Genomic DNA, 55,201 nt, shown 5'->3' with positions numbered 1-55,201 from the left:
GCAGCAGCACGTGCTTGGGGCAGGCGGCACGGACACTCTGCTCCATCCGCCAGATGGCCTTACCGCGTTCACTGAGCGGCACGGTCTCGTCCTTTTCGCTGTAAGCGGTCGCGCGCGAACCGTCGAACACCCGATAGCTGGAAGGCTGCAGCAGAATGATTCCGTGATGCTGGGAGAGTTCGGCAAGGCGCTCCACGCCGCGCTCCTGGGCGGCCAGGCGCACGTCGCTGACTTCGTCGGCCTGGAACCAATCGAAGTAGTAGGCGAGGTTGATCACGGCGTCGGGCCGGGTGTCATCGAGCAGCTGGGTCAGGCTGGCGGCATCCCAACCCTGTTCGGGCGGACGCGGAGCGAGAAAACCTATGTCTTCCTCGGCTCCCAGGCGAATCAGCGCCTGTCCGAGTGAATTGCCGCCACCCAACAGCATCAAGCGCATTCGCATAGAGAAAGAGGTCGCTTAAAGCCGGTTATAGGGAGTGGGCGGGCATATTCCCCGCCGCATAAGAGCCGCATTCTGCGGGTTTCACTGGCGTACGTCACTAGCCGCGTGGCGGTTGCGCCTTGCCTGGGCGGTAGAGATGAGCGTGGTCGGCCCGATACAGGGAAGAGTCGGCGAAGCCTTCGGCGGCCAACACCTCGCCCACCAGGATCAATGCGGTGCGACGGAAATCCCGTGCCGCCACCTTGGGCACTATGTCACCCAGGGTACCGGTGACCTGCTCCTGATCCGGCCAGCTGGCGCGATGGATCACCGCGATCGGGCAGGCGACGCCGTAGTGCGGCAGCAATTCTTCGACAATCTTCGCCAACTGGCTCACCCCGAGGTGAATGGCCATGGTGGCGCGATGCCGGGCCAGGTCTGCCAGCGCTTCACCCTCCGGCATCCGCGTCTTGCTGGCGTAGCGGGTGAGAATCAGCGTCTGGGACACCTCCGGCAAGGTCAGCTCGCACCCCAGCAGCGCTGCGCAAGCAGCGGTGGCTGTCACGCCCGGCACCACCTCAAAGGGAATGCCACGCTCGCGCAGATGACGAATCTGCTCGCCAATGGCCCCATACAACGATGGATCACCGGAATGCACCCGCGCCACATCCCGGCCCTGGGCATGGGCTTGCGCCAGCAGGGCGACAATTTCATCCAGATGCAGTTCGGCGGTGTTCACCACCAGATCCGCGCTGTGGCCTGCCAGCACCGCTTCGGGCACCAGCGACCCTGCGTAGAGAATTACCGGACAGGAGCGGATCAGCCGCTGTCCCTTGACCGTGATGAGCTCCGGATCGCCGGGGCCGGCGCCGATGAAGTAGACCGTCATGGCCGTCCGGCCTCCTGATGGATACAGGCCAACGCACAGGTAGCGCTGGCGCTGCGGCGTTTGTCGATGAGCAGGGTGACGCGGCGGCCAAAGAGGATTTCAGCCTGGGCCAGCGCCGCGGCTTCGGCCACTCCGGGGCTGCCGACGGCGTCTCGAACCCGCTCTGATGGCTGGTTCAGCCGACCTTCAAAGGCGGCAAGAACATCCATCGGCAGGCCATGCAGCGGCAGCCCCAGTCGCTCGGCCAGGGCGACCAGCCCCGGCTCTGCGGATTTTGCCTCGCTGGTAGCCAGGGCGACCACCTGATCGAGAGAGACACTGGCCTCGGCAAGGCACTGCATCAGCAGGCCCTGCAACTCACCCGGCGGACAGCCGCGCCGGCAGCCCAGTCCGGCGACCAGTTTCAAGCGGAGGGCGATGCGTGACGCTGGTACAGCCAAGCGGCAGCCCAGCCGAGCACCGCCCAGAATGCGGCATTGGTGATCAGCGACGCAGCGATGAACTCCTGCTCCAGCGCTTCAGGTGCCAGGCTGGCATGCACTTCGGGCTGCGGCGCACCGACAACATGCGGGATCACGAGAAACACGATACCTGCCACGCGCAACGCCCAGTGACGGCCAAAGGCGATCAGGGCGAGGCCAGCGGCAGTGGAGGCAGCGGTACCAATCCACCAGGCCTGACGGTGGGCCAGATCGGCAGCGGCGGTACCCGGCAATTCCGGCGGCAGGCCGAGGGACGGTGCGAGCGCAAAGGTGGCGAACCCGCCAAGCCCCCAGAGCAGGCCATGCCAGGCACGACTCGGCCCGCGCAGACTGAACAATCCGGCAAGGATCAGGGCGAAGCCCACAGCCACCACCAGGTTGCTGCCACCGGTCGACAGGGTCCGTTGCCAGCCATCTTCCGGGGCCCAGGCCTCGTCGCTGTGCTCGTGGGTGTGAGCGACGGCCGCGCCGCCGTGCTCATGGTCGTGCGCCTGCTCCTCCTGGGTGGCGGGTTCGGCGTTTTCATAGGTTTCCGCCTGGAGAATCAGCGGAGTGACCCACAGGCTCTGTAGCAGGGTCAGCACCAGGGCGGCGATCAGGCCGGCGAAACCGGCGGTCTGGGCAATGCGCTTGATCATCCGTGAATCACTCAATGGCAGGGGAAGGCGGCACTGTGGCGGGTGTCGTGAGCGGCGTTGTGCACAGCTTCGATATGCGAGAAGCCGGCGAAATACACCAGGGACAGGCCGACCAGACTGGCGCCGATGGCCAGTACAAGACGTTGGGTCAGGGTCGAGGAGGAAGCGGCGGAATGAGACAGGGTACGGCTGGACATGGAGGTTCCCTCTGCGTTGCTAACGATACCGGCAGAGGAACGCGCGCGAGGGAAGCGGGCGCAGGCGCACCCAGGTTTCCGGCTTGCGCCCGCCCACCGCGGGTTGCCAAAACGTGATCAGGCCGGTCTCCGGGCTCACGACGCCTGCCAGGGGCAGGATGGGCATGCCTTCCCATGCCTTGTCGGCACAGTGGCGTACTTAACCCTACGGTCGCTTACCGTTGCGGGGGCAGCGTCGGACTAGTCCGAAAATGGACGCACCGACTTCCCGTTTCACCTCGCGTACGGCGACGCAAGGCACCTGAAAAAACCGTGCTAGGACATCACGAGTCCGACCAAGCGTCAACTGCCGCAATTGACCGCTGCTCGGGCGCTGCGTAGCCTTCGCCCTTTCGAGGTTCTCCGGCCGAGGCGCCGGAGCTAAGAGGGAACGTGGTCAAGGCCACGGCTGCCCCCGCAACTGTGAACGTCCCAAGGCCCTTCGAAACGCCACTGCGCAAGCGGGAAGGCGAAGGTGCCGCCCAGCAGCTTTCAACAGCCCGCTGGCGCAGGGTCGTAAGCCAGGAGACCTGCCTCGACGAAATTTCAGACAACCGGGCGGGGTGATCCGGTGGCGAATCCGTTGCGCGGGACGAGTCCCGCTGCGTTCGTCATGCCCGCCGACCGACCACGTAGAGGCGCGCATGAAAACCCTGGCCAAGCTCCCCGTCACCATCGTTACCGGCTTCCTCGGCGCTGGTAAGACCACCCTCCTGCGCCACATGCTGGACAACGCGGAAGGTCGCCGAATCGCGGTGATCGTCAATGAGTTCGGCGAGCTGGGCATCGACGGCGAAATCCTCAAGCAGTGCTCCATCGGCTGCACCGAGGAAGAGGCCGCAGGCCGCGTCTTCGAACTGGCCAACGGCTGCCTCTGCTGCACTGTGCAGGAGGAATTCTTCCCGGTGATGCGCGAACTGGTGGCACGCCGTGGCGACCTCGACCAGATCCTCATCGAAACCTCCGGCCTGGCGCTGCCCAAGCCGTTGGTCCAGGCCTTCCAGTGGCCGGAAATCCGCAACGCCTGCACCGTCGACGCAGTAATCACCGTGGTCGACAGCCCGGCCGTGGCCGCCGGCACTTTCGCCGCGCACCCCGAGCAGGTAGACGAACAACGCAAGCAGGACCCCAACCTCGACCACGAATCTCCCTTGCATGAGCTGTTCGAAGACCAGCTCGCCAGCGCCGACCTGGTGGTGCTGAACAAGGCCGACCTGCTCGACGCTGAGGCCTTGGCCGCCGTGCGTGCTGAAGTGGCCGAGGAGCTGCCGCCGGCGGTGAAGATCGTCGAAGCCAACTCCGGCAAGCTACCCCTCGATGTTCTGCTGGGGCTGAACGCCGAGGCTGAGTTGCACATCGACAGCCGCCCCACCCACCACGACCACGAAGGTCATGAAGACCACGACCATGACGAGTTCGACTCCTTCCACGTCGACCTCCCGGAAGTCGAGGAAACGGCTCTGATCGCCGCCCTCGGCCAACTGGTGGAGCGCCATTCCGTCCTGCGTATCAAGGGCTTCGCCGCCATCCCCGGCAAACCGATGCGCCTGCTGGTCCAGGGCGTTGGCAAACGCTTCGACAAGCACTTCGACCGCAAATGGCTGACCGACGAAACCCGTGGCACGCGCCTGGTAGTGATCGGACAGGAGCTGGATCAGGCGGTGATCGCCAACGAGCTACGCACGGCGCTCGCGTGAAGCACGTCCTGCCCCCTCTCCCACTGGGAGAGGGCTGGGGTGAGGGAAGCCCCCAGCGCTCGGAGACAGCCCTCACCCCCGCCCCCTCTCCCAGAGAGAGAGGGGAGTAAATGCACCTCCTGCGCACCCAACCCGGCGGCTTCGTCCCTGACGATGGCATCGCCCACCTGGCCCAGACGCCCGCCGAACTGGTGATCCTCTGCAGCGGCGACTCGCACCTGGCGCTTTTGGCCGAAGCCTCCCGCGAATTGCCCGACGACTACCCGAGCCTGCGCCTGGCCAACCCCATGCAGCTGCAGAACCACGCCTCGGTGGACCTCTATGTCGACGAGGTGCTGCAGCACGCCAAGGTCATCCTCATCTCGGTGCATGGCGGCGTGGGTTACTGGCGCTACGGCATCGAGCAACTCGTGGCGCTGGCCGAACGCGGTGCCAAGCTGATACTGGTGCCCGGCGATGACCGTCCCGATCCGGAGCTGGCCAGCCTGTGCACGGTCCCGTCGAAAGATGCCGAACGCCTCTGGCAGTACCTGCGCCAGGGCGGCCTGGACAACGCCCGGCAGTTGTTCAATTGCCTGGCCGGCAATTGGCTGGGGCGCGACTACCCCTGGACCGAGCCACAGGTTCTTCCACGCGTCGCCCTCTACCACCCGCGCGTTCGCCCGGCGCAACTGGCGGATTGGCAGGCCGAATGGCAACCAGACCAGCCCGTGGCCGCCCTGCTTTTCTATCGCACCCACTTGCAGGCCGCGAATACCGCCTTCATCGACGCCTTCTGTGAGCGCCTGGCTGCCCGTGGCCTGAATCCCCTTCCCATCGCCGTCGCCAGCCTCAAGGAAGCCGAGTGCCTGGAGGCTGTGGAAAACTGGCTGGACGCCGCAGCTGCCGCGCTGATCATCAACACCACGGGGTTCGCCCAATCCAACCCGGACGCCCCCAGCCTGCGTCCCTTCCGCCGAGACATCCCAGTGCTGCAGGCCATCTGCTCGCTGGACAACGAACCCCTCTGGCGGGAAAACCCGCAAGGCCTCGGCCCGCGCGACCTGGCCATGCACATCGCCCTGCCGGAGCTGGACGGCCGCATCATCACCCGGCCCATCAGTTTCAAGGGCATGGCCTGGCGCAGCGAGCGCAGCCAGAGCGACGTGGTCTGCTACCTGCCGCACACCGAGCGCATGGACTTCGTAGCCGAGCTGGGAAGACGCTGGTGCGCGCTTTCGCGCAAGGTCAATGCCGACAAGCGTGTGGCGCTGATCCTCGCCAACTACCCCACCCGCGATGGCCGTATTGGCAACGGTGTGGGTCTGGATACGCCCGCTGCCGCGCTTAACATCCTTCGTGCGCTGGAGTCCGAAGGCTATCCGCTGGCTGGGCTGCCAGAGAGCGGTACTGCGCTTATCCACAGCCTGCTCGGCGGCGTCAGCAACGACCTGGACAGCCTCGATGCGCGCCCCTGCGCCCAGAGCCTGGCCCTCTCCGACTACCTCGACTGCTTCGCACGGCTACCCGAAGCCAATCAACGCGCAGTCATTGAACGCTGGGGCGAGCCGCAGCAGGACCCGATGTTCCGCAGCGGCCGCATGATGATCGCCGGCCTGCGCTTCGGCCTCGCCTTCGTCGGTATCCAGCCGGCGCGCGGTTACCAACTCGACCCCGCGGCCATTTACCACGACGCCGACCTGGTACCGCCTCACGGTTATCTCGCCTTCTACTTCTGGTTGCGCGAAGTATTCACCGCCGATGCGCTGATCCACGTCGGCAAGCATGGAAACCTGGAATGGCTGCCGGGCAAGGGAGTCGGCCTGTCCGCCGAGTGCTGGCCTGACGCGGTGATGGGGCCGCTGCCGAACATCTACCCGTTCATCGTCAACGATCCGGGCGAAGGTGCCCAGGCCAAGCGCCGCGCCCAGGCGGTGATCATCGATCACCTGATGCCGCCCCTGACCCGCGCCGAAAACTACGGTCCCCTGCGCGACCTGGAACGTCTGGCCGACGAGTACTACGACGCCTCGCTGCTGGACCCGCGCCGGGCCGTGCAGCTGCGTGGGGAGATTCTCGAACTGGTGAAGGCCACCGCCCTGGACCGCGAGCTGAACCTGATCATCAACGACGACCCGGAAAGCTGGTTGCCGCAACTGGACGCCTACCTCTGCGACCTCAAGGAATCGCAGATTCGCGACGGCCTCCACGTCTTCGGCGAATCTCCGACCGGGCGCCTGCGCAACGACACGCTGCTGTCCCTGGTGCGCATTCCGCGCGGTGACGGCAGGGGCACCAACGCCAGCCTGCTTCGCGCCCTCGCCAACGACCTGCAACTGGGCCACGACCCGCTCGACCTCAACTGGGCGGAACCCTGGGAAGGCCCGCGCCCAGCGGTGCTGGACGCCGTCAGCGATGAGCCCTGGCGCAGCAATGGCGATACGCGCGAACGCTTGGAACTGCTGGCGCTGCGGTTGATCGAGACCACGGACTTCGGCTCCATCGGCGCCACCAGCGATGCGGTTATCTACAACCTGCACGCTGAGATCGCCCCCACCCTGGATGCCTGCGGGAGTGCCGAGATCGGCGGTGTGCTTTCCGCCCTGGCAGGTCGTTTTGTCCCGCCCGGCCCAAGTGGCGCGCCCAGTCGCGGACGCCTCGACGTGCTGCCCACGGGACGCAATTTCTTCACGGTGGACGTGCGCAATCTGCCCACGCCCACTGCCTGGCGCCTGGGCTTCCAGTCCGCCAACCTGCTGCTGGAACGCCACCTGCAGGACCACGGCGATCACCTGCGCCAGCTTGGCATTTCCGTCTGGGGAACCGCGACCATGCGCACCGGGGGGGATGACATCGCCCAGGCGCTGGCGTTGATGGGTGTGCGTCCGGTATGGCAGTCCGGCAGCCAGCGGGTGGAAGACTTCGAAATCCTGCCGCTGTCCCTGCTCGACCGCCCACGGGTGGATGTGACGCTGCGGGTGTCGGGCTTCTTCCGTGATGCCTTCGCCAACCTCATCCGCCTGTTCGACGCTGCCGTGCAGGCGGTGGCCGGACTCGACGAACCCGAAGAGATGAACCCCCTCGCCGCCCGAGTCAAACAGGAAAGCGAGCGCCTCGCTTCCGAAGGCATCAGCGCCGAGAGCGCACGCCTGCAGGCCGGCTGGCGTGTATTCGGCGCCCAGCCCGGCGCCTACGGTGCCGGCGTGCAGGGCGCCATAGAAGAACGCCAGTGGCAGGACCGCGCCGAACTGGCCGAGGTCTACCTCAATTGGGGTGGTTACGCCTACGGCGCCCAGGATGCCGGCACTCCGGCGCGGGAACGCTTCGCCCAGCGGCTGCAAGGGTTGCAGGCCGTGCTGCAGAACCAGGACAACCGCGAGCACGACATCCTCGACTCCAACGACTACTACCAGTTCCAGGGCGGCATGCTTGCCGCCGCCGAAACCCTGCGTGGCGACAAGGTCGCCAGCTACCACGGCGACCACAGCCAGCCAGATCTGCCGCGCATCCGCTCGCTCAAGGAAGAACTGGCGCGCGTGGTCCGCTCCCGCGCGGCCAATCCAAAGTGGATCGCAGGCATGAAACGCCACGGCTACAAGGGCGCCTTCGAACTGGCGGCGACCGTGGATTACCTCTTCGCCTTCGACGCCACCAGCGAACTGGTGGACGACCATCAGTACCAACTGCTGGCCGACGCCTACCTGCTGGACGAGGAGACCCGCGAGTTCATTCGCCAGCACAACCCTGAAGCCCTGCGCGACATCGCCGAACGCCTGGTGGAAGCGCAGCAGCGAGGATTGTGGGAACAGCCTGGGGAGTACCGCGAGGTAATCGAGAATCTGCTGCTGGATATCGAGGAGCAGTGATTAGCGCAGGGCCGAGGTCCTGTGGGAGCGGATTCAATCGCGAATGAATTCGCTCCCACAGCGAATGCCATCACCCGCGCAACCGCGCCGCCGCCTCTCGCAGGATCGCTTCCGTCCCCGCCCAGCCCAGGCAGCCATCGGTGATCGAAACCCCATAGCGCAAATCGCAGGACAGCGACTGCGCGCCATCGAACAGGTGGCTCTCGATCATCACCCCACGCAGGGCGTCCTGGCCGGCCAGGCGTTGGCTGATCACATCTTCCAGAACCGCCGGCTGACGCAGTGGGTCCTTGCCACTGTTGGCATGGCTGCAGTCGACCAGGATACGCGGGGCGATACCGAGTTTCTCAAGCCCGTCGCGCGCCGCTTGCACACTGGCCGCATCATGATTCGGTCCACGGTTGCCGCCACGCAGCACCAGGTGGGTATCCGCGTTGCCGGCGGTCTGCACCAGCGCCGGACGGCCCTGGACGTCAATACCGAAATGCTGGTGAGCATGGGCGGCCGAGCGCATGGCGTCGGTGGCGACGCCGAGGCTGCCATCGGTTCCGTTCTTGAAGCCCACGGGCAGGTCCAGGCCGCTGACCATCTCGCGGTGGATCTGCGACTCACTGGTGCGCGCGCCAATGGCGGCCCAGCTCAGCAGGTCGTCCAGATAGCCAGCGACCAGCGGCTGCAGCAGCTCAGTCGCGATCGGCAGGCCCAGCTCGGCTACATCCAGCATCAGCCGGCGACTCAACGCCAGGCCCTCGGCCATGTCGCCACTGCCGTCCAGATGCGGGTCATAGACCAGGCCCTTCCAGCCCACGGTGGTGCGCGGTTTCTCGACATAGGCACGCATCACCAGCAGCAACTGGTCACTCACCTCCGGCGCCAGTGCAGCGAGACGCCGAGCATAGTCGAGGGCGGAATCCGCGTCGTGGATGGAGCAAGGGCCGACCACCACCAGCAGGCGCGAATCCTCGCCATCCAGCACGGCGCGAACAGCTTCGCGCTGGGCATCGATCTGACGGGCAATGGCATGACTCAGCGGTAAGCGCTGGCGCAATTCGGCGGGAGTGGGCAGCGGGTGGGTGCTGCGCGATGGGGAAAGGGCAGCTTCCAGTGCAATAGCATGGAGCGGCTGTACAGCGGCGGGCAGAACGGATTGGTGCGAATTCATGACTGGCATCCTCAGCCGGCGCGGCTCGATCCGCGCACGGCGCTATCTGGGTGTTCGATTCAACGGTGTCTGTGCGGAGCCTGCGCGGCTAAATCGCCAGTCGGAGTTGCGGTAATAGGTCTGGTAGGTGCGATAGCTGATCATGGTGCGATCCTGTATGTCGGTTGTTGGCCTTGTGGGCCGGAAAACAAAAACCCCCGGTCGGGTTGCCGACCGGGGGTTTCGTGGAGCTTTGGCGGCGACCCTGCTGGAGTGGGCCGCCTGATTGGGTATCAGGTCAGCCCGTGGCTAAACCAATACCCATAGAAATAGCTGGCCGCAGCAGCCACACGCACACACGCCTGGGCCTTGGCCGGGCGAGCGATGAGCGAAGTGGAAGCGAGGTGCGGCATGACAATCTCCAAAGCGAATGCTGGCTAACCTACTGCATCGCCGTGCCGCGTTCAATCACTGATTTCTATCGGCCGCCCCAGGCTTTCGCTACCATGCCCGCCAGGCACCGCAGGACACAGCCATGACCGATATTCCCCACTTTCCCCTGAGCGCAGTGGTCGGTTCCGACGAACTGAAACTGGCGCTCTACCTGGCCGCCATCGACCCCGCCATTGGCGGCGTGCTGATCGAAGGCCCGCGCGGCATGGCCAAGTCCACCCTGGCGCGGGGCATTGCCGACCTGCTGCCGGAAGCTCTCTTCGTCACCCTGCCCCTGGGCGCCAGCGAAGAACGCATCGTCGGCACCCTGGACCTGGACGCCGCCCTCGGCGAAGGTTGTGCGCGCTTCTCCCCCGGCGTACTGGCCAAGGCCCACGGCGGCGTGCTCTATGTGGATGAAGTCAACCTGCTGCCCGACCACCTGGTGGACCTGCTCCTGGATGTGGCCGCCAGCGGCGTGAACCAGGTGGAACGCGACGGTATCTCCCACCGCCATCCCGCACGCTTCGTGCTGATCGGCACCATGAACCCCGAAGAAGGCGAACTGCGCCCGCAACTGCTGGACCGCTTCGGCCTCAAGGTCCTGCAGAACGGTCAGCCGCAGCCCGCCGAGCGCGCTGAGATCGTCCGCCGCCGACTCGCCTTCGATGCCGACCCTCAAGCCTTCACCGTCCACTGGAGTGGCGAGCAACAGACCCTGGCCCAGCGCTGCCAGGACGCCCGCGTGCGTCTGCCCGGCATTCCGCTGGACGATGCTGCCCTGGATGAGATCGCCCGACGCTGCTTCGCCGCCGGCGTCGACGGCATGCGCGCAGACCTGGTCTGGTTGCGCGCCGCACGGGCCCATGCCGCCTGGCGCGGTGCCGACCGGATCGACGCCGAGGACATCGACGCCGTCGAACACTTTGCCCTCGCCCACCGCCGTACGCACGCCCCGACAACGGCCGAGCAGCCACCGCAATCTTCACCGGTCAGCTCCCAGCCCCAAACCTCCAGTGGCGAAGGCCAATGGGGCGAGCTGCCCGCCCAGGCGGTGCCGATGGGAGAACGGCGCGACCTGCCGCGCTGGCCAAAAAAGCCCTGAGCATCCGCCCGCGTACGGTCACAGGGGCGGGTGCCCGGCCCAGACCCGGCACTCTCGGCAACGGTCGCAGCGGCGCTCGCCGCACGGGATTGGTGGGGGCCATCCAGTGGCTACCGACGCTGTTGCGCGGCCGCCCGCGCCAAGCCACCGACCTGATCCGCGCGCCGCGTAGCCAGCGCCCCGAGCAACTCTGGCTGGTGGTAGTGGATGCTTCCGCCTCTACCCGCCGCCACGGCGCCCTGACACAGGCCAAAGGGTTGCTGACGAGCCTGTTCGAAGCGGCTTACCGCCAACGTGCGCGCCTCGCTGTGCTGCACGCCACTGGCCGTCAGCCCAAGTGGCTCTGGCAAGGTCAAAAAGCGTCCCCCGCCCTGCATCACTGGCTCGCCGAACTCGGCGCTGGCGGCGGCACGCCACTGATCGATGCCCTGCAGCAATCGGCCACCTGGCTGGCGCGTCGACAACGACAGAAACCAGCCGAGGAACAGCGTCTGCTGGTGCTTACCGATGGGCGTTTGAAGGACTGGCCTGCGCTGGTGCCGTTGGGCTGCCCGACGCTGCTGGTGGATATCGAAGGTGGGCCGATCAGGCTAGGTCGGGCGAAGAAACTGGCGCAAGAGTTGGAAGCGGAGTACCGAGTCATTTCCGAGCTCTAGGCTGGCCTTTCACCCCAACCTCTTTCCCGGAGGGAAAGGGGAGATTCAAGGTCGGGCGTCACGAACTTGAGTCGAAAATGTGCGCCGCAGCCATGGACAGAGTGATGGCCAAACAATAGCCTTCCTCTCCGAATCAAGAGCAGTGCTCACAGCCCACACACCAGCTTTACCGGGAAGCCTTCATGGAAGAAAAATCGACACAGCGACAAACGCCAGCCATAGGCATTGCCGTCTCCCTGTTTTCCCTGATCCAAGGGGCAATGGCTGTCATGGCTCCCACAGTGTTTGCAGCTTTAGGAGTTGCCACACCCCAAAGCAGCGCAATTTACCTACTGACGCTGGGCATCGTTTCGCTAACGTTGGGTTGGCTGGGCTTGAAAGGACGCCCCACGGCCTACTTCTTCATTTCCCTACTCTGCATGCTGCAAAGCTTCGCGTTCCGTACTCCCGACTCCAGCTTCAACTTTATTGGCCCGATTTCATTCCGTTTCAGCTTTGGACGTGAGCCGGACTTGGAGTTCACCATTAATGCACTTGCCATCCTTTTCGCCGCTTGCTCGGCCTTCGCGCTGTGCAAGATGATTGAGCAAAGAGCAGTGCCGGCGGGAGACCCGCAGTAATCCCGGGGCGCGAACTGGATAGTCAGGAGGCCCCAGCCTCCTGGGGCGCAATGGAGTCATTCGTTCAGAACATCCGAAGGTGATCGCTGAACACGCCAAACTCAGCGATGTGAGGTCGCAGGCAGCAACGTTCTATGCCCCTTACCGGGCTCGCCGGGACGCGTCCCGGCGCCCCTACGTCTTAATCAACAAATCCAGCACCGGCCGCTCCTCCACGATCCGCTCCTGCACCCAGCGCAGCACCTCTTCCTCATCGCGAATCCGGTACCACTCTCCTTCCGGGTAAAGGCTGGCGGTCGGGCCGAGGTCGCACGGGAACTGGCATTGGGTGCGGGTAATGTGTACACCGCCGTCGCACTCCAGTTTGCCGGCGGCCTTGAGGGTTTCCCGCAGTTTCTTCCACAGCGGCAGGGCACCGCGGCGGGTGCAGCGCGGGCCGTTGCACAGCAGGAGGCGGCGAGCATGGGGTGGGATGCAGGACCAGGCGTGTTGCTCTGGCAGCGCGGGTACGTTCACGCAGTCCAGGTGCAGTTCGTGGCGCTCGACCAGCGCACAGGCAGCGCCGGCCGGGTCGCTGTCGAACTGGCCGAGCAGGCTGGCGACGAAGACGTGTTCAGGAGCCTCCAAAACAGCCAGCTCACTGCGCAACCAGTCCAGGTGTTGGGCGGAGGATTGCGGTTCGAGATCGATCACCAGCAGCGGGCGCGGGCTTTCTTCAACGCGCTGCCACAGTGGCTCGTAGCCGGAGCTCGTATCGACGATATCGGCCAGGGCCTCGTCGCCATGCAGGGCGCCGAGTTGGCGGCGGAAAAGTTCGGCGAAGGCGCCTTCAGAGAGGTCCGGCCCGGCGAACAGCACGCGGGCGTAGGGTGTTGCGGTCATGGTGTTTCCAGGTAGGTAGCGAGGGACTGCCAGAGACCCTCGACGGAATCAAATTCTCGGGCCACGGCGGGAAGCTCCGGGCGCTTGAGGATCAGTACCGGCAACCCGAGCTCGCGCGCCACCTGCAGCTTGGGTTCGGTGGACTGGCTGCCACTGTTCTTGCTGATCAGCACATCGCTTGCCAATCGGGCGAACAACTCGCGCTCACCGTCGAGGTTGAACGGACCACGCGCACCGATCACCTCATAGCGCGGGCCGGCAGGCTGGCCTTGCAGGCAGCGCACCGTCCAGTGCTGCTGCGCTGGAATCTCATGCAGATGCTCCAACGGCTCGCGGCCGAGGGTGAAGAAGGGGCGGCGAAAATCCTTCAGGACGGCAATCAGTTCGGCCCAGTCGGCCACATCACGCCAGTCATCTTCAGGGCCTGCCTGCCAGCCGGAGCGCCGCAGCGCCCAACAGGCAATGCCGGCCAGCTCGGCAGCTGCCGCGGCGTTGTGGCTGATCTGAGCGGCATAGGGATGAGTCGCATCGACCAGCAGGCTGATGCCTTCTTCCTCGATGAAACGGGCCATCCCTTCCGCTCCGCCAAAACCGCCGACACGAACCTGGCAGGCAAGGTCGTCCGGCACCTTGCCGAGGCCAGCGAGGCTGTAGACATGATCGGGACCGAGACGCCGCGACAGCGCCAGCGCTTCGGTGATGCCGCCCAGCAGCAGGATGCGTTTCATCGTTGTTCCACACTGGTCGGAGTCAAGGCTTCACCACGTCCAGCAGCGTGATCGGCAGGGCCGAGCGCCAGGTATCGAAGCCGCCCAATGGTTGGGCCTGGGCGACGGCGATACGGGTGAGCTCGCCACCATGGCTTTCACGGAAGGCCACCAGCATCGCTTCGCTCTGCAGCGTCACGGCATTGGCAACCAGGCGGCCGCCCGGTTTGAGCTGGTTCCAGCAGCGATCCAGAACGCCCGGTTCGGTGACGCCACCGCCGATGAAAATGGCATCCGGCTCTGGCAGCCCCTCCAGCGCTAGCGGGGCCTGGCCCGCGACCAGCTGCAATGCAGGTACGCCAAGCGCATCGCGGTTATGGCGGATGTGCGCCTGGCGGCCTTCGTTGGCTTCGATGGCAATGGCCCGGCAGCTCGGATGCGCGCGCATCCACTCGATACCGATGGAGCCGCATCCGGCACCGACATCCCAGAGCAGTTCGCCGGGACGCGGCGCCAGACGCGCCAGGGTAATGGCACGGACGTCACGTTTGGTGAGCTGCCCGTCGTGGCGATAGGCGTCGTCCGGCAGACCGGTGGTCGATGGCAGTGAGCGCGCGCCTTCGCCGGACTGGATTTCAATGGCGACCAAATTGAGTGCGGCAACCTCGTCGAGGGACCAGTCGCGGGCGATGCCATCGATACGACGCTCACGCTCACCGCCAAGATGCTCCAGCACGACAAGGCGGCTGGGGCCATAACCCGCCTCGGCCAGCAGGCCGGCAATGGACGCCGGACTGCAACCATCGTTGCTCAGCACCAGCAGGCGGGCACCGTCGTGCAGATGGGCATTGAGCGTCGCCAGGGGACGAGCGACGACGGAGAGCAGGGTCACGTCCTGCAATGGCCAACCCAGGCGGGCGGCCGCCAGCGAGTAGGACGAGGGCGCGGGAATCACCTGCATCTCGGCCACCGCAACCTGCCGCGCCAGACTGGCGCCGACGCCGAACAGCATGGGGTCGCCGCTGGCCAGCACGCAGACTGGTGTGCCACGTTTTTCCAGCACCGGGGCCAGCGAGAAGGGGCTTGGCCAGGGGTTGCGGCGGGCCCGGATGCAATGCGGCAGCAGGTCGAGCTGGCGCGGGCTTCCGACCACTTCGACGGCAGCCAGCAAGGCACGGCGCGCGGCCTTGCCCAGACCCGCATAGCCGTCTTCACCTATTCCCACCACTGTCAGCCAGGGCTGCATTCGCTGTCCTCGATTCCAGAAAAGCACGACCATTCGGCTCCCGACAGGCAGCCTTTTCATAGGTCCGGGCAAAGCGGGCATAATAGCGCCCTTCATCGGTTGCCGGCGCGGCACACAATCGCTCCGGCTTAAAGGGAACACGGATAAACCGTGGCTGCCCCCGCAACTGTAAGCAGCGAGTCCATGCATTCTGGTCACTGGAAATACTCCGGGAAGGCCGCACGGGACGACGACCTGCCAGCCAGGAGACCTGCCGATGGAACCAGTCGCGTGTGTACGCATCGAGCGGGGTGTATCGATGCAACGTTGTCCCTGCATCAGGGAACCGGGTCGCCGCGACGCCAACCATGGTGACCTGAGTGAAACACGCCCAGCCCACAGCGCCATCCGTCCGTCCCTCGGCATGCCCGGGGCTGCTGCGTATCGTCCAGGCGAAGGACGGCGGCATCTGCCGGATCAAACTGCCCTGCGGTCGCCTGGACTCGCATCAGGCCCGCGCCATTGCGGCAGCCGCAAGCCAGCATGCCAGCGGCGTGATCGAAGCCACCAATCGCTCCAACCTGCAGATTCGTGGCGTGAAGGCCGACGCCGAACAGGCGTTGATCGACGCCTTGCTCGCCGCGCGCCTGGGTGCGGACTCCCCCGGCGCCGACGATGTACGCAACCTGATGGTCAGTCCGCTCGCCGGACTCGACCCGTCCGCCCTTGTGGATATCTCGCCCCTGGCCGCGCGGATTCTTGCGCTGCTGCAGGACAAGGCGCACTTCCACGCCTTGTCGCCAAAGTTCGCCCTGCTGTTGGACGGCGGCGAGTCGATGGCAATGCTGGAACACCCCCACGATCTCTGGGTCTCGGCCATGGGCACCGGCGACCATGCGCAGTTCGCCTTCGGCCTGGCGGGCTGCCCACCGCAATCGACGGGTGACGTCCCTGCCCTGGCCGCCGTACCGCGCGCCCAGGTACCCGCACTGGTAGAGGCCCTGCTGGACCTGTTCCTCGAACTGGCGACGCCCGAGCAGACGCGCATGCGCCACCTGCTCGCGGAACACCCGGAGGGCGACCTGCTGCTGCGTCTGCAACAGCGGCTGGACGTCCCGCTGCTGCCCGTCGGCGACTGGCACAGACCCGCCCCGCAACCCTTTGCCCATCTCGGCATTCACGATGGCCGCCATGTCGGTGGCGCGCCCGCCCTCGGCCGGCTGGATGCCACGCAACTCAAGGCACTGGCCGATCTCGCCGACAGCCTGGGCGACGGCAACCTGCGTCTGACGCCCTGGCAATCGGTGCTGCTGCCCAATGCCCGTGATCCCGAAGCGGTCCAGCAAGCAATGCATGACCTCGGTCTGGCAACCAATGCGAACGCCCCGTTGGCGCGACTGGTTGCCTGTACCGGTTCGGCTGGCTGCGCCAGGGGGCTGGCGGATACCAAGTCCGATGCCCTGGCTCTGGCGGCGCTGCTGCCGCCAGGCGCGGTGGTTCACCTCAGCGGCTGCCCGCGCTCCTGCGCCTCGGCCCATGTGGCGCCCTTTACCCTTCTGGCCACGGGCCCCGGCCAATATGACCTATACCAGCGCGGCGGCGTCGGCTTTGGCCGATTGCTAGCGCGCGACATCAGCCTCAAGGAAGCCGGCGAACGCCTGGCCTCCCCTCCTGACACCTGGAGTTCCACCCAATGATCGAGTACATCCGCGATGGTCAGGAGATCTATCGCAACTCCTTTTCCATCATTCGCGCCGAGGCCAAACTGGCCGGCATTCCCGCGGACCTGGAAAAACTCGCAGTGCGAGTGATCCACGCCTGCGGCATGGTCGATGTGGTGGAAGACCTGCGCTTCTCACCCGGCGCCGGTGCCGCCGGCCGCACCGCCCTGGCCACCGGCGCACCGATTCTCTGTGATGCACGCATGGTGGCCGAGGGCATTACCCGCGCACGCCTGCCGGCAGACAACAAAGTCATCTGCACCCTCAATGATCCCGGCGTTCCGGAGCTGGCCCGCGAGTTGGGCAACACCCGCTCGGCGGTGGCGCTGGAGCACTGGCGCGAACACCTTGAAGGCAGCGTGGTGGTGATCGGCAATGCTCCCACCGCGCTCTTTTACCTGCTGGAAATGCTCGATGCCGGCGCACCGAAACCGGCGCTGATCCTTGGCTTCCCGGTGGGCTTCGTCGGCGCGGCGGAATCCAAGGACATGCTCGCCGCCGACAGCCGCGGCGTGCCCTATGTGATCGTGCGGGGCCGTCGCGGCGGCAGCGCCATGGCCGCAGCAGCGGTCAACGCACTGGCCACGGAGGTGGAATGATGAACGGCAAAGGACGGCTGATCGGCCTCGGCGTGGGCCCCGGCGACCCGGAACTGATCACACTCAAGGCACTGCGCCTGCTGCAATCGGCACCTGTAGTGGGCTACTTCGTGGCCAAGGCGAAGGCCAGCCAGGGTCAGGGCGGCAACGCGTTCGGCATCATCGAACAGCACCTCACCGACGCCCAGCAGCGCATGCCGCTGGTGTACCCCGTGACCACCGAAAAGCTGGAGCCGCCGCTGTCCTACGAGACGGTGATCAGCGACTTCTACGATACCGCCGCCGAACAGGTCGCCCAGCATCTGGAAGCCGGCCGTGACGTTGCCGTGATCTGCGAGGGCGATCCCTTCTTCTACGGTTCCTACATGTACCTGCACGACCGCCTGGCCGCGCGTTACGACGTGGAAGTGGTGCCCGGCGTCTGCTCCATGCTGGGCAGCGCGGCGGTGCTCGGCGTGCCGCTGGTGTACCGCAACCAGAGTCTTTCAGTGCTCTCCGGCGTGCTGCCGGAGGAAGAACTCAAGGCGCGCCTGGCGGACGCAGAAGCGGCCGTGGTGATGAAGCTCGGGCGCAACTTCGACAAGGTGCGCCGGGTTCTGCAGGACCTCGGCATCGCCAGCCGTGCCCATTACGTCGAGCGCGCGACCATGACCAACCAGCGCATCGTGCCGCTGGATGAGGTGGACCCCATGGCCTCGCCCTACTTCTCGATGATCGTCATCCCCGGCCAGAAGTGGAGAGGCTGATGCCGTTCGGGATGTCCGTGCCCGTAGGGTGCGCCAAGCGCGCCAACGACTTCCGGTGCGCACGGCGCACCCTACCTGTGGAACTCTGCCATGCATAACCCTCCGGCCATCGTCCTCCTCGGCAACGGCGGCGTGCCCATCGCCAAGCGCATCCAGGCGCTTTATCCACAGGCACGCATCCTCGGCCTGTCCGGGCGCGTCGAAGGTGCCGACGACAGCTACGCCGAGTTCGGCGAAACCCTGCGCGAGCTCTACCGCACCGACACGCCGATCATCGCCCTGTGCGCCGCCGGCATCGTCATTCGCACCCTGGCTCCGCTACTGGCGAATAAAGGCGCCGAACCGCCGGTGCTGGCGGTGGCCGAGGACGGAAGCGCCGTGGTGCCCCTGCTTGGCGGCATCGGCGGCGTGAATCGCATGGCGCGGGAAATCGCCACGATCCTGGAGGTGGCGCCGGCCATCACCACCAGCGGCGAACTGCGCTTCGGTACCTGCCTGCTGGATCCGCCAAAGGGTTATGTGCTGGCTGACATCGAACAGGGCAAGCGCTTCGTGTCCGACCTTCTGGGTGGTGAATCCGTGCGCGTGCAGGGTGCAGCACCTTGGCTGGAAGATGCTCACCTGCCACTGGCGGATGAAGCACAACGGGTCATCCACATCACCGCCAACGCGCGCGCAGCCGAACGTCATGAACTGCTGATCCACCCCCGCGTGGCTATCGCCCGCATCGACGGCGCGGCAGACGCGGAGGCTGTTCGTCTGGTGCTCACCGATGCCGGTTTGGCAGAGCGGTCCCTGGCGTGCCTGGTGGCGGACCATTCACGGATGGTGGATGCCGACCTGGCCACGACTGCCGCCGCACTCGATGTCCCCCTGCGCTTCATCACCGATGAAACCGCCCTGCCGCCCCTGCACCAGCAAGCGCATGGCATTCGCCTCTACCTCGCGACCGAGCCGGTGGACTCGGCGCTGCTCGGCCAGCCCCGTGGCCGCCTCACGGTGGTAGGCCTCGGTCCCGGCGCCGCCGAGTTCATGGTGCCGGCGGTACGCCAGGCACTGGACGAGGCCGAGGACCTGCTCGGTTACGAAACCTATATCCGCATGGCCGGCCCACTGCGCCCCGACCAGGTGGCGCACTGCACCGACAATCGCGAAGAGCTCCAGCGCGCCCGCCATGCCTTCGAGCTCGCGGCAAACGGTCGCCGCGTGGTGGTGGTGTCGTCCGGCGACCCGGGCGTATTCGCCATGGCCGCCGCCGTGCTGGAGGCCCTGGATGAATCCCGCGATCCACGCTGGTTGCAGGTCGAGTTGCAGGTGTTCCCTGGCGTTTCCGCGGCGCTGGCCACTGCCGCCAAGGCCGGCGCGCCCCTGGGTCATGACTTCTGCCTGATTTCTCTGTCAGACAACCTCAAGCCCTGGGAAGTGATCGAGGACCGCCTCGACCACGCCGCGGCTGCCGACCTGGCCATGGCCTTCTACAACCCCATTTCCCGCGCCCGCCCATGGCAACTGGGCCGCGCCCTGGAAATCGTCGCCCGCCACCGTCGCCCGGAAACGGTGGTGGTGCTGGGCCGCGACATCGGCCGCCCGGCGGAGAAACTCATCCTCACCAGCCTCGGCGAGCTGACGCCGGAGCAGGTGGACATGCGCACCCTGGTGATCATCGGCTCGTCGTTGACCCGCCGGGTGCCAAAGGGCAATGGCGAGGATTGGGTGTACACGCCGCGCTGGTATCGCTAGCGGAGCGTGCGTATCAGGCAAGACCTAAGGTCGCTGTTGCAAAAGCCCAGGCGCACAATGAAAATGCGATTAATTTTCATTTGTATCGCATGTCGCGGTGGCCTCAATGTCCTCTCCCCATGTCACCCTCCAGGCGCTGTACAGCGAGCATCACGGCTGGCTGAAGAACTGGCTGCGCAGCAAGCTGGGCAATGCCGCCGATGCCGCGGACCTGGCCCAGGACACGTTCCTGCGCCTACTGGGCAAGGGCGAGCACCTCGAACTGCGTACCCCCCGCGCATTCCTGCGCACCGTGGCGCGGGGGCTGGTGATCGACCACTGGCGTCGCGAGGAGTTGGAACGCGCCTACCTGGAAGCCCTGGCACAGCTGCCCGAGGCCGAGGCGCCCTCCCCCGAGGAGCGCGAACTGATCCTCGAACTGCTGGAGCGCATCGCGCGGATGCTCGACCGTCTCAAGCCGAAGGCGCGCACCGCCTTCCTGCTGGCACAGTGCGAAGGCCTGCCCCACAAGGAAGTCGCCGCGCAGATGGGCATTTCCCTGCGCTCCGTGGAGCGCTACGTGGCGGACGCCCTGTACCACTGCTACCTGCTGAGGTTCGAATAATGAGCGCCCAGAGCCAGGTCGCCGCCCCGAGCGAGCAGGTCGTGCGTCAGGCCATCCACTGGATGATGCGTCTGCGCGGCAGCGGCGATGTCGACCTGCAAAAGGCTTGCGAGCACTGGCGCGGGCAGGAGGTCGAGCACGAACTGGCCTGGCAACGGGTGCAGCAACTCGACCGTGAACTCGGGCTGGCCATGCCCGGAGCCGGCCTGGTGCTGGACAACGCCCGCGCTGGACTGCGTCGACGCCAAGCACTCAAGCTGCTCTCCGGCGCTGCCGTCGGGGGCGCGGCCTTCTGGCTGACCCGCGACATCACCCCCTGGGAGCGATTGACCGCCGACCTCGCCACCGCCACAGGCGAGCGTCGAGGCCTGGCGCTGGCCGACGGCAGTCAGCTGCAACTGAACACCGATTCGGCTGTGGATATCCGCTTCGACTCCCGGCAACGGCTGATCGAGTTGCGCCGTGGCGAGATCCTCGTCAGCAGCGCCATCCAGCCCACACCGATGCGAGTACGCACCGCCCACGCCCAGGTGGAAGCCCAGGCCGCGCGTTTCGTGCTGCGGCAGGGCAAGGCGGCATCGCGACTCAGCGTATTGCAGGGCAGCGTAACGCTGACCCCGTCCAGCGGCCTGTCGAAACAGGTCATCGAAGCGGGCAAGAGTTTCGACGTCACCCACGAAATCATCCGACAGGTGCAGCGCCCGAACATGGAAGCGGGTGCCTGGGTCGACGGCCTGATCGTCACCCGTGACATGCGTCTGGCGGATTTTCTCGCGGAGGTGGGGCGCTATCGTCACGGTCGTCTGGCCTGCGCCGAGGCTATTGCCAACCGGCGCCTGTCCGGTGTGTTCCGCCTGGACGACACCGACAAGCTGTTGGCGCTGCTGCCGCGCACCCTGCCCGTGGAACTGCACTACCGCACCCGCTGGTGGGTGACGGTGGAGGAGAGGGTTTAATCCCGAATGTTCGCGATTGAGATCGCTCCCACAGGCGCACGACCCAGGCTCTTGTAGGAGCAAATTGATTCGCGAAACAGGCCGCTCCCGTGGGGCAGCTGCGCCGCCCTTGGCGATTGAAATCGCCCCTGCAAGTACTGCCGCGCCCTGGTCTCCCGAACAATCTTCATTTTTTCTGGCGGGTTTTCCCGCCTGCGCCGGCAAAGGGAATGAATCCCATTAACCTTTGCCGATGCCCACGGATGCTTTCATGACCCCACCCCGCGCTTCCCGCCTTGCCCTTTCCATTCGTGGCGCCCTGCTGTCCGCCGCCCTTGCCGCACCGTTGCTGCCCTGCTCAGCCATTGCCGACGAGGCTGCCGCAGTGGCCAGCCGCAGCTACGCCATTCCCGCCGGGGCCCTCGATGAAGCGCTGAACCGCTTCGCTCGCGAGGCGGGCATCAACCTCTCTGCCACTCCGGAGCAGACCCGCGGCCTGAGCACCAGCGGTCTGGATGGCTCCTGGTCGGTGCAAGCCGGTCTGGCGCGGCTGCTCGAAGGGACCTCGCTGCAAGCCGAAAACCTTGGCGGCGGTAGCTTCGTGCTGCGTGAGATACCGGCCGGCAGCGCGCTGGAAGTGCCCAGCACCCAGGTGTTCGCCCTGGGCAACGCACTGGGCAGCGAGGACGGCTACCTGGCCACCCACAGCCAGATCGCCACCAAGACCAGCAAGTCGTTGATGGAAACGTCGCAGACCGTGTCGGTGATCACTCGCGAGCAGATCGACGACCAGGGATCCAGGACCGTCCAGCAATCCATGCGCTACACGCCCGGCATCTTCACCGGCCAGGTGGGTGCTTCGAACCGCTACGACTACATCGTCATGCGCGGCTTCGCCGACAACAGCGTCGACAACGTCTACCTCGACGGCCTGAAAACCATGGGCGACAGCGGCACCTTCAGCTCGATGCAGGTGGACCCGTATTTCCTCGAGCGCATCGACGTGCTCAAGGGCCCTTCCTCGGTGCTCTATGGCCGCAGCTTGCCGGGCGGTCTGGTGGCACTGACCAGCAAGAAGCCGCTGTACGAGGACTACCACCAGGTGCAGGCCACCGTGGGCAACATGAACCAGAAAGGAGTGGGCTTCGACTTCAGCGGCCCGCTGGATGAGGAGAAGCGCATCGCCTACCGCCTGGTGGGCCTGGGCAAGGGTGGTGACACGCAGTTCGACCATACCAAGGACGAGCGCTACGCGATCGCTCCGACCCTGGCCATCGACTTCAGCGAAGACACCACCCTGACCCTGCAGGGCTACCTGCAGCATGACCCCAATGGCGGCTACCACAGCGGTGTACCGGCCGACGGCAGCCTGTTCCAGCACAACGGCCGGCGTATCAGCCGCGAGTTCTTCGACGGTGAACCTGGACTGGACGACTTCGACCGCACCCAGCGCATGTTCGGCTACCAGCTGGAGCACCGCTTCAACGACGTCTGGAGCGCCCGGCAGAACTTCCGCTACCTGAGTTCGGACGTCGACCTGTCGCAGGTCTATGGCTATCAGTGGACCGCCCCCGACAGCAACGAACTGAACCGCTACTTCTCCGGTGCCAGCGAAGCGCTGGATGCCTACATCATCGATAACATGGTGCAGGCCGAATTCGACTGGGGCAGCACCCGCCACACCTTGCTCATCGGCCTCGACTACCAGCGCCGCAAGACCCGTGTGGACTGGACCTCTGGCGTTTCCACGCCGCTCAACGCCTTCGACCCGGTATATGGCAACGAGAGCCTGAGTTTCCTCTCCGAAGACAACCACACCCGCCGTCTGGAGCAGACCGGCCTGTACCTTCAGGACCTGATAGACGTCGACCAGTGGCGCTTCTCCCTCGGCATGCGCCAGGACTGGGTAGACGTCTCCGACGAGAACCGCACCGCGCAAACCAAGAGCGACGAGCAATGGAGCAAGTTCACCGGCCGCGCCGGCGTGCTCTATCTCTTCGAGAACGGCATCGCGCCCTACATCAGCTACTCCGAGTCGTTCAACCCGAACGCTTACTCCGATGCATCCGGCAAGGCTCTGGACCCCACCGAAGGCAAGCAGTGGGAAGCCGGGCTGAAGTTCCAGCCCGAAGGCAGCAACAGCATGTACACCGCCTCGGTGTTCCATATCACCCAGGAGAACGTCGCCTCCAAGCTGCCGCAGGACAACTTCTATACGTCGGTAGGCAAGGTGCGCTCCAAGGGTATCGAACTGGAGGCTCACACCCAGGTCACCGACAACTTCAAGGTCCTGGCCAGCTACACCTACACCGACATCACCTACGCCAAATCGCTCGACGGCAACCAGGGCAATACCCCAAACCAGGCGCCCAAGCACATGGCGTCCATCTGGGGTGACTACAACTTCAACGCTGGCGCTCTCGACGGCCTGCGCACCGGCCTCGGCGTGCGCTACGTCGGCAAGACCTGGGCGGACAAGGAAAACACCCTGCACGTGCCCTCCTACACCCTGGTCGACGCCCTTATCGGCTACGACCTCGGCAAGCTCGGCATGCAGGGCCTGGACCTCAGCCTGAACGCCAACAACCTGCTGGACGAGGATTATGTGGCGTCCTGCTACAGCCTCGACTTCTGCTACTTCGGCGAGAAACGCAACGTCTCGGCAACCCTGAGCTATCAGTTCTGATTGCCGCAAGCCTGACCACCAGCGCCAGCCAGCTTCCCTCACCCCAACCCTCTACCGAAGGGAGAGGGTTGGGGTGAGGGATGGTGGGCCTTGCTGGGTCTCACTCCACAAAAAAAACGGCGCACTCGTGGCGCGCCGGCACTGCGAATCTGCAGCTCAATTTCGCGGGAGGAAACGGCGCCCGGCTTGTGGCGGGGGGCCGCATAGTGGGGCCGCCCGATGCGGCCGCCGCTATAGGGTGGGGCGTGTCAGACCACGGGGGTCAGCATCTCGCCCTTGTCGAGGAACGACTGCAGGTTGGCGAACACCAGTTCTTCCATCTGCAAACGGGTTTCTTCAGTGCCGCTTCCGATGTGCGGCGCCAGCACCACGTTGTCCAAGCCGAACAGGACTTCGGGAACACGCGGCTCGGCTTCGAAAACATCCAACCCCGCACCGCCCAGGCGCCCTTCGCTCAAGGCGACTACCAGTGCCTGTTCATCCACCACTGAGCCACGGGCTACGTTGACCAGGATGCCTTCCGGCCCCAGGGCTTCGAGCACCTGCGCCGAGATCAGGTGATGGGTTGCCGCGCCGCCGGGACAGGTCAGCACCAGGAAATCTGCCCAGCGAGCCAGCGCCAGCAGGTCCGGCTCGAAACCGAAGGGGCTGTCTGCGTCCGGGCGGCGATTGTGGTAACGCACCTGCATGTCGAAACCGCCGGCGCGACGCGCGACGTCCTTGCCGATGCGGCCAAGACCGACAATACCGAGGCGCTTGCCGCTGACCTTGCGTGCCAATGGGAAATTACCGGCCGGCCAGCTTCCGGCGCGAACGAAGCGATCCGACGCGCTGATGCGCCGCGAGCAGTCGATGAGCAGCCCCATGGCCAGATCGGCGACGCAGTCGTTGAGCACATCCGGCGTGGAACTGACCTGGATGCCACGCTGGCGCGCCACGTCGACGGCAATGGCGTCGTAGCCGACGCCGAAGCTGCAGATGGCGCGCACATTGGGCAGGCGCTCGAGCATGGCGACCGAGCAACCGAAGCGGGCCGAGGTGACCACGATGTCGAACTCGGCGCCGTGTCCCTCGAGAAAGGCCAGCGCGTCACCTTGCTGCCAGAGCTGCGTGACCCGCTGTTCGCTGACCAGGCGTTGGTTGAAGCGCTCGGTCAGCGGGCCGACGTGGAGGATCCTGGGTTCCATTCTGGGTCTCTCATTCCAAACAAACAGCGCCTGTCCACGGTCTCGCAAGCTAGAGAAGAACAAGGCGAGACTGGCTGAGGGCGGACGCTCACGTTACAGGAGCTGGATTGAACAGGGTCAGATCGTTGTGCAGCCGATGCTTCTCCGCCCAGGTGCGTTCCTTGCCGCTGGCCACGTCGAGGTAGTAGCGGAACAGTTCCCAGCCCATCTCTTCCAGGGTGACGCGTCCGGAGGTGATGCGACCTGCATCGACATCAATCAGATCGGGCCAGCGCTCGGCCAGTTGGGTACGGGTGGAGACCTTGATCACCGGCACCATGGACAGGCCATAGGGCGTGCCGCGGCCGGTGGTGAACACGTGCAGGTTCATGCCCGCAGCCAGTTGCAGGGTGCCGCAGACGAAGTCGCTGGCCGGCGTCGCGCAATACTGCAGGCCCTTGCCGCGCACGCGCTCGCCCGGAGCGACGACGCCAGCGATGGCGCTGTTGCCGGATTTGGCGATGGAGCCCATGGCTTTCTCGACGATGTTGTTCAGGCCGCCTTTCTTGTTGCCCGGCGTTGTGTTGGCGCTGCGATCAGCCATGCCACGGGCCAGATAGCGGTCGTACCACTCCATTTCGCGCACCAGCGCCTGGGCCACTTCGGGAGTTGCCGCACGCGGGGTGAGCAGGTGGATGCCATCCCGCACTTCGGTGTTCTCCGAAAACATCACAGTAGCCCCGGCACGCACCAGCAGGTCGGCGGCCACGCCCAGAGCCGGGTTGGCGGTAACGCCGGAGAAGGCATCGCTGCCACCGCACTGCATGCCCAGCACCAGCTCGGACGCCGGGCAGGTTTCCCGGCGGCGCAGGTCGAGGACTTTCAGCCGGTCCTCGATCATGCCCATGATCTGCTCGACCATTCCGGCAAAGCCAGTGGCGGAATCCTGCAGGCGGAACAGCCAGGCTTCCTCGTCCTGCCCGGCGGTGAGCTCGTCGCCCGGCATCAGTTGTTCGGCCTGCAGCTTCTCGCAGCCCAGGCCGATCACCAGCGCCTGGCCACCGAGGTTGGGATTGCGCGCAATGTTGTGCAGGGTGCGAATCGGGATCACCGCGTCCGGCGCGTTGATCGCCACGCCGCAGCCGTAACTGTGGGTCAGGGCGACCACATCATCGACATTGGGGTACTTCGGCAGGACTTCCTTGCGCACACGGTCGACGCAGTGATCCAGCACGCCAGTGACGCACTGCACTGTGGTGGTCACGCCGAGGATATTGCGGGTACCGACTCTGCCGTCCGGATTGCGGAACCCTTCGAAGGTGTAGCCGTCCAGCGGCGCCATCGTCGGCGGCACGGCGGTGGCCATGGGCAGGTTGTCCAGACCCGGGGCTTCGGGAATGCTCAGCAGTTCCTCGCGCACCCAGCTGCCACGCGGAATGGCCTTCAAGGCATGGCCGATCACGGTGCCGTAGCGCAGCACGGCACCGCCGGCAGGGATGTCCACCAACGTGACCTTGTGGCTCTGGGGAATGGCTTCACGGGTGACCAGGCCGTCGGGGAACTGACCGCCCTCCGCCACGCCCTGCTCGTTGATAACGATGGCGACGTTGTCATCGGGGTGCAGGCGCACATGGCGGGGAGAGTCCTGGTGTTGGATCAACTGCATGGCTGACTCCGTTGTTGTTCTCTGTATCAGGCTTGGTATGGCCCTGTGGGAGCGAATTCATCCGCGATTGAAATCACTCCCACAGGAACCAGGTGCCGCTGGTTGCCTCAGCGCACCAGGCAGGGGCGCTTGTTGTTGAAGGTCCAGTTCGGCACCAGGTACTGCATGGCGATGGCGTCGTCTCGAGCGCCCAGGCCCTTGGACTTGTACAGAGCATTGGCCTTGGCCAGTTCGTCCATATCCAGTTCGACACCCAGACCCGGTTTCTGCGGCACCGCCACCTTGCCGCCCTTGATACGCAGCGGCTCCTTGGTCAGGCGCTGGCCGTCCTGCCAGATCCAATGGGTGTCGATGGCGGTGATCTTGCCCGGCGCCGCCGCGGCGACGTGGGTGAACATCGCCAGGGAGATATCGAAATGGTTATTGGAGTGCGAGCCCCAGGTCAGGCCCCAGTCGTTACACATCTGCGCCACCCGTACCGAGCCCTGCATCGTCCAGAAGTGCGGATCGGCCAAGGGGATATCCACAGACTGCAGTGAGATGGCGTGGCCCATCTGGCGCCAGTCGGTGGCGATCATGTTAGTGGCGGTCGGCAGGCCGGTGGCACGACGAAACTCGGCCATCACCTCGCGACCGGAGTACCCGTTCTCGGCGCCGCAAGGGTCCTCGGCGTACGCCAACACATGGTGCTGATCGCGGCACAGGGCAACTGCCTGCTTGAGCGACCAGGCACCGTTCGGATCGAGGGTGATGCGTGCCTCGGGGAAGCGTTCGGCCAGTGCGGTGACCGCTTCGATTTCCTCTTCGCCGCGCAGGACGCCGCCCTTGAGTTTGAAGTCATTGAAGCCGTAGCGGGCATGGGCCGCCTCGGCCAGACGCACGACCGTTTCCGGAGTCAGCGCCTCTTCGTTGCGCAGGCGGAACCAGGCGTCGTCGGCGTCGGCTTCGCTGCGATAATCGAGCTCGGTCTTGTTGCGGTCGCCGACGTAGAACAGGTAGCCGAGCATCTCCACCTCGTCGCGCTGCTGGCCTTCACCGAGCAGGGCCGCCACCGGCACCTCCAGGTGCTGGCCGAGCAGGTCGAGCAGTGCGGACTCAAGCGCGGTGACCGCGTGGATGGCGATACGCAGGTCAAAAGTCTGCAGGCCGCGACCGCCGGAATCGCGGTCGGCAAACGCCTGCCGCACCTGGTTGAGCAGGCTCTGGTAGTTGCCGATGGACTGCCCTACCAGCAAGGCACGGGCATCCTCCAGCGTCTGGCGGATGGCTTCGCCGCCAGGTACCTCGCCAACGCCGACGTGACCGGCGTTGTCCTTTAGGATCACCACGTTGCGGGTGAAGTACGGACCGTGGGCGCCGCTGAGGTTGAGCAGCATGCTGTCCTGGCCGGCCACCGGCACCACTTGCAGTTCGGTGATACGCGGTGCGCCCTGATGAAGATTCTGTTGAGTCATTGCCTTGTCCTTCTGCGAATTAACGGGCTGGACTCGCGGCAGGCGCTTCGCTAGCGGCTGCCGGAACCTCAGCGTCAGTCTTTGCACCCTTGAGCTCTACGCGCTTGATCTCGCCGACGATGAACAGGTAGCTGAACGCGGCCATGAAGGCGTTTACGCCAACGAACACCAGGGCCCACTTGAAGGAACCGGTGGCGGCGATGATGTAGCCGATGACGATGGGGGTGGTGATCGAAGACAGGTTGCCGCAGGTGTTGAAGATGCCACCTGACAGGCCGGCGATCTGCTTGGGCGACGTGTCCGACATCACCGCCCAGCCGAGAGCACCGATACCTTTGCCGAAGAAGGCCAGGGCCATGAAGCCCACCACCATCCAGTCGGCGTCCACGTAGTTGCAGAGGATCATGCTCATCGACAGCAGCATGCCGCAGACGATCGGGGTCTTGCGCGCCACGCTCAGGGAATGGCCGCGGCGCAGCATCCAGTCGGACAGCACGCCACCCAGTACACCACCGATGAAGCCGCAGATGGCCGGCAAGGAGGCGATGATGCCGGCCTTGAGGATGGTCATGCCGCGCTCCTGCACCAGGTACACCGGGAACCAGGTGAGGAAGAAGTAGGTGATGGCGTTGATGCAGAACTGGCCCAGGTAGATGCCGGCCATCATGCGGCTGCCCACCAGTTGCTTGATGTGCTCCCACTTCGGCCCATTGCCAGGCAGCTTGCGGTTCTGGTCCATGTCGACGAGCGCGCCGTTGGCGGCGATGTGGTCGATTTCGGCCTTGTTGGCCAGCGGGTGATCTTTCGGGTTGAAAATGAACTTCAGCCAGACCGCGGAGAACAGGATGCCGATCACGCCCATGACGATGAACACGTGTTCCCAGCCAAAGCTGTGGACGATCCAGCCCATCAGCGGGGCGAAGAGCACGGTGGCGAAGTACTGGGCGGAGTTGAACACGGCGGACGCCGTGCCGCGCTCGGCCGTGGGGAACCAGGCCGCGACGATGCGTGCGTTACCGGGGAAGGACGGCGCTTCGGCAAAGCCCACCAGGAAGCGCAACAAGAACAGCGTGACGACGGTCCAGGCCACCGGCAGGGTATCCACGAAGCCCTGCATCAGGGTGAACAGCGACCAGGTGAAGATGCTCACGGCGTAGACGCGCTTGGAGCCGAAGCGGTCGAGCAGCCAGCCGCCCGGAATCTGGCCGAGCACGTAGGCCCAGCCGAAGGCGGAGAAGATATAGCCGAGCATGACGGCGTCGATGCCGAGCTCCTTCTGCATGGTGGAGCCGGCGATGGAGATGGTGGCGCGGTCGGCGTAGTTGATCGTGGTCACCAGGAACAGCATGAGCAGGATCAGGTAACGCACACGGGTTTGTTTCAGTACTTCGCCCATGGTTCTTCTCTCTGAATTGTTCTTGTCGAAGAGCCCACGCGGGATGACCGCGCGGTGTCGTATTGCATTCCGCAGGCAGCGGACGGGGTCAGAACCTCGGCTTGCGTATTTTCCAAGCCGGGTCGTATTTGCGCATCTGCCGCGCGTCGTCGCGACTTCGTATATCGATGGAAAGGTACTGTTCGTGGAGCTTGGCCAGCTGATCCTGATCCAGTTCCACGCCCAGGCCCGGCGCCCGGGTGATGCGTACGCAACCGTCCTGGATCGGCAGCTTGCCGCCCTTGATGACCTCCTCGTCCTCCTCCTGCCACGGGTAGTGCGTATCACAGGCATAGGTGAGGTTGGGGACGGACGCCGCGACGTGGGTCATGGCCATCAGGCTGATGCCCAGGTGCGAGTTGGAATGCATCGACAGGCCGAGACCAAAGGTGTCGCACATCCGCGCCAGCACCTGGGTATCGCGCAGGCCACCCCAGTAGTGGTGGTCGGCCAGAACGATCTGCACGCTGTTCAAGGCGACGCTGCGACGGAACTCCTCGAAGTCGGTGACCACCATGTTGGTGGCTAGTTGCATGCCGGTCCGTTCGTGCAGTTCGGCCATGCCATCGAGGCCGGGGGTCGGGTCTTCGTAGTACTGCAGGTCATCGCCCAGCAGCTCGGCCATGCGCAGCGCCGTTTCCAGCGACCAGTTGCCGTTGGGATCAATGCGCAGCGGGTGGTCGGGGAAGGCCTTCTTCAGTGCCTTGATGCACGCCACTTCGTGCTCGGGCTGCAAGGCACCGGCCTTCAGTTTGATGCTCTGGAAGCCGTGGGCCTCGATCATCCGAGCGGCCTGGGCGACGATCTGCTCCTCGCTGAGGGCTTCGCCCCAGGAATCCGGCGCATAGGGGGCGTCGATGTGCTTTGCGTACTTGAAGAAGAGGTATGCGCTGAAGGGCACTTCAGTGCGAATGGCGCCCCCCAGCAGATCTACCAGGGGCATGTTCAGCGAGCGCGCCTGCAGATCGAGGAAGGCGACCTCGAAGGCTGAATAGGCGTTGGCCACCTGCTTGCTGGGGTGGGAGCCGGGCGCCAGTTCGGCGCCGGCTTCGGCCGGACCGAGGCGGGCCACCGTCTGAATGACGCGAGCACGCAGACCGTTGAGGTCGAAGGCGTCCAGCCCGGCCAGGCTGTCCTGCATGGCCTGCAGTACCGCCAGGACCGGCGCGTCGCCATAGCTCTCGCCGAGGCCGATGTAGCCGTTGTCGCTCTCCACTTCGATGATCGAGCGCAGCGCGAAGGGTTCGTGGATGCCGCTGGCATTGAGCAGCGGCGCATCGCGGAAGGCGATGGGGGTGACTCTGACTCGTTTGATCTTCACGAGCATTTCCTACCTGTGCTTGTTGTTGTACCGGTAGTCCCTGATGGAGCACGGGGGCAAGCCATGCCCCCGCGGGTGCCTGATGCGTTGATCAGCCTCCGATGTAGCTGGTTTTCACCGTGGTGTAGAACTCCTGGGCGTAGCGGCCCTGCTCGCGCGGGCCGTAGGACGAACCTTTGCGGCCACCGAATGGCACGTGGTAATCCACCCCGGCAGTGGGCAGGTTGACCATGACCATCCCGGCCTGGGCGTGGCGCTTGAAGTGATTGGCGTACTTGAGCGAAGTAGTGGCGATACCGGCAGACAGGCCGAACTCGGTGTCGTTGGCCAGCGCCAGCGCCTCTTCATAACTGGCCACGCGGATCACGTTGGCCACCGGGCCAAAGATTTCCTCGCGGCTGATGCGCATGCCCGCCTCACTGTCGGCGAACAGCGCCGGAGCCATGAAGTAGCCCTCGGTCTCGCAGCGCACCCGCTCGCCACCAGCCACCAGGCGGGCACCTTCGGCGCGGCCGATGTCGATGTAGCTCAGGTCTTGTTCCAGCTGCGCCTGGGACACAACCGGACCGACATCGATGCCACTGTGCAGGGCATGGCCGACCCGGATGGCACGCATGCGTTCGGCCATCGCCTCGACGAAGCGGTCGTGGATGCCGGCGGTGACAATCAGGCGGCTGCTGGCGGTGCAGCGCTGGCCAGTGGAGTAGAAAGCGCTCTGCACGGCGAGTTCGACGGCGAGTTTGAGATCGGCGTCGTCGAGGATCACCTGCGGGTTCTTGCCGCCCATCTCCAGCTGCACCTTGGCACCACGTGCAACGCAGGCAGCGGCGATGCTGCGACCGACACCTACCGAGCCGGTGAAGCTGATGCCATCGACGCGCTTGTCGTTGACCATGGCTTCGCCGACCACGCGACCGCTGCCCATCACCAGGTTGAACACGCCGGCGGGGAAGCCCGCGCGGGAAATGATCTCGGCCAGGGCCCAGGCACTGCCCGGCACCAGGTCAGCCGGTTTGAACACCACGCAGTTCCCGTAGGCCAGCGCAGGCGCGATCTTCCAGGCCGGGATGGCGATGGGGAAGTTCCAGGGGGTGATCAGGCCGATCACCCCCAGCGGTTCGCGGGTAACTTCCACTGCCACGCCAGGGCGTACCGACGGGACGATTTCACCGGCCAGGCGCAGGCATTCACCCGCGAAGAACTTGAAGATATTGCCGGCGCGAGTCACCTCGCCGATGGCCTCGGGCAGGGTCTTGCCCTCTTCCCGCGCCAGCAGGGTGCCCAGCTCCTCGCGGCGGGCGAGGATCTCGCTGCCCACCTTGTCGAGTGCATCGGAACGAGCCTGGATGCCGGATACCGACCAGGACGGGAAGGCAACGCGGGCCGCCTCGATGGCCTGGGCCACCTGGGCGGCATCGGCCTTGGCGTACTCGCCCAGGCAGTCGGCAAGGTCGGAGGGGTTGATGTTGCGCGAGTAGCCGCTGCCGGCCACCCACTCCCCGCCTATGTAGTTGTCGAAGCGTTTCTCAGTCACGAGACTTCTCCTGGTTACAGGTCACTGCGCGCCCTGGGCGTCGATCAGCGCGGCAAGGCGCTCGTACTCGTCGGGCAACAGGTCGGTCAGCGGAGCGCGGACCGGGCCTGCGTCATAGCCAGCGATACGCGCGCCAGCCTTGACGATGCTGACGGCATAGCCAGCGCGGCGATTGCGGATTTCCAGGTAGGGCAGGAAGAAGTCGTCGATCAGCTTGCCCACGGTTTCGTGGTCGTCGCGAGCGATGGCGTTATAGAAGTCCATTGCGGTCTTCGGGATGAAGTTGAACACGGCAGAGGAGTAGACCGGCACGCCCAGCGCCTTGTAGGCGGCGGCGTAGACCTCGGCGGTAGGCAGGCCTCCCAGGTAGCTGAAGCGATCCCCGAGACGGCGGCGAATGGCGACCATCAGCTCGATATCGCCCAGGCCGTCCTTGTAGCCGATCAGATTCGGGCAGCGCTCGGCCAGCTGCTCCAGCAGCGCCGGGGTCAGGCGGCAGACATTGCGGTTGTAGACCACCACGCCGATGTTCACCGATTTGCAGACCTGCTCGACATGGGCGGCCACGCCTTCCTGGCTGGCTTCGGTCAGGTAGTGAGGCAGAAGCAGCAGACCCTTGGCGCCAAGACGCTCGGCCTCCTGGGCGTACTGGATAGCCAGGCGAGTCGGGCCGCCAACACCGGCGAGAATCGGCACGCTGCCGGCGCAGGTATCGACGGCAGTCTTGATGACAGCGGAGTACTCGTCCGGCGCCAGGGAGAAGAATTCACCAGTACCGCCCGCGGCGAAGAGCGCCGAGGCGCCGTAGGGAGCCAGCCATTCCAGGCGACGGACATAGCTTGCAGCGTTGAAGTTACCGGCGGCATCGAAGTCGGTGACGGGGAAGGACAGCAGCCCGGAGGAGAGGATGGACTTGAGTTCTTGTGGATTCATTATTCGAGCACCCTGCGAAGCGGTTTGAGTTAAGCCGGTGATTCGGCTTAAGAGATACGTTATCGTACAACTAAAATTGCTATCAATTGCCGTTCATCCTTCCGTGCGTTCATCGCCCGTTTTCCCGGCACCGGCCTACCCTGCCCGCAAAAAATCCATTTAAGGCTTTAGACAGCACAATACAGCTTGACCCTGGATAGACCGGAAATGGCACGAGCAGCTATCGATCGACCTTGTTTGCGACCAGGTCAGGTCGACCTTGTTGGCCGTCAGGCAACCATGTTGTACGACAACATATAACAGCAGATCTTGTAGGACAACTCCCAAAGAGAGAATTTTTCACCCCCTCACGCCGGAAACAAAAAGGGCCGCACATAGCGGCCCTGTTTCCATGCGGCTAGCCCCTCAGGCCTCCCTCCGCTTCTCGGCTTCTTCGTGGGCCTGACGCAGCCGCTCACGGCTGTTGGTCAGGTGCAGGCGCATGGCCGCGCGAGCGGCATCGCTGTCCTGGCGGGCAATTGCCTCGTAGATGTCTTCGTGCTCGCGGCTCAGGCGCGCAAGGTAGTGCTCGCGATCGTCATGCGCGATGCGTGCGGAGTTGAGGCGCGTCCGAGGAATGATGCTTGTCCCCAGGTGGGTCATGATGTCGGTGAAGTATCGGTTGCCCGTAGCCTGGGCGATCTGCAGGTGGAACTGGAAGTCGGAGGCCACCGCGTCGGTGCCGTGGGCAGCTTTGAGGAAGCTGTCCAGCGCCTCGCGCATGGCCACCAGTTGCTCCGGACTACGACGCTGCGCGGCAAGGCCGGCGGACTCCACCTCAAGGCTGATACGCAGTTCGAGTATGGCCATGACGTCGCGCAGAGTGACGATGGTCGCCGGATCAATGCGGAAGCCGCTGGGGCTCGGGGTATCCAGCACGAAGGTACCGATGCCGTGACGGGTTTCTACCAGCCCGGCGGCCTGCAGGCGCGAGATGGCCTCGCGAACCACGGTACGACTAACGCCCTGTGCCTCCATGATGGCCGACTCGGTGGGCAGCTTTTCACCCCGTTTGATCACGCCATCCTGGATTTGCTGGGAGAGCTCGCTCACCAACTCCTGGGCCAGGCTGCGATGCTTGCGGCGAGGACGTTGCTGGGCGCTTGGGTTGTCCATATCGAAATACGATCTCGGCGAAAACTGAGCGACCATCATATCCCAGCGAGTTGTACGATGACACTCATCCGCCCTTCCCGTATCGACGCCAGAAACGACAAAGGCGCAGCCCGAGGGCTGCGCCTTTGTTTGTTCGCTTGCGCGATTCGACTCAGAACGGGATGTCGTCGTCGAAGCTGTCGTAGTCCGGAGCCGGTTGGGCGGCTGGCTGCGGAGCCGGACGCTGCTGCGGAGCAGACTGCTGCGGCTCGCGCTGCGGGCGCGGAGCACGCGGTGCGTCGCCTTCGCTGCCAGGACGGCCGCCGAGCAGCTGCATCTGGCCGTTGATGTCGACCACGATTTCGGTGGTGTAACGCTTCACGCCGTCTTTTTCCCACTCGCGGGTACGCAGGGAACCTTCGACGTAGACTTGCGAACCCTTGCGCAGGTACTCGCCAGCGATCTCGGCGAGACGGCCGAAGAACACCACGCGGTGCCACTCGGTACGTTCCTGCTGCTGGCCGGTTTGCTTGTCCTTCCAGGACTCGCTGGTGGCCAGGGTGACGTTGGTCACCGCGTTGCCGTTGGGCAGGTAGCGGGTCTCCGGATCACCACCGACGTTACCAACCAGAATGACTTTGTTAACCCCACGGGCCATGACGTTCTCCTAGGCTTCAGCACGTTCCGGGGCCGACTCGATCAGGCGCTCCAGGGACGTGCGGTCCAGTTTTTCAGTATCCACTTTTATGTAGATGGCCGCCTCATCGGCCACCACGACGGCATCTGCCACTCCGGGCAGAGCCAGCAAACGCGCAACCAGCCCGGTATCGGCAACAGCCGCTGCACTGAGCGGCATGCGCAGGCTGGTTACGTACGGAGGTTCACGCATAGTAACAGCAATGGCCAACCAAATCGCACAGACCACCGCACAGCCGACGAATACCGTAGACAGCCCGCCATGCTGGAACAGCCAGCCACCGAGGATGCCGCCTACGGCTGCGCCGAGGAACTGGCTGGTGGAGTAGACGCCCATTGCCGTGCCCTTGCCGCCGGCCGGGGCGACCTTGCTGATTAGCGAGGGCAGCGAGGCTTCCAGCAAGTTGAAGGCGGTGAAGAATACGATGGTGCCAAATACCAGCGCACGAAGGCTCTCGCCGAACTGCCAGAAGAACAGTTCGCAGACACACAGCACCGCAACGGCCCCCACCAGCACACGTTTCATCTGACGCTTTTTCTCGCCGTAGATGATGAAGGGGACCATGCCGAAGAAGCCCACCAATAGCGCGGTGAGGTAGACCCACCAGTGTTCTTCCCTGGGCAGTCCGGCCTTTTCCACCAATGCCAGCGGCAGGGCGACGAAGCTGGCCATGAGGACGGCGTGCAGGGCGAGAATGCCGAAGTCCAGGCGAAGCAGGTCTGGGTGTTTCAAGGTCGGAAGCAGCGCCTGGCGCGCTACACCGGACTCACGATGCTGCAGCGGGTGGGCCGCGCGCGGCACCATGGTGGCGATGATCACGATTCCGAGCAGTGCCATGATAGCGGTTGCCCAGAACAGCCCGGAGAGGCCAAAAGCACGGGTCAGCAGCGGGCCGACCACCATCGCCACGGCGAAGGACACGCCGATGCTCATGCCGATCATGGCCATGGCCTTGGTGCGGTGCTGCTCGCGGGTGAGGTCGGACAGCAACGCCATGACAGCCGCGGAAATGGCCCCGGCGCCCTGCAAAACACGCCCTGCAATCACGCCCCAGATGGAGTCGGCGTTGGCCGCCAGAACGGCGCCGGCGGCGAATATCAGCAGGCCGATGTAGATCACCGGCAGGCGGCCAATGCGGTCGGAAACGATGCCGAAGGGTATCTGCAGAATGGCCTGGGTCAGGCCATAGGCGCCAATTGCAAGGCCGATCAGGGCCGGGGTGGCGCCGGCGAGGTCCTGGCCGTAGGTGGCCAGCACTGGCAATACCATGAACATGCCGAGCATACGGAAAGCGAACACCAGGGCCAGGCTGCTGGCCGCGCGCGTTTCGCTGCCGCTCATGCGTTCAGAGTGGGAATCGTGCATAGGTGCCTCAAGGGAGAACGATCGGGGCCTGCGTCATGCGCCCCTGTCTGGCTGGTCACCCATTCCTGGGTGCCCGGCTGTTGCCGGAGCCCGAAAAATGCCGCGCATTCTAGCAGTCCCGGCCGTTTCCGTGACAGCCGTGACGCTTTGCCGCGTCGCCTTGGCGGGCCGTATAATCGGCGGTTTCCGACCGCCAAGTGAGGCCGTTGTGGACAAGATCCTGATCCGTGGGGCACGTACCCATAACCTGAAGAACGTCGACCTCACCCTGCCCCGCGACAAGCTGATCGTGATTACCGGCCTGTCCGGCTCCGGCAAATCGTCGCTGGCTTTCGACACACTCTATGCAGAGGGCCAGCGCCGCTATGTAGAGTCTCTGTCGGCATACGCCCGGCAGTTCCTGTCGATGATGGAAAAGCCCGATGTAGACACCATCGAAGGCCTTTCGCCGGCAATTTCCATCGAGCAGAAGTCCACCTCCCACAACCCGCGGTCCACTGTCGGCACCATCACCGAGATCTACGACTACCTGCGCCTGCTATACGCCCGCGTAGGTATGCCGCGGTGTCCGGATCACGATGTGCCACTGGAAGCCCAGACTGTCAGCCAGATGGTCGACCAGGTGCTGGCCCTGCCCGAGGGCCGCAAGCTGATGCTGCTGGCGCCGGTGATCCGCGAACGCAAGGGTGAGCACCTGGCGGTGTTTGAGGAATTGCGCGCCCAGGGCTTCGTCCGTGCACGCGTGGACGGCAAGCTCTACGAGCTTGACGAGCTGCCCAAGCTGGACAAGCAGAAGAAGCACTCTGTCGACGTGGTAGTGGACCGTTTCAAGGTCCGCGGCGATCTGCAGCAACGTCTCGCCGAATCGTTCGAGACCGCAATCAACCTCGCCGACGGCATCGCCCTGGTGGCACCAATGGACGACGAAGAAGGAGACGAGAACATCTTCTCGGCCCGCTTCGCCTGCCCCCATTGCGGCCACTCCATCAGCGAGCTGGAACCCAAGCTGTTTTCCTTCAACAACCCGGCCGGCGCCTGCCCCACCTGCGATGGCCTTGGGGTCAAGCAGTTCTTCGACGCCAAGCGCCTGGTCAACGGCGAGCTGACCCTCGCCGAAGGCGCGATTCGCGGATGGGACAGGCGTAACGTCTACTACTTCCAGATGCTTGGCTCGCTGGCCTCGCACTACGGTTTCAGCCTGGAGAAACCCTTCGACGAGCTGTCCGCCGAACACCAGAAGGTGATCCTGTTCGGCAGCGGCCGCGAGGATGTGGACTTCCGCTACCTCAACGATCGCGGCGACATCGTCAAGCGCTCGCACCCCTTCGAGGGGATCATCCCCAACCTTGAACGCCGCTACCGCGAGACCGAATCGGCAACCGTGCGCGAAGAGCTGGCAAAGTTCCTCAGCACCCAGCCCTGCCCCGACTGCCGAGGTACCCGTCTGCGCCGTGAAGCGCGCCATGTATGGGTCGGTGACAAGACACTGCCTGCGGTAACCGGCCTGCCGGTGGGCGATGCAGCGGACTACTTCGGCGGGCTCAGCCTCACCGGCAGGCGCGGCGAGATCGCCGAGAAGATCCTCAAGGAGATCCGCGAGCGCCTGCAGTTCCTCGTCAACGTCGGCCTCGACTACCTGACCCTGGACCGTAGCGCCGATACCCTGTCCGGGGGCGAAGCGCAGCGCATTCGCCTGGCCAGCCAGATCGGCGCCGGCCTGGTGGGGGTGATGTACATCCTCGACGAGCCCTCCATCGGTCTGCACCAACGCGACAACGAACGCCTGCTGGCGACCCTCACCCACCTGCGCAACCTGGGCAACACGGTAATAGTGGTCGAGCACGATGAGGATGCTATCCGCCTCGCCGACTATGTCGTGGACATCGGCCCGGGTGCCGGCGTGCATGGCGGCCAGATCGTCGCCGAAGGAACACCGGACGAGGTCATGGCTCATCCAAACTCGCTTACAGGCAAGTACCTGTCCGGCCGCGTGAAGATCCAAGTGCCGGCCGAGCGTACCCCGCGCGACAAGAAAAAGTCCCTCAAGCTCAAGGGTGCCAGCGGCAACAACCTGCAGCAGGTGAACCTGGAGATTCCAGTGGGCTTGCTGACCTGCGTTACCGGCGTATCCGGCTCGGGCAAGTCGACCCTGATCAACAACACGCTGTTCCCGATCACCGCCACTGCACTCAACGGCGCCACCTCCCTTGAGGCATCCGCCCACGAGAGCTTCGATGGCCTCCAGCACCTGGACAAAGTAGTGGACATCGACCAGAGCCCAATCGGTCGTACTCCCCGTTCCAACCCGGCGACCTACACCGGCCTGTTCACGCCAATCCGTGAACTGTTTTCCGGCGTGCCGGAGTCCCGCTCCCGTGGCTACGGCCCGGGGCGTTTCTCCTTCAACGTCAAAGGTGGCCGCTGCGAGGCCTGCCAGGGCGATGGCGTGATCAAGGTGGAAATGCACTTCCTGCCGGACATCTACGTGCCCTGCGATGTGTGCAAAGGCAAGCGCTACAACCGCGAGACCCTGGAAATCCGCTACAAGGGCAAGAGCATCCATGAAGTGCTGGAGATGACCATCGAAGAGGCCCGCGAGTTCTTCGATGCGGTACCGGCCATTGCCCGCAAGCTACAAACCCTGATGGACGTCGGCCTGTCGTACGTCCGCCTGGGTCAATCAGCGACCACACTTTCCGGCGGGGAGGCGCAGCGGGTGAAGCTGTCTCGCGAGCTCTCCAAGCGCGACACAGGGAAGACGTTGTACATCCTCGACGAACCTACCACCGGCCTGCACTTTGCCGACATCCAGCAATTACTTGACGTGCTGCATCGCCTGCGCGATCACGGCAATACGGTGGTAGTGATCGAGCACAACCTCGACGTGATCAAGACCGCTGACTGGCTCGTGGACCTCGGACCCGAAGGCGGCTCCAAGGGTGGCCAGATCATCGCCACCGGCACCCCGGAAGAGGTCGCAGACATGGCGCAGTCCCACACCGGGCGGTTCCTCAAGCCCTTGCTGGAGCGTGATCGCGCCTGATCCAACGGTCTGTAAAGAAAAGGGCCGGGCAGCGATGTCCGGCCTTTTTTGTGGGGGGGCAATGTACCTGCGCGAATCCAGCCCAGAGCGAACGGCATTGCCGAAATGCGGAAGCACTGATCGAAGTGCGCCCAGTGCAGGTCAGCAATGAACCGCGGAACACACGTCATAACCCCGGTGATGTCGAAAATGCCCTGTGTATCTGCCCTACTCGCACAAGTGGAACAGCGCACAAGGCTGGTTTCCTGGCTCTTTAAGCCTCACCCACATGATCTGTTTCATTTCCTTCGCTGGGCGAAAAAGGAGTGTCGATCTACCCGTCACACCGCAGTCGAATTGTTAAAAGAACCGAATCGGTAGACACAGGTTAAATTTCAGACATAAAAAAACCGGGCACTAGGCCCGGTTTTTCATGCAACGACCGACTTACTCGGCAGCAGCTTCGACTTCACCAGCGACCGGACGGTCAACCAGCTCGACGTAAGCCATGGGAGCATTGTCGCCAGCGCGGAAACCGCACTTCAGGATACGCAGGTAGCCGCCCTGACGGTTGGCGTAGCGCTTGCCCAGATCGTTGAACAGTTTGCCTACAGCGGACTTCGAACGGGTACGGTCGAAAGCCAGACGACGGTTGGCAACGCTGTCTTCCTTGGCCAGGGTGATCAGCGGCTCGGCAACGCGGCGCAGTTCCTTGGCTTTAGGCAGGGTGGTTTTGATCAGTTCGTGCTCGAACAGCGACACCGCCATGTTCTGGAACATGGCCTTGCGGTGTGCGCTGGTGCGGCTGAGGTGACGGCCACTTTTACGATGACGCATGGTTCAATTCCTTACCAAACTTCTACGTTCGGTGATTACGACGATCAGGCAGTCGCCTTGTCGTCCTTCTTGAGACTTGCCGGCGGCCAGTTGTCGAGGCGCATGCCGAGGGACAGACCACGGGAGGCCAGGACGTCCTTGATCTCGGTCAGGGACTTCTTGCCCAGGTTCGGAGTCTTCAACAGCTCTACTTCGGTGCGCTGAATCAGGTCACCGATGTAGTAGATGTTCTCCGCCTTGAGGCAGTTGGCCGAACGTACGGTCAGCTCGAGGTCATCAACCGGACGAAGGAGGATCGGGTCGATCTCGTCTTCCTGCTCAACTACTACCGGCTCGCTGTCGCCCTTCAGGTCGACGAACGCAGCCAGTTGGTGTTGCAGGATGGTAGCGGCACGACGGATGGCCTCTTCAGGGTCCAGGGTGCCGTTGGTTTCCAGATCGATGACCAGCTTGTCCAGGTTGGTGCGCTGCTCCACACGGGCGTTTTCAACCACGTAGGCAACACGACGGACGGGACTGAACGAGGCGTCGAGCTGCAGACGACCAATGCTGCGGCTCTCGTCTTCGTCGCTCTGGCGCGCATCGGCGGGCTCATAGCCACGACCGCGAGACACCTTGAGCTTCATGTTCAGGACGCCGTTGTCCGCCAGGTTGGCGATCACGTGGTCGCCGTTGACGATTTCGACATCATGATCCAGCTGAATATCGGCAGCAGTGACCACGCCCGAACCTTTCTTCGAGAGGTTCAGCGTTACTTCGTCACGGCCGTGCAGCTTGATAGCCAGGCCTTTGAGGTTCAGGAGGATCTCGATGACATCTTCCTGAACACCCTCGATGGCGCTGTACTCGTGGAGTACGCCATCGATCTCGGCCTCGACTACTGCACAGCCAGGCATGGAGGACAACAGGATGCGACGCAGCGCGTTGCCCAGGGTATGGCCGAAACCACGCTCGAGAGGCTCGAGCGTGATCTTGGCGCGGGTCGGACTAACCACCTGCACATCAATGTGGCGGGGGGTCAGGAACTCATTTACCGAACTCTGCATGGATGCACCTATTTTCTAGCCCTTACTTGGAGTAGAGCTCGACAATCAGGTTTTCGTTGATGTCGGCGGACAGATCGCTGCGAGCCGGCACACTCTTGAACACGCCGGACTTTTTCTCTGCGTCAACTTCAACCCACTCCACACGGCCACGCTGACCGCACAGTTCGAGGGCTTGGGCAATACGCAGTTGGTTCTTCGACTTCTCGCGAACGGCAACCACGTCACCAGCTTTGATCTGGTAGGACGGAACGTTCACAGTCTGACCGTTGACGCTGATGGCCTTGTGGGAAACCAGCTGACGGGACTCGGAGCGAGTAGCGCCGAAGCCCATGCGGTACACGACGTTGTCCAGACGGCACTCAAGGAGTTGCAGCAGGTTTTCGCCGGTAGCGCCCTTGCGAGCAGCAGCTTCTTTGTAGTAGTTGCCGAACTGACGCTCCAGAACACCGTAGATACGGCGCACTTTCTGCTTTTCACGCAGCTGGGTGCCGTAGTCGGACAGGCGGCCGCGACGGGCGCCGTGCTGACCAGGAGCGGATTCGATGTTGCACTTGGATTCGAGCGCGCGAGCACCACTCTTCAGGAAGAGGTCGGTACCTTCACGACGGGACAGTTTGCACTTGGGACCAATGTAACGAGCCATTTCTCACTGTCTCCTATTACACGCGACGCTTCTTCGGCGGACGGCACCCGTTGTGCGGGATAGGCGTCACGTCGGTGATGCTGGCGATCTTGTAGCCGCAGGCGTTCAGAGCACGCACAGCGGATTCGCGACCCGGACCCGGGCCCTTGACGTTCACGTCGAGGTTCTTCAGGCCGTATTCCAGAGCGGCTTGACCAGCGCGCTCGGCTGCAACCTGGGCAGCGAACGGGGTGCTCTTACGGGAACCGCGGAAACCCGAACCACCGGAGGTAGCCCAGGAAAGAGCGTTACCTTGACGGTCGGTGATGGTCACGATGGTGTTGTTGAAAGAAGCGTGGATATGGGCGATCCCATCCACAACTGTCTTTTTGACTTTCTTACGAGGACGAGCAGCAGGCTTAGCCATGACTTAATTCCTGTCGATTCGCGGGCGCAATTACTTGCGGATCGGCTTACGCGGGCCCTTACGGGTACGCGCGTTGGTCTTGGTGCGCTGGCCATGAACAGGCAGACCGCGACGATGACGCAGACCGCGGTAGCAGCCCAGGTCCATCAGACGCTTGATGTTCATGTTGATTTCGCGACGCAGGTCACCTTCAGTGGTGAGCTTCGCGACTTCGCCACGCAGCTGTTCGATCTGCTCGTCAGAGAGATCCTTGATCTTTGCCGCCGGATTAACACCGGTGGTAGCGCAGATGCTCTGCGCAGTGGTGCGACCAACACCGTAGATGTAGGTCAGCGAGATAACAGTGTGCTTGTTATCTGGAATGTTGACGCCTGCAATACGGGCCATTCAGTGAAACTCCAGTTGACAGCTACCTACGCCCCGGAAGCCAAGAAAAGGGCGCGAGATATTAGCGCTGTAGAAACGAATAATCAACCCGGCAGCGCACTAGCTGCCGGGTTCATAACGCGTGAATCACACTCAGCCTTGGCGCTGCTTGTGACGCGGTTCCGCGCTGCAGATCACGCGAACGACACCGTCGCGACGAACGATCTTGCAGTTGCGGCACAGCTTTTTCACCGATGCACGAACTTTCATCAGTAACTCCTAGAACCTTACGGAACTGGGTCAGCGGAGCATGCCGCTGCCGTAGCCCTTCAGGTTGGCTTTCTTCATCAGGGATTCGTACTGGTGCGAAACGAGGTGGGATTGTACTTGGGCCATAAAGTCCATAACAACCACTACCACGATCAGCAACGAGGTCCCGCCAAGGTAGAACGGTACATTCGCTGCAACCACCAGGAACTGGGGCAGCAGACAAACAGCCGTCATGTACAGAGCACCGAACATGGTCAAGCGGGTCAGTACGCCATCGATATAGCGCGCCGACTGCTCACCCGGACGGATACCCGGAATAAAGGCACCGGACTTCTTCAGGTTCTCCGCCACGTCTTTCGGATTGAACATCAAAGCTGTGTAGAAGAAGCAGAAGAAGACGATCCCTGCACTAAACAGCAGAATGTTCAACGGCTGACCAGGAGCGATAGACTGCGAGACATCCTGCAGCCAGCCCATGCTTTCGGACTGACCGAACCAGGCACCCAGAGAGGCCGGGAACAGCAGGATGCTGCTGGCGAAGATAGCCGGAATAACGCCCGCCATGTTCACCTTCAACGGCAGGTGGCTGGTCTGCGCAGCGAAGACCTTGCGGCCCTGCTGACGCTTGGCGTAATGCACAGCGATACGACGCTGGCCACGCTCAATGAACACCACGAAACCGATGATCGCTACTGCCAGCAGACCGATGGCGACCAGAGCGAAGATGTTGATATCGCCCTGACGTGCAGACTCGAAAGACTGCCCGATCGCTCTCGGCAGACCGGCCACGATGCCAGCAAAAATCAGCATCGAGATACCGTTGCCGACACCGCGCTCCGTGATCTGTTCGCCCAGCCACATCATGAACATTGCACCAGCCACGAAGGTGGTGACAGCCACGAAGTAGAAGCCGAAATCAGACGAGAAAGCGACACCCTGACTGGCCAGACCAACGGACATGCCGATGGCCTGAACCAATGCCAGGGCTACAGTGCCGTAGCGGGTGTACTGGCTGATCTTGCGACGGCCAGCCTCACCTTCCTTCTTCAACTGCTCCAGCTGCGGGCTGATCGCGGTCATGAGCTGCATGATGATCGATGCCGAGATGTACGGCATGATCCCCAACGCGAAAATGCTCATCCGCTCCAGCGCACCGCCGGAGAACATGTTGAACAGGCTAAGAATGGTCCCCTCGTTCTGCCGGAACAGCTCGGCCAGCCGGTCAGGGTTGATACCGGGCACTGGGATGTGCGCGCCGATCCGGTAGACGATGATCGCCAGGAACAGGAAACGCAGTCGAGCCCAGAGCTCGGACAACCCGCCATTGCTGAGCGCGGAGAGAGCACCTTGCTTAGCCATTTAGTCCTCGAACTTACCGCCAGCTGCTTCGATAGCCGCACGCGCACCTTTGGTGGCGGCGATACCTTTCAGGGTGACCGCGCGAGTAACGTCGCCGGACAGCATGACTTTCACACGCTGTACGTTCTGGTTAATCACGTTGGCATCCTTCAGCGACTGCAGAGTTACGACATCGCCTTCCACCTTGGCCAGCTCGGAGGTGCGCACTTCAGCGCGATCCATGGCTTTCAGGGAAACGAAGCCGAACTTCGGCAGACGACGGTGCAGCGGCTGCTGACCGCCCTCGAAGCCCGGAGCAATGGTGCCGCCGGAGCGAGAGGTCTGACCCTTGTGGCCACGGCCACCGGTCTTACCCAGGCCGCTACCGATGCCACGGCCCGGACGGTGCTTTTCGCGACGGGCACCCGGCGCGGAACGCAGATCGTTCAGTTTCATGGATTAACCCTCGACGCGCAGAAGGTAGTAAGCCTTGTTGATCATGCCGCGGTTCTCAGGAGTGTCCTGAACCTCTACGGAATGACCAATGCGACGCAGGCCGAGACCTTTGACGCAAGCCTTGTGGTTAGCCAGACGGCCGTTAACGCTCTTGATCAGCGTTACTTTGACAGTTGCCATGATTAGAGAATCTCCTCGACGCTCTTACCACGCTTGGCCGCAACCGACTCAGGGGACTGCATGTTCTTCAGACCCTTGAAAGTGGCGTAAACCACGTTCACCGGATTGGTGGAGCCGTAGCACTTGGCCAGAACGTTCTGCACACCGGCCACCTCCAGAACGGCACGCATGGCGCCGCCGGCGATGATACCGGTACCTTCGGAAGCCGGCTGCATGAACACCTTGGAGGCGCCATGGGCGGACTTGATCGGGTACTGCAGGGTGGTGCCATCCAGATCTACCTGGATCATGTTGCGGCGTGCAGCTTCCATCGCTTTCTGAATGGCAGCAGGCACTTCGCGGGACTTGCCGCGACCGAAGCCAACACGACCTTTACCATCACCAACTACGGTCAGCGCAGTGAAGGTGAAGATACGACCACCTTTTACGGTCTTGGCAACGCGGTTAACCTGAACCAGCTTCTCGATGTAGCCTTCGTCGCGCTTTTGCTCGTTATTTGCCATAACTTAGAACTCCAGCCCGCCTTCACGAGCAGCATCAGCCAGCGCCTTGACGCGGCCGTGGTACTTGAAGCCAGAACGATCGAATGCCACCTGAGTGACGCCAGCGGCTTTCGCGCGCTCGGCAACCAGCTGACCAACCTTCTTGGCCGCGTCGACGTTGCCGGTGGCGCCGTCACGCAGTTCTTTGTCCAGGGTCGAGGCGCTGGCCAGGACCTTGGCGCCGTCGGCCGAAATGACCTGGGCGTAGATGTGCTGGGAGGAGCGGTACACGCAGAGGCGTACGGCTTCCAGCTCGCGCATTTTCAGGCGTGCCTTGCGAGCGCGACGCAGACGAGTTTCTTTCTTTACGCTCATTTGCTATGCCCTACTTCTTCTTAGCTTCTTTACGACGGACGACTTCGTCGGCGTAACGTACACCCTTGCCTTTGTAAGGCTCCGGCGGACGGAAGTCGCGAATCTCAGCGGCCACTTGACCGACCAGCTGCTTGTCGATGCCCTTGATCAGGATATCGGTCTGGCTGGGGGTTTCAGCGGTAATGCCTTGCGGCAGTTCGTAATCCACCGGATGCGAGAAGCCGAGAGCCAGGGACAGAGTCTGACCTTTGGCCTGAGCCTTGTAACCAACGCCCACCAGCTGGAGCTTGCGCTCGAAGCCCTGGCTAACGCCGATTACCATGTTGTTCACCAACGCACGGGTGGTGCCCGCCATGGCCTTGTTCTGCTGGTCGCCATTGCGAGCGGCAAAACGCAGCTCACCGGATTCCTGCAGTACTTCCACAGACGAGTGCACTTTCAGTTCCAGAGCACCCTTGGCACCCTTCACCGAAAGCTGCTGGCCGGCGATCTTGACTTCAACGCCAGCGGGCAGCTTGACGGGGTTCTTAGCAACGCGAGACATGCTTCAACCCCCTTAGAACACAGTGCAAAGCACTTCGCCACCAACACCAGCAGCGCGAGCAGCACGATCAGTCATCACACCCTTGTTGGTGGATACGATCGATACGCCCAGGCCGCCACGTACTTTCGGCAGCTGATCGACGGACTTGTACTGGCGCAGGCCAGGACGACTTACGCGCTTCAGCTCTTCGATGACCGGACGGCCTTCGAAATACTTCAGCTCGATGGACAGCAGAGGCTTAATGTCGCTGCTGACTTGGTATCCCGTGATGTAACCCTCGTTCTTCAGAACGCTGGCTACCGCCACCTTCAGTTTGGAGGACGGCATGCTTACGACAGACTTTTCAGCCATCTGGGCATTACGGATACGAGTTAGCATGTCCGCTAACGGGTCCTGCATACTCATGGGCTAGATGCTCCTGATACAAAAAGAAATAGCCTTGCGGCTAGAGTCACACGCGAGCACTGGACGGACTAATGCCAGGCCCGGGCGAGCCGGACATTCTAGAGATACTCCAGAAACGAATCAAGCCCCAAAAGGGGCTTGATTCTGATGACCTGGGCTGGGCCGACCAAAGCCGGCCCCACCGACGATCATTACCAGCTGGCTTTCACCAGGCCGGGTACATCACCGCGCATGGCAGCTTCACGCAGCTTGTTACGGCCAAGGCCGAACTTGCGGTAAACGCCGTGCGGACGACCGGTGATGCGGCAGCGGTTACGCAGGCGGGAGGCGCTGGCGTCACGGGGCTGCTTCTGCAGAGCTACCTGCGCTTCCCAACGAGCTTCCGCAGTGGAGTTCGGGTTGGCGATGATAGCTTTCAGCTCAGCACGCTTCTTGGCGAACTTAGCAACCGTCTGCTGACGCTTCAGCTCGCGGTTCTTCATGCTCTGTTTGGCCATGTTCCTACTCCAATCAGTTGCGGAACGGGAATTTGAAGGCGCGCAGCAGAGCACGACCTTCTTCATCCGTACGGGCGGTGGTGGTCAGGGTGATGTCCAGACCACGCAACGCATCGATTTTGTCGTAATCGATTTCCGGGAAGATGATCTGCTCTTTGACACCCATGCTGTAGTTACCACGACCGTCGAAGGACTTGGCATTCAGGCCGCGGAAGTCACGCACGCGCGGCAGGGAGATGGAGAGCAGACGATCCAGAAACTCGTACATGCGATCGCGGCGCAGGGTGACCTTGACGCCGATCGGCCAGCCTTCACGAACCTTGAAGCCTGCAATGGATTTGCGGGCGTAGGTCACGACGGCTTTCTGGCCGGTGATCTTTTCCAGGTCAGCAACAGCGCTTTCGATGACTTTCTTGTCGCCGATAGCTTCGCCCAGACCCATGTTCAGAGTGATCTTGGTGATGCGCGGAGTTTCCATCACGTTGCCGAGCTGAAGTTCTTCCTTCAGCTTCGGCGCGATTTCTTTCCGGTAAATCTCTTTTAGTCGTGCCATGGTTTTCTACCTAGCAGTGCTCAAGCATCAACCGGCTTTTGGGTCGACTTGAAGACACGAATTTTCTTACCTTCCTCAACCTTGAAACCAACGCGATCAGCCTTGTTGGTCTCGGCATTGAAGATGGCTACGTTGGAGAGGTGCATGGGCGCCTCTCGCTCGACGATACCGCCCTGGACACCGGCCATGGGGTTCGGCTTGGTGTGGCGCTTGATCAGGTTTACACCGCTGACCAGCACACGACTGTCAGCGAGAACCTTCAGCACCTTACCGCGCTTGCCCTTGTCCTTGCCGGCGATGACGATGATCTCGTCGTCACGACGAATCTTTTGCATGACGGCTTCTCCTTACAGCACTTCGGGGGCGAGCGAGACGATCTTCATGAACTTCTCGGAACGCAGTTCACGGGTCACGGGCCCGAAGATACGGGTGCCGATCGGCTCCTGCTTGTTGTTCAGCAGGACGGCGGCGTTGCCGTCGAAGCGGATGATCGAGCCATCAGGGCGACGAACGCCATGCTTGGTACGAACCACAACAGCGGTCATTACCTGGCCTTTCTTCACCTTGCCGCGCGGGATCGCTTCTTTAACGGTCACTTTGATGATGTCGCCGATACCGGCGTAACGACGGTGCGAACCACCAAGGACCTTGATGCACATAACGCGACGAGCACCGCTGTTATCAGCGACGTCGAGCATGGATTGAGTCTGAATCATATCTTTCTCCGACCCTTAGTCCTTAGACTTCCACGGCACGTTCGACGACTTCCACCAGGGCCCAGGACTTGGTCTTGGCCAGCGGACGGGTCTCACGAATGGTGACCTTGTCGCCGATACGGCACTGGTTGGTTTCGTCGTGGGCGTGCAGCTTGGTCGAGCGCTTCACGTACTTACCGTAGATCGGGTGCTTAACGCGACGCTCGATCAGAACGGTGATGGTCTTGTCCATCTTGTCGCTGACGACGCGGCCGGTCAGCGTGCGGACGGTTTTCTGAGCTTCAGCCATGATTACTTACCTGCTTGCTGGTTGAGCACAGTTTTCACGCGAGCGATGTCGCGCTTCACTTGCGAGAGCAGGTGAGACTGCCCCAACTGGCCAGTTGCCTTCTGCATGCGCAGATTGAACTGGTCGCGCAGCAGGCCGAGCAGTTGCTCGTTCAGCTGCTGTACGGATTTTTCACGAAGTTCATTCGCTTTCATCACATCACCGTCCGCTTAACAAAGGAGGTGGCGAGCGGCAGCTTTGCAGCGGCCAGGGCGAATGCCTCACGCGCCAGCTCTTCGGAAACACCCTCGATCTCGTACAGGACCTTGCCCGGTTGAATCTGGGCTACCCAGTACTCGACGCCACCCTTACCTTTACCCATACGAACTTCGAGGGGCTTCTTGGTAACGGGCTTGTCCGGGAATACGCGGATCCAGATCTTGCCGCCACGCTTCACGTGACGGGTGAGGGCACGACGTGCGGCCTCGATCTGACGGGCAGTGAGACGACCACGGCCAGTAGCCTTCAGCGCGAACTCGCCGAAGCTGACCTTGCTACCGCGCTGAGCCAGACCACGATTGTGGCCGGTCATCTGCTTGCGGAACTTCGTACGCTTTGGTTGCAGCATTTGGCGTACCCCTTACTTAGCAGCTTTTTTACGAGGAGCGGGCGCTACGGGCTTCAGTTCTTCCTGGCGGCCACCGATGACCTCACCTTTGAAGATCCAAACCTTCACACCGATCACACCGTAGGTGGTGTGCGCTTCGTAGGTTGCGTAGTCGATATCGGCGCGCAGGGTGTGCAGGGGCACACGACCTTCGCGATACCATTCGGTACGGGCGATTTCAGCGCCACCGAGACGACCGCTTACCTGGATCTTGATGCCCTTGGCACCAATGCGCATGGCGTTCTGTACAGCGCGCTTCATGGCGCGACGGAACATCACACGACGCTCCAGCTGCTGAGCTACGCTCTGCGCAACCAGCATACCGTCGAGCTCCGGCTTGCGGATCTCTTCGATGTTGATGTGCACAGGCACACCCATTTGCTTGGTCAGGTCCTGACGCAGCTTCTCAACATCCTCACCTTTCTTGCCGATCACGATGCCGGGACGAGCGGTGTGGATGGTGATGCGTGCGGTTTGAGCCGGACGATGAATATCGATACGGCTTACGGACGCGCTTTTTAGTTTGTCTTGGAGGTACTCACGCACCTTCAGGTCGGCAAACAGATAGTCGGCATAAGTGCGCTTATCTGCGTACCAAACGGAGGTGTGCTCCTTGACGATTCCCAGGCGAATGCCAGTGGGATGTACTTTCTGACCCATCTGATCGACTCCGTTACTTGTCCGCAACCTTGACAGTGATATGGCAAGACCGCTTGACGATGCGATCAGCACGGCCCTTGGCACGCGGCATGATGCGCTTCAGCGAACGCCCTTCGTTGACGAAAACGGTGGAAACCTTGAGGTCATCCACGTCTGCGCCTTCGTTGTGCTCAGCGTTGGCCACGGCCGATTCGAGCACTTTCTTCATGATTTCAGCGGCTTTCTTACTGCTGAAAGTCAACAGGTTGAGCGCTTCGCCCACCTTCTTCCCGCGGATCTGGTCGGCGACCAAGCGGGCTTTCTGGGCGGAGATTCGAGCGCCCGACAGCTTAGCGGCTACTTCCATCGTTCCTTACCCCTTAACGCTTGGCTTTCTTGTCCGCAGCATGACCGCGATAGGTGCGGGTGGCAGCGAACTCGCCCAGTTTGTGACCGACCATGTCTTCGTTCACGAGAACCGGGACATGTTGACGACCGTTGTGTACAGCGATGGTCAGACCGACCATTTGCGGCAGAACGATGGAACGGCGCGACCAGGTTTTCACCGGCTTGCGATCGTTCTTTTCCACCGCCACTTCGACCTTCTTCAGTAGGTGAAGATCGATAAAAGGACCTTTTTTCAGAGAACGCGGCACTGTCGTATCCTCAGTTATTTACGGCGACGGACGATCATGTTGTCGGTGCGCTTGTTCGCGCGGGTCTTCGCACCCTTGGTCGGGAAGCCCCACGGAGACACCGGATGACGGCCACCAGAGGTACGACCTTCACCACCACCATGCGGGTGGTCTACCGGGTTCATCGCCACGCCGCGAACGGTCGGGCGAACACCACGCCAGCGCTTGGCACCGGCTTTACCCAGCGAACGCAGGCTATGCTCGGAGTTCGAGACTTCGCCCAGAGTCGCACGGCATTCAGCCAGGACTTTACGCATCTCGCCGGAGCGCAGACGCAGGGTTACGTAGGCGCCTTCACGGGCAACCAACTGAACGGAGGCACCGGCGGAACGGGCGATTTGCGCACCCTTGCCAGGCTTGAGTTCGATACCGTGAATGGTGCTACCAACCGGGATGTTGCGCAGCGGCAGGGCATTACCGGCCTTGATCGGTGCATTGACGCCCGAGATCAGCTGGTCGCCAGCGCTCACGCCTTTCGGCGCGATGATGTAGCGACGCTCGCCATCGGCGTACTTCAGCAGAGCGATGTGAGCAGTACGGTTCGGATCGTACTCGATGCGCTCAACGGTGGCAGGAATGCCATCCTTGTTACGACGGAAGTCGACCAAACGATAGTGCTGCTTGTGACCACCACCGATGTGACGAGTAGTGATACGACCGTTGTTGTTACGACCACCGGATTTCGATTTTTTCTCGACCAGCGGTGCGTAAGGAGCGCCTTTGTGCAGCTCCTGATTGACGACCTTGACCACGAAACGGCGGCCAGCGGAGGTCGGTTTGCATTTAACGATTGCCATGATGCACCCCTTTACTCAGCGCTGCTGGCGAAATCGAGATCTTGGCCCGGCTGGAGAGCGATGTACGCTTTTTTCCAGTCGTTACGCTTGCCCAGACCGCGAACGGTACGCTTGGTCTTGCCCTTGACTACGAGGGTGGTGACACGAGCGACTTTCACGCTGAACAGGCTTTCTACGGCCTTCTTGATTTCCAGCTTGGTTGCATCAGTGGCAACCTTGAAAACGAACTGGCCCTTGCTGTCAGCCAGCATGGTGGCCTTCTCGGAGACGTGCGGACCAACCAGCACCTTGAATACGCGTTCCTGGTTCATGCCAGCAGCTCCTCGAATTTCTTCACGGCGGACACGGTGATAAGCACCTTGTCGTAGGCGATCAGGCTGACCGGGTCGGAACCCTGAACATCACGAACGTCAACGTGCGGCAGGTTGCGAGCAGCCAGGTACAGGTTCTGATCAACGGCGTCGGAAACGATCAGCACGTCGGTCAGGCCCAGGCCATTCAGCTTGCCCAGCAGAGCTTTGGTTTTCGGGGCATCGACAGCAAAGTCTTCAACCACAACCAGGCGCTCTTGGCGAACGAGCTCAGAGAGGATGGAGCGCATGGCAGCGCGGTACATCTTCTTGTTGAGCTTCTGGGAGTGATCTTGCGGCTTGGCAGCGAAGGTGGTACCACCGGAGCGCCAGATGGGGCTACGAATGGTGCCAGCACGAGCACGACCAGTGCCCTTCTGACGCCACGGCTTCTTGCCACCGCCGGAAACTTCGGAACGGGTCTTCTGCGCGCGAGTGCCCTGACGGCCACCGGCCATGTAGGCGACAACAGCCTGGTGAACCAGGGTCTCGTTGAACTCACCACCAAAAGTACGCTCGCTGACTTCGATAGCCTGAGCGCCATTTACATTCAATTGCATCTCAGCTTCCCCTCTTAACCACGAGCCTTGGCTGCCGGACGCACAACGACATCACCACCGGTAGCGCCAGGAACGGCACCTTTGACCAGCAGCAGATTGCGTTCTGCATCGACACGCACAACTTCCAGGGACTGCACGGTTACACGCTCAGCACCGAGGTGACCGGACATTTTCTTGCCCTTGAAGACACGACCAGGAGTCTGGCACTGGCCAATAGAACCCGGGGCGCGGTGGGAGACGGAGTTACCGTGGGTGTTGTCCTGGCCGCGGAAGTTCCAGCGCTTGATGGTACCGGCATAGCCTTTACCCTTGGACTGACCGGTAACATCTACCAGCTGACCAGCTTGGAACAGCTCAGCAGTCAGTTGATCGCCAGCCTGGTACTCGCCTTCTTCAAGACGGAATTCCCAAACACCGCGACCAGCAGCCACGCTTGCCTTGGCGAAGTGACCGGCTTGCGCCTTGGTCACGCGAGAGGCACGACGCTCACCGACAGTTACCTGCACGGCGCGATAGCCATCGCTTTCTTCGTTTTTGAATTGGGTCACGCGATTCGGCTCGATCTCAATGACCGTAACCGGAATGGAGACGCCTTCTTCGGTGAAAATGCGGGTCATGCCGCACTTACGACCGACTACACCAATAGTCATGTTGTAAACCTCATGAGTGTACGGGGCTTTCACCCGCTATGGCCGCCCATTTCAGAGCGTTACACGACTAAAACCCGAAGGTTATTAGCCGAGGCTGATCTGCACTTCCACGCCTGCCGCAAGGTCGAGCTTCATCAGCGCATCGACGGTTTTATCCGTCGGCTGGACGATGTCCAGAACACGCTTGTGGGTACGAATTTCGTACTGATCACGCGCGTCTTTGTTGACGTGCGGAGAGATCAGAACGGTGTACCGCTCTTTGCGAGTAGGCAGAGGAATAGGACCACGCACCTGAGCACCAGTACGTTTCGCGGTTTCCACGATTTCCTGGGTGGATTGATCGATCAGGCGATGGTCAAAAGCCTTCAACCGAATACGGATTTGTTGGTTTTGCATTTTGACCTCAGACTCTATCTCTGCTTTCCCCAACGGACGGACTACGCCCGTTAAAAGGAGGCGTGATTGTACGGATGCGCCGAGGGGGTGTCAACTTTTGACCAGACAAAAGAAAAGGGCCCCGAAGGGCCCTCTCCTCTTAGCGAGATCTTCGATTACTCGATGATCTTGGCTACAACGCCGGCGCCAACGGTACGACCGCCTTCGCGGATCGCGAAGCGCAGGCCGTCTTCCATGGCGATCGGAGCGATCAGGGTGACAACCATCTTGATGTTGTCGCCCGGCATTACCATCTCAACACCTTCCGGCAGTTCGCAGTTTCCGGTCACGTCAGTGGTACGGAAGTAGAACTGCGGACGGTAGCCCTTGAAGAACGGAGTGTGACGACCACCTTCTTCCTTGGACAGCACGTACACTTCGCACTCGAACTTGGTGTGCGGCTTGATGGTGCCCGGCTTGGCCAGAACCTGACCACGCTCTACGTCATCACGCTTGGTGCCGCGCAGCAGGGCGCCAACGTTCTCGCCAGCACGACCTTCGTCGAGCAGCTTGCGGAACATTTCAACACCAGTGCAGGTGGTCTTGGTGGTCGGACGGATACCGACGATCTCGATCTCCTCGCCCACCTTGACGATACCGCGCTCAACACGACCGGTCACCACGGTGCCGCGACCGGAGATGGAGAACACGTCTTCGATCGGCATCAGGAACGGCTGATCGATAGCACGCACCGGCTCCGGAATGTAGGAGTCCAGGGTCTCTACCAGCTTACGAACGGCGGAAACGCCGATTTCGTTGTCGTCCTTGCCTTCCAGGGCCATCAGAGCGGAACCGACCACGATCGGAGTGTCGTCACCCGGGAAGTCGTAGGTGTTCAGCAGGTCGCGAACTTCCATCTCGACCAGCTCCAGCAGCTCGGCGTCATCAACCATGTCGGCCTTGTTCAGGAACACGACAATGTAAGGAACGCCTACCTGACGAGACAGCAGGATGTGCTCACGAGTCTGCGGCATGGGGCCGTCAGCAGCCGAGCAAACCAGGATCGCGCCGTCCATCTGCGCAGCACCGGTGATCATGTTCTTCACGTAGTCAGCGTGACCGGGGCAGTCAACGTGAGCGTAGTGACGAATGGCGGAATCGTATTCAACGTGGGAAGTGTTGATAGTGATACCACGAGCCTTCTCTTCCGGCGCGTTATCGATCTGGTCGAACGCACGAGCGGAACCGCCCCAGGTCTCGGAGCAGACCTTGGTCAGAGCAGCAGTCAGAGTGGTCTTGCCATGGTCAACGTGACCAATGGTGCCGACGTTGACGTGCGGTTTGTTACGTTC

General features: G+C 62.9%; 61 protein-coding genes and 3 riboswitches (1 of these 64 cut by a window edge). Of the genes, 13 read left to right on the top strand and 48 right to left on the bottom strand.

The window, feature by feature from the left end:
- From E8E75_RS01235 to E8E75_RS01215, 5 genes are all read right to left on the bottom strand, one after another.
- Nucleotides 1–442, bottom strand: the beginning of a protein-coding gene (locus E8E75_RS01235) for a sugar nucleotide-binding protein (RefSeq protein ID WP_120653247.1). 443 nt of this gene lie to the left of the window's left edge; 442 of the gene's 885 nt are visible here — the first part of the coding sequence; the start codon lies at nt 440–442; the stop codon falls past the left edge of the window.
- Between the two features lie 97 nt (nt 443–539).
- Complete coding sequence (gene cobM, locus E8E75_RS01230; protein WP_120653248.1) at nt 540–1,310, bottom strand: precorrin-4 C(11)-methyltransferase; 771 nt, start codon at nt 1,308–1,310, stop codon at nt 540–542.
- On the bottom strand, nt 1,307–1,717 hold the full coding sequence (locus tag E8E75_RS01225) for a cobalamin biosynthesis protein (RefSeq protein WP_120653249.1): 411 nt from the start codon (nt 1,715–1,717) through the stop codon (nt 1,307–1,309). The genes cobM and E8E75_RS01225 overlap by 4 nt, the downstream gene beginning before the upstream one ends.
- Nucleotides 1,714–2,430, bottom strand: coding sequence for a CbtA family protein (locus E8E75_RS01220; protein WP_153918419.1), 717 nt, complete (start codon nt 2,428–2,430; stop codon nt 1,714–1,716). The genes E8E75_RS01225 and E8E75_RS01220 overlap by 4 nt, the downstream gene beginning before the upstream one ends.
- 11 nt (nt 2,431–2,441) lie before the next feature.
- Complete coding sequence (locus E8E75_RS01215) at nt 2,442–2,627, bottom strand: CbtB-domain containing protein (RefSeq protein ID WP_120653251.1); 186 nt, start codon at nt 2,625–2,627, stop codon at nt 2,442–2,444.
- A gap of 102 nt (nt 2,628–2,729) precedes the next feature.
- A riboswitch (cobalamin riboswitch) is annotated at nt 2,730–2,947 on the bottom strand.
- Nucleotides 2,948–3,005: 58 nt separating this feature from the next.
- Nucleotides 3,006–3,219: riboswitch (cobalamin riboswitch) on the top strand.
- A 91-nt stretch (nt 3,220–3,310) separates the two neighbouring features.
- On the opposite strand from E8E75_RS01215, the gene cobW reads away from it, so the two are divergent.
- Together cobW and cobN are read left to right on the top strand one after the other, a co-directional pair.
- Nucleotides 3,311–4,363, top strand: a complete 1,053-nt coding sequence (gene cobW, locus E8E75_RS01210) for a cobalamin biosynthesis protein CobW (RefSeq protein ID WP_120653252.1) — start codon at nt 3,311–3,313, stop codon at nt 4,361–4,363.
- Nucleotides 4,364–4,473: 110 nt separating this feature from the next.
- Nucleotides 4,474–8,208 (top strand): cobaltochelatase subunit CobN, encoded by a 3,735-nt coding sequence (gene cobN, locus E8E75_RS01205; RefSeq protein WP_153918417.1) that lies wholly within the window; start codon nt 4,474–4,476, stop codon nt 8,206–8,208.
- Between the two features lie 70 nt (nt 8,209–8,278).
- Here cobN and E8E75_RS01200 read toward each other — a convergent pair whose 3' ends face one another.
- On the bottom strand, nt 8,279–9,370 hold the full coding sequence (locus E8E75_RS01200; RefSeq protein ID WP_174235586.1) for a 3-deoxy-7-phosphoheptulonate synthase: 1,092 nt from the start codon (nt 9,368–9,370) through the stop codon (nt 8,279–8,281).
- 514 nt (nt 9,371–9,884) lie between these two features.
- Here E8E75_RS01200 and E8E75_RS01195 point away from each other — a divergent pair.
- The 3 genes from E8E75_RS01195 (at nt 9,885) to E8E75_RS01185 (ending at nt 12,162) form a co-directional block, all read left to right on the top strand.
- The gene (locus tag E8E75_RS01195; protein ID WP_153918415.1) at nt 9,885–10,886 is read left to right on the top strand and encodes an AAA family ATPase; all 1,002 of its coding nucleotides are present in this window, start codon (nt 9,885–9,887) and stop codon (nt 10,884–10,886) included.
- A complete protein-coding gene (locus E8E75_RS01190) occupies nt 10,811–11,542 on the top strand; it encodes a VWA domain-containing protein (RefSeq protein ID WP_153918413.1) in 732 nt (243 codons plus the stop codon). Before E8E75_RS01195 ends, E8E75_RS01190 begins: the two co-directional genes overlap by 76 nt.
- A 182-nt stretch (nt 11,543–11,724) precedes the next feature.
- Entirely contained in the window at nt 11,725–12,162 is a 438-nt protein-coding gene (locus E8E75_RS01185; RefSeq protein ID WP_153918411.1) for a hypothetical protein, read from the top strand.
- A 174-nt stretch (nt 12,163–12,336) separates the two neighbouring features.
- Here the strand turns inward: E8E75_RS01185 and E8E75_RS01180 are convergent, their stop codons facing one another.
- The 3 genes from E8E75_RS01180 to cbiE are packed head-to-tail and all read right to left on the bottom strand — an operon-like array spanning nt 12,337 to nt 14,997.
- A complete protein-coding gene (locus E8E75_RS01180; RefSeq protein ID WP_153918409.1) occupies nt 12,337–13,044 on the bottom strand; it encodes a (2Fe-2S) ferredoxin domain-containing protein in 708 nt (235 codons plus the stop codon).
- Complete coding sequence (locus E8E75_RS01175; protein ID WP_120653257.1) at nt 13,041–13,772, bottom strand: cobalt-precorrin-6A reductase; 732 nt, start codon at nt 13,770–13,772, stop codon at nt 13,041–13,043. Before E8E75_RS01175 ends, E8E75_RS01180 begins: the two co-directional genes overlap by 4 nt.
- Before the next feature lie 22 nt (nt 13,773–13,794).
- On the bottom strand, nt 13,795–14,997 hold the full coding sequence (gene cbiE, locus E8E75_RS01170) for a precorrin-6y C5,15-methyltransferase (decarboxylating) subunit CbiE (protein WP_120653258.1): 1,203 nt from the start codon (nt 14,995–14,997) through the stop codon (nt 13,795–13,797).
- Nucleotides 14,998–15,076: 79 nt separating this feature from the next.
- Nucleotides 15,077–15,270, top strand: a riboswitch (cobalamin riboswitch).
- Between the two features lie 86 nt (nt 15,271–15,356).
- Here cbiE and cobG point away from each other — a divergent pair.
- From cobG to E8E75_RS01135, 7 genes are all read left to right on the top strand, one after another.
- Nucleotides 15,357–16,673: a precorrin-3B synthase gene (gene cobG, locus E8E75_RS01165; protein ID WP_280357760.1), complete on the top strand. Its 1,317-nt coding sequence runs from the start codon at nt 15,357–15,359 to the stop codon at nt 16,671–16,673.
- Nucleotides 16,670–17,296 carry a precorrin-8X methylmutase gene (locus E8E75_RS01160; RefSeq protein ID WP_120653260.1) on the top strand — a complete coding sequence of 209 codons (627 nt, stop codon included), beginning with the start codon at nt 16,670–16,672 and terminating at the stop codon, nt 17,294–17,296. The genes cobG and E8E75_RS01160 overlap by 4 nt, the downstream gene beginning before the upstream one ends.
- A complete protein-coding gene (locus E8E75_RS01155) occupies nt 17,293–18,042 on the top strand; it encodes a precorrin-2 C(20)-methyltransferase (RefSeq protein ID WP_120653261.1) in 750 nt (249 codons plus the stop codon). Before E8E75_RS01160 ends, E8E75_RS01155 begins: the two co-directional genes overlap by 4 nt.
- Nucleotides 18,043–18,132: 90 nt before the next feature.
- On the top strand, nt 18,133–19,782 hold the full coding sequence (cobJ, locus tag E8E75_RS01150) for a precorrin-3B C(17)-methyltransferase (RefSeq protein ID WP_153918407.1): 1,650 nt from the start codon (nt 18,133–18,135) through the stop codon (nt 19,780–19,782).
- A gap of 106 nt (nt 19,783–19,888) precedes the next feature.
- Nucleotides 19,889–20,386: a sigma-70 family RNA polymerase sigma factor gene (locus tag E8E75_RS01145; RefSeq protein ID WP_120653263.1), complete on the top strand. Its 498-nt coding sequence runs from the start codon at nt 19,889–19,891 to the stop codon at nt 20,384–20,386.
- Complete coding sequence (locus E8E75_RS01140) at nt 20,386–21,342, top strand: FecR family protein (protein WP_153918405.1); 957 nt, start codon at nt 20,386–20,388, stop codon at nt 21,340–21,342. Before E8E75_RS01145 ends, E8E75_RS01140 begins: the two co-directional genes overlap by 1 nt.
- A gap of 250 nt (nt 21,343–21,592) precedes the next feature.
- Nucleotides 21,593–24,007: a TonB-dependent siderophore receptor gene (locus E8E75_RS01135; RefSeq protein WP_256672893.1), complete on the top strand. Its 2,415-nt coding sequence runs from the start codon at nt 21,593–21,595 to the stop codon at nt 24,005–24,007.
- Between the two features lie 248 nt (nt 24,008–24,255).
- On the opposite strand, the gene E8E75_RS01130 is transcribed toward E8E75_RS01135, so the two are convergent.
- The 10 genes from E8E75_RS01130 to E8E75_RS01085 all read right to left on the bottom strand — a co-directional run bounded on the left by E8E75_RS01130 (nt 24,256) and on the right by E8E75_RS01085 (nt 36,712).
- A complete protein-coding gene (locus tag E8E75_RS01130) occupies nt 24,256–25,194 on the bottom strand; it encodes a 2-hydroxyacid dehydrogenase (RefSeq protein WP_153918401.1) in 939 nt (312 codons plus the stop codon).
- Between the two features lie 88 nt (nt 25,195–25,282).
- Nucleotides 25,283–26,839, bottom strand: a complete 1,557-nt coding sequence (gene garD, locus E8E75_RS01125; RefSeq protein WP_153918398.1) for a galactarate dehydratase — start codon at nt 26,837–26,839, stop codon at nt 25,283–25,285.
- Between the two features lie 107 nt (nt 26,840–26,946).
- Nucleotides 26,947–28,293, bottom strand: coding sequence for a glucarate dehydratase (gene gudD, locus E8E75_RS01120; protein ID WP_153918396.1), 1,347 nt, complete (start codon nt 28,291–28,293; stop codon nt 26,947–26,949).
- Between the two features lie 19 nt (nt 28,294–28,312).
- The gene (locus E8E75_RS01115; RefSeq protein WP_120653269.1) at nt 28,313–29,689 is read right to left on the bottom strand and encodes an MFS transporter; all 1,377 of its coding nucleotides are present in this window, start codon (nt 29,687–29,689) and stop codon (nt 28,313–28,315) included.
- Nucleotides 29,690–29,777: 88 nt separating this feature from the next.
- Entirely contained in the window at nt 29,778–31,049 is a 1,272-nt protein-coding gene (locus tag E8E75_RS01110) for a glucarate dehydratase family protein (protein WP_120655292.1), read from the bottom strand.
- A 91-nt stretch (nt 31,050–31,140) separates the two neighbouring features.
- Nucleotides 31,141–32,583 carry an aldehyde dehydrogenase family protein gene (locus E8E75_RS01105; RefSeq protein ID WP_120653270.1) on the bottom strand — a complete coding sequence of 481 codons (1,443 nt, stop codon included), beginning with the start codon at nt 32,581–32,583 and terminating at the stop codon, nt 31,141–31,143.
- 21 nt (nt 32,584–32,604) lie between these two features.
- On the bottom strand, nt 32,605–33,516 hold the full coding sequence (gene kdgD, locus E8E75_RS01100) for a 5-dehydro-4-deoxyglucarate dehydratase (protein WP_120653271.1): 912 nt from the start codon (nt 33,514–33,516) through the stop codon (nt 32,605–32,607).
- Between the two features lie 405 nt (nt 33,517–33,921).
- Entirely contained in the window at nt 33,922–34,671 is a 750-nt protein-coding gene (locus tag E8E75_RS01095) for a FadR/GntR family transcriptional regulator (RefSeq protein WP_153918392.1), read from the bottom strand.
- Between the two features lie 151 nt (nt 34,672–34,822).
- A complete protein-coding gene (locus tag E8E75_RS01090) occupies nt 34,823–35,308 on the bottom strand; it encodes a single-stranded DNA-binding protein (RefSeq protein ID WP_044872677.1) in 486 nt (161 codons plus the stop codon).
- A 9-nt stretch (nt 35,309–35,317) separates the two neighbouring features.
- Nucleotides 35,318–36,712 (bottom strand): MFS transporter, encoded by a 1,395-nt coding sequence (locus E8E75_RS01085; RefSeq protein WP_120653273.1) that lies wholly within the window; start codon nt 36,710–36,712, stop codon nt 35,318–35,320.
- A 208-nt stretch (nt 36,713–36,920) separates the two neighbouring features.
- Between E8E75_RS01085 and uvrA the strand changes: the two genes are divergently transcribed.
- The gene (gene uvrA, locus E8E75_RS01080; RefSeq protein WP_280357748.1) at nt 36,921–39,755 is read left to right on the top strand and encodes an excinuclease ABC subunit UvrA; all 2,835 of its coding nucleotides are present in this window, start codon (nt 36,921–36,923) and stop codon (nt 39,753–39,755) included.
- A gap of 426 nt (nt 39,756–40,181) precedes the next feature.
- Here the strand turns inward: uvrA and rplQ are convergent, their stop codons facing one another.
- From rplQ to tuf, 29 genes are all read right to left on the bottom strand, one after another.
- Complete coding sequence (rplQ, locus tag E8E75_RS01075; protein WP_077525974.1) at nt 40,182–40,571, bottom strand: 50S ribosomal protein L17; 390 nt, start codon at nt 40,569–40,571, stop codon at nt 40,182–40,184.
- A 44-nt stretch (nt 40,572–40,615) separates the two neighbouring features.
- Nucleotides 40,616–41,617, bottom strand: a complete 1,002-nt coding sequence (gene rpoA / locus E8E75_RS01070) for a DNA-directed RNA polymerase subunit alpha (protein ID WP_028629274.1) — start codon at nt 41,615–41,617, stop codon at nt 40,616–40,618.
- 22 nt (nt 41,618–41,639) lie between these two features.
- Nucleotides 41,640–42,260, bottom strand: coding sequence for a 30S ribosomal protein S4 (gene rpsD, locus E8E75_RS01065; protein WP_069081980.1), 621 nt, complete (start codon nt 42,258–42,260; stop codon nt 41,640–41,642).
- A gap of 16 nt (nt 42,261–42,276) precedes the next feature.
- The gene (gene rpsK / locus E8E75_RS01060; RefSeq protein ID WP_003093689.1) at nt 42,277–42,666 is read right to left on the bottom strand and encodes a 30S ribosomal protein S11; all 390 of its coding nucleotides are present in this window, start codon (nt 42,664–42,666) and stop codon (nt 42,277–42,279) included.
- A 30-nt stretch (nt 42,667–42,696) separates the two neighbouring features.
- Nucleotides 42,697–43,053 carry a 30S ribosomal protein S13 gene (rpsM, locus tag E8E75_RS01055; RefSeq protein WP_077525972.1) on the bottom strand — a complete coding sequence of 119 codons (357 nt, stop codon included), beginning with the start codon at nt 43,051–43,053 and terminating at the stop codon, nt 42,697–42,699.
- 132 nt (nt 43,054–43,185) lie between these two features.
- Nucleotides 43,186–43,302: a 50S ribosomal protein L36 gene (gene rpmJ, locus E8E75_RS01050; protein WP_037025762.1), complete on the bottom strand. Its 117-nt coding sequence runs from the start codon at nt 43,300–43,302 to the stop codon at nt 43,186–43,188.
- A gap of 30 nt (nt 43,303–43,332) precedes the next feature.
- A complete protein-coding gene (gene secY, locus E8E75_RS01045; RefSeq protein WP_120653275.1) occupies nt 43,333–44,661 on the bottom strand; it encodes a preprotein translocase subunit SecY in 1,329 nt (442 codons plus the stop codon).
- On the bottom strand, nt 44,662–45,096 hold the full coding sequence (gene rplO, locus E8E75_RS01040) for a 50S ribosomal protein L15 (protein WP_120653276.1): 435 nt from the start codon (nt 45,094–45,096) through the stop codon (nt 44,662–44,664).
- A gap of 3 nt (nt 45,097–45,099) precedes the next feature.
- Entirely contained in the window at nt 45,100–45,276 is a 177-nt protein-coding gene (gene rpmD / locus E8E75_RS01035) for a 50S ribosomal protein L30 (RefSeq protein ID WP_120653277.1), read from the bottom strand.
- A gap of 2 nt (nt 45,277–45,278) precedes the next feature.
- Nucleotides 45,279–45,779: a 30S ribosomal protein S5 gene (rpsE, locus tag E8E75_RS01030; RefSeq protein WP_003448746.1), complete on the bottom strand. Its 501-nt coding sequence runs from the start codon at nt 45,777–45,779 to the stop codon at nt 45,279–45,281.
- 3 nt (nt 45,780–45,782) lie between these two features.
- Complete coding sequence (rplR, locus tag E8E75_RS01025) at nt 45,783–46,133, bottom strand: 50S ribosomal protein L18 (RefSeq protein WP_044872684.1); 351 nt, start codon at nt 46,131–46,133, stop codon at nt 45,783–45,785.
- Between the two features lie 10 nt (nt 46,134–46,143).
- The gene (gene rplF, locus E8E75_RS01020; protein WP_077525967.1) at nt 46,144–46,677 is read right to left on the bottom strand and encodes a 50S ribosomal protein L6; all 534 of its coding nucleotides are present in this window, start codon (nt 46,675–46,677) and stop codon (nt 46,144–46,146) included.
- Nucleotides 46,678–46,689: 12 nt separating this feature from the next.
- A complete protein-coding gene (gene rpsH, locus E8E75_RS01015; protein ID WP_016490543.1) occupies nt 46,690–47,082 on the bottom strand; it encodes a 30S ribosomal protein S8 in 393 nt (130 codons plus the stop codon).
- A gap of 191 nt (nt 47,083–47,273) precedes the next feature.
- Nucleotides 47,274–47,579 (bottom strand): 30S ribosomal protein S14, encoded by a 306-nt coding sequence (gene rpsN, locus E8E75_RS01010; protein WP_077525966.1) that lies wholly within the window; start codon nt 47,577–47,579, stop codon nt 47,274–47,276.
- A gap of 13 nt (nt 47,580–47,592) precedes the next feature.
- Nucleotides 47,593–48,132 carry a 50S ribosomal protein L5 gene (gene rplE, locus E8E75_RS01005; RefSeq protein WP_077525965.1) on the bottom strand — a complete coding sequence of 180 codons (540 nt, stop codon included), beginning with the start codon at nt 48,130–48,132 and terminating at the stop codon, nt 47,593–47,595.
- 20 nt (nt 48,133–48,152) lie between these two features.
- Complete coding sequence (gene rplX, locus E8E75_RS01000; RefSeq protein WP_077525964.1) at nt 48,153–48,467, bottom strand: 50S ribosomal protein L24; 315 nt, start codon at nt 48,465–48,467, stop codon at nt 48,153–48,155.
- Between the two features lie 12 nt (nt 48,468–48,479).
- Complete coding sequence (gene rplN, locus E8E75_RS00995) at nt 48,480–48,848, bottom strand: 50S ribosomal protein L14 (protein ID WP_003448734.1); 369 nt, start codon at nt 48,846–48,848, stop codon at nt 48,480–48,482.
- Nucleotides 48,849–48,870: 22 nt separating this feature from the next.
- Entirely contained in the window at nt 48,871–49,137 is a 267-nt protein-coding gene (rpsQ, locus tag E8E75_RS00990) for a 30S ribosomal protein S17 (RefSeq protein WP_021219597.1), read from the bottom strand.
- 2 nt (nt 49,138–49,139) lie between these two features.
- Nucleotides 49,140–49,331 (bottom strand): 50S ribosomal protein L29, encoded by a 192-nt coding sequence (rpmC, locus tag E8E75_RS00985; RefSeq protein WP_016490538.1) that lies wholly within the window; start codon nt 49,329–49,331, stop codon nt 49,140–49,142.
- Entirely contained in the window at nt 49,331–49,744 is a 414-nt protein-coding gene (gene rplP, locus E8E75_RS00980; protein WP_016490537.1) for a 50S ribosomal protein L16, read from the bottom strand. Before rplP ends, rpmC begins: the two co-directional genes overlap by 1 nt.
- 12 nt (nt 49,745–49,756) lie before the next feature.
- The gene (gene rpsC, locus E8E75_RS00975; protein ID WP_028629286.1) at nt 49,757–50,443 is read right to left on the bottom strand and encodes a 30S ribosomal protein S3; all 687 of its coding nucleotides are present in this window, start codon (nt 50,441–50,443) and stop codon (nt 49,757–49,759) included.
- Nucleotides 50,444–50,456: 13 nt separating this feature from the next.
- Complete coding sequence (gene rplV, locus E8E75_RS00970) at nt 50,457–50,789, bottom strand: 50S ribosomal protein L22 (protein ID WP_007161246.1); 333 nt, start codon at nt 50,787–50,789, stop codon at nt 50,457–50,459.
- 13 nt (nt 50,790–50,802) lie between these two features.
- On the bottom strand, nt 50,803–51,078 hold the full coding sequence (rpsS, locus tag E8E75_RS00965) for a 30S ribosomal protein S19 (protein WP_027590504.1): 276 nt from the start codon (nt 51,076–51,078) through the stop codon (nt 50,803–50,805).
- A gap of 14 nt (nt 51,079–51,092) precedes the next feature.
- Nucleotides 51,093–51,914: a 50S ribosomal protein L2 gene (rplB, locus tag E8E75_RS00960; RefSeq protein WP_077525962.1), complete on the bottom strand. Its 822-nt coding sequence runs from the start codon at nt 51,912–51,914 to the stop codon at nt 51,093–51,095.
- A gap of 11 nt (nt 51,915–51,925) precedes the next feature.
- Nucleotides 51,926–52,225: a 50S ribosomal protein L23 gene (gene rplW / locus E8E75_RS00955; RefSeq protein ID WP_077525961.1), complete on the bottom strand. Its 300-nt coding sequence runs from the start codon at nt 52,223–52,225 to the stop codon at nt 51,926–51,928.
- Nucleotides 52,222–52,824, bottom strand: coding sequence for a 50S ribosomal protein L4 (gene rplD, locus E8E75_RS00950; protein WP_077525960.1), 603 nt, complete (start codon nt 52,822–52,824; stop codon nt 52,222–52,224). Before rplD ends, rplW begins: the two co-directional genes overlap by 4 nt.
- Nucleotides 52,825–52,838: 14 nt before the next feature.
- Complete coding sequence (rplC, locus tag E8E75_RS00945) at nt 52,839–53,474, bottom strand: 50S ribosomal protein L3 (protein WP_077525959.1); 636 nt, start codon at nt 53,472–53,474, stop codon at nt 52,839–52,841.
- Nucleotides 53,475–53,558: 84 nt separating this feature from the next.
- Nucleotides 53,559–53,870 (bottom strand): 30S ribosomal protein S10, encoded by a 312-nt coding sequence (gene rpsJ, locus E8E75_RS00940; protein WP_003243886.1) that lies wholly within the window; start codon nt 53,868–53,870, stop codon nt 53,559–53,561.
- 155 nt (nt 53,871–54,025) lie between these two features.
- A partial coding sequence (gene tuf / locus E8E75_RS00935) for an elongation factor Tu (RefSeq protein WP_280357742.1) occupies nt 54,026–55,201 on the bottom strand: 1,176 nt, incomplete at its 5' end.

Source organism: Pseudomonas sp. BN606 (assembly GCF_029873115.1).
Classification (GTDB): domain Bacteria; phylum Pseudomonadota; class Gammaproteobacteria; order Pseudomonadales; family Pseudomonadaceae; genus Metapseudomonas.
Note: the sequence above shows the minus strand (reverse complement) of the source record. Positions and strands in the feature narration are given on the sequence as shown.

Coding starts and splice junctions, on each gene's coding strand:
- rpsC (WP_028629286.1), bottom strand. CDS start 50,443: ATGGGTCAGAAAGTACATCCCACTGGCATTCGCCTGGGAATCGTCAAG.
- rpsM (WP_077525972.1), bottom strand. CDS start 43,053: ATGGCCCGTATTGCAGGCGTCAACATTCCAGATAACAAGCACACTGTT.
- garD (WP_153918398.1), bottom strand. CDS start 26,839: ATGCAGTTGATCCAACACCAGGACTCTCCCCGCCATGTGCGCCTGCAC.
- rpsJ (WP_003243886.1), bottom strand. CDS start 53,870: ATGCAAAACCAACAAATCCGTATTCGGTTGAAGGCTTTTGACCATCGC.
- E8E75_RS01145 (WP_120653263.1), top strand. CDS start 19,889: ATGTCCTCTCCCCATGTCACCCTCCAGGCGCTGTACAGCGAGCATCAC.
- rpsH (WP_016490543.1), bottom strand. CDS start 47,082: ATGAGTATGCAGGACCCGTTAGCGGACATGCTAACTCGTATCCGTAAT.
- E8E75_RS01200 (WP_174235586.1), bottom strand. CDS start 9,370: ATGAATTCGCACCAATCCGTTCTGCCCGCCGCTGTACAGCCGCTCCAT.
- rplD (WP_077525960.1), bottom strand. CDS start 52,824: ATGCAATTGAATGTAAATGGCGCTCAGGCTATCGAAGTCAGCGAGCGT.
- rplQ (WP_077525974.1), bottom strand. CDS start 40,571: ATGCGTCATCGTAAAAGTGGCCGTCACCTCAGCCGCACCAGCGCACAC.
- rplX (WP_077525964.1), bottom strand. CDS start 48,467: ATGCAAAAGATTCGTCGTGACGACGAGATCATCGTCATCGCCGGCAAG.
- cobM (WP_120653248.1), bottom strand. CDS start 1,310: ATGACGGTCTACTTCATCGGCGCCGGCCCCGGCGATCCGGAGCTCATC.
- rplV (WP_007161246.1), bottom strand. CDS start 50,789: ATGGAAGTAGCCGCTAAGCTGTCGGGCGCTCGAATCTCCGCCCAGAAA.
- rplW (WP_077525961.1), bottom strand. CDS start 52,225: ATGAACCAGGAACGCGTATTCAAGGTGCTGGTTGGTCCGCACGTCTCC.
- cobN (WP_153918417.1), top strand. CDS start 4,474: ATGCACCTCCTGCGCACCCAACCCGGCGGCTTCGTCCCTGACGATGGC.
- E8E75_RS01115 (WP_120653269.1), bottom strand. CDS start 29,689: ATGGGCGAAGTACTGAAACAAACCCGTGTGCGTTACCTGATCCTGCTC.
- rpmJ (WP_037025762.1), bottom strand. CDS start 43,302: ATGAAAGTTCGTGCATCGGTGAAAAAGCTGTGCCGCAACTGCAAGATC.
- rplC (WP_077525959.1), bottom strand. CDS start 53,474: ATGACTATTGGTGTAGTCGGTCGTAAGTGCGGCATGACCCGCATTTTC.
- E8E75_RS01215 (WP_120653251.1), bottom strand. CDS start 2,627: ATGTCCAGCCGTACCCTGTCTCATTCCGCCGCTTCCTCCTCGACCCTG.
- rplR (WP_044872684.1), bottom strand. CDS start 46,133: ATGAGCGTAAAGAAAGAAACTCGTCTGCGTCGCGCTCGCAAGGCACGC.
- E8E75_RS01130 (WP_153918401.1), bottom strand. CDS start 25,194: ATGGAACCCAGGATCCTCCACGTCGGCCCGCTGACCGAGCGCTTCAAC.
- kdgD (WP_120653271.1), bottom strand. CDS start 33,516: ATGAATCCACAAGAACTCAAGTCCATCCTCTCCTCCGGGCTGCTGTCC.
- gudD (WP_153918396.1), bottom strand. CDS start 28,293: ATGACTCAACAGAATCTTCATCAGGGCGCACCGCGTATCACCGAACTG.
- rpmC (WP_016490538.1), bottom strand. CDS start 49,331: ATGAAAGCGAATGAACTTCGTGAAAAATCCGTACAGCAGCTGAACGAG.
- E8E75_RS01140 (WP_153918405.1), top strand. CDS start 20,386: ATGAGCGCCCAGAGCCAGGTCGCCGCCCCGAGCGAGCAGGTCGTGCGT.
- rpsD (WP_069081980.1), bottom strand. CDS start 42,260: ATGGCTCGTTACATTGGTCCCAAGTGCAAACTGTCCCGTCGTGAAGGT.
- rpsE (WP_003448746.1), bottom strand. CDS start 45,779: ATGGCAAATAACGAGCAAAAGCGCGACGAAGGCTACATCGAGAAGCTG.
- E8E75_RS01180 (WP_153918409.1), bottom strand. CDS start 13,044: ATGACCGCAACACCCTACGCCCGCGTGCTGTTCGCCGGGCCGGACCTC.
- rpoA (WP_028629274.1), bottom strand. CDS start 41,617: ATGCAGAGTTCGGTAAATGAGTTCCTGACCCCCCGCCACATTGATGTG.
- E8E75_RS01155 (WP_120653261.1), top strand. CDS start 17,293: ATGATGAACGGCAAAGGACGGCTGATCGGCCTCGGCGTGGGCCCCGGC.
- E8E75_RS01135 (WP_256672893.1), top strand. CDS start 21,593: ATGACCCCACCCCGCGCTTCCCGCCTTGCCCTTTCCATTCGTGGCGCC.
- E8E75_RS01160 (WP_120653260.1), top strand. CDS start 16,670: ATGATCGAGTACATCCGCGATGGTCAGGAGATCTATCGCAACTCCTTT.
- secY (WP_120653275.1), bottom strand. CDS start 44,661: ATGGCTAAGCAAGGTGCTCTCTCCGCGCTCAGCAATGGCGGGTTGTCC.
- rpsK (WP_003093689.1), bottom strand. CDS start 42,666: ATGGCTAAGCCTGCTGCTCGTCCTCGTAAGAAAGTCAAAAAGACAGTT.
- rplN (WP_003448734.1), bottom strand. CDS start 48,848: ATGATTCAGACTCAATCCATGCTCGACGTCGCTGATAACAGCGGTGCT.
- rpmD (WP_120653277.1), bottom strand. CDS start 45,276: ATGGCAACTGTCAAAGTAACGCTGATCAAGAGCGTTAACGGCCGTCTG.
- rplO (WP_120653276.1), bottom strand. CDS start 45,096: ATGAAACTGAACGATCTGCGTTCCGCGCCGGGTGCCCGTCGCGAAAAG.
- rplF (WP_077525967.1), bottom strand. CDS start 46,677: ATGTCTCGCGTTGCTAAGAACCCCGTCAAGCTGCCCGCTGGCGTTGAA.
- rplB (WP_077525962.1), bottom strand. CDS start 51,914: ATGGCAATCGTTAAATGCAAACCGACCTCCGCTGGCCGCCGTTTCGTG.
- rplP (WP_016490537.1), bottom strand. CDS start 49,744: ATGCTGCAACCAAAGCGTACGAAGTTCCGCAAGCAGATGACCGGCCAC.
- E8E75_RS01175 (WP_120653257.1), bottom strand. CDS start 13,772: ATGAAACGCATCCTGCTGCTGGGCGGCATCACCGAAGCGCTGGCGCTG.
- rpsQ (WP_021219597.1), bottom strand. CDS start 49,137: ATGGCTGAAGCTCAGAAAACCGTCCGCACGCTGACCGGCCGCGTCGTC.
- cobW (WP_120653252.1), top strand. CDS start 3,311: ATGAAAACCCTGGCCAAGCTCCCCGTCACCATCGTTACCGGCTTCCTC.
- rplE (WP_077525965.1), bottom strand. CDS start 48,132: ATGGCACGACTAAAAGAGATTTACCGGAAAGAAATCGCGCCGAAGCTG.
- E8E75_RS01085 (WP_120653273.1), bottom strand. CDS start 36,712: ATGCACGATTCCCACTCTGAACGCATGAGCGGCAGCGAAACGCGCGCG.
- E8E75_RS01090 (WP_044872677.1), bottom strand. CDS start 35,308: ATGGCCCGTGGGGTTAACAAAGTCATTCTGGTTGGTAACGTCGGTGGT.
- E8E75_RS01190 (WP_153918413.1), top strand. CDS start 10,811: ATGGGGCGAGCTGCCCGCCCAGGCGGTGCCGATGGGAGAACGGCGCGA.
- cbiE (WP_120653258.1), bottom strand. CDS start 14,997: ATGCAGCCCTGGCTGACAGTGGTGGGAATAGGTGAAGACGGCTATGCG.
- E8E75_RS01095 (WP_153918392.1), bottom strand. CDS start 34,671: ATGGACAACCCAAGCGCCCAGCAACGTCCTCGCCGCAAGCATCGCAGC.
- E8E75_RS01195 (WP_153918415.1), top strand. CDS start 9,885: ATGACCGATATTCCCCACTTTCCCCTGAGCGCAGTGGTCGGTTCCGAC.
- E8E75_RS01220 (WP_153918419.1), bottom strand. CDS start 2,430: ATGATCAAGCGCATTGCCCAGACCGCCGGTTTCGCCGGCCTGATCGCC.
- cobJ (WP_153918407.1), top strand. CDS start 18,133: ATGCATAACCCTCCGGCCATCGTCCTCCTCGGCAACGGCGGCGTGCCC.
- E8E75_RS01185 (WP_153918411.1), top strand. CDS start 11,725: ATGGAAGAAAAATCGACACAGCGACAAACGCCAGCCATAGGCATTGCC.
- rpsN (WP_077525966.1), bottom strand. CDS start 47,579: ATGGCCAAACAGAGCATGAAGAACCGCGAGCTGAAGCGTCAGCAGACG.